Raw genomic sequence first — 52,183 nt, forward strand, 5'->3', positions numbered from 1 at the left:
TCCTGCGCCGCCTGCGCTGCTGCCCGCAGCGGGCCGGGGAGATCACCCGTGCTGTGCTGGTCCTTCAGCTCCGAGAAGCAAGATGAAAAAGGCTCCGTGTACGTCGCTGGGCAGCTCACGGGGGATGGCCTGGCGCGGTAGAACGCCGCTGGAGCCATGGAAATGAACACCACCGTGGACGTCCCTGGCTTGGACCGCTTGGCCGGACACCCACGAAATCCGTGACTCGACCCTGGCGGGTTCATGTTGTCCAAGATGTTCGAGGGAATTGTGGTGTGAAGTGTCGGACACCGTGCGGCTCCGCTTCGAATACCGGGCTCGGGGCACGCAGGAACCTACCCCGCGCTCCCTACCCAACAAACGGCCTTTACCGCCTCCCACTCGGAACACTCCGGGTGGGAGGTCGCGTCCCGGGACCTGTCAGGCCCCAACACCGAAAGAGCTAGAAGGATCCCTTCGAAACCGCGAGAAAGGTCGTCCACTCACGGTTCTCGAACTTCAACTGCGCATCCTCCGGGTGAACGGAGTCACGGAAGAATGATTCCCCTGAGGTCAGGTTGAGCACTTCACAGCAGGCACCGATGTCGTAGGAGTAGTGCGACTTGCGCCACCTACCGAAGAAGTCTTGGGAGTTCCCCATGTGTGTTTCGAACATGCGCCGACCCTGCCCTTGGTCTTCGTTGACTTTGGCCTTTTCCCGCACAGCGCCCGGGCGATCTCATATTATGGACTATGATGACTTGGCAGCCCGGAACGGATCACGGGCAGCAAGCGATGAAAGCAAGCACGCACTGGATCGGCGGGAAGTGATGATCGGAACGGTAGCGTAGCAACACCTGCCACGCGAGCCCCAAACCGGACATCCTTTCAGTTTGTCAAACCGTTCCCATGTGGTGACCAGACCGTTTCCTTTCGGCGGGAAATCTGGTATCGAGTGTCATTCTTCGTGCCTCTTTGATGGCATTTTCAAAGGGCCTACCTTTGACCTGACCGGCGGGGGCGGTCTCTTCCCCTCCCACCCCCGCACTTCATGTCAGCCCACCGAGAGCAACGGCTCCGGTGCGGTCCTCAGCCGACCCGCCAGGCGTTCGGACCACTGACCCTTGTCGGTGCCCAACGCGACCTCTCCCAACCGCAGGAGTTGGACGTCGCTCGTGCCGGCCGGCGCGAAGATGTGGTGGGCGTCGCGCAGGTACCGCTCGACGGGGCTGTCGGTGTACAGACCGCGGGCCGCGTGGACCTCCATGGCGTTGCGCGCGGTGTCCAGCGCGTACTCCACGTTGACGAGCTTGGCGTTGATCAGCTCGTGATCGCAGGGCAGACCCTGGTCCAGCAACGACACCGCGTGGTAGAGCGACAGCGTCGCCACCATCAACCGGGACTGCATCTGGCCCAGCTTGAGCTTGACCGCCGGGACCTCGGCCAGCGGCTTGCCGTAGCGATGCTGTCGGCGGGCATAGGCGCTGGTCTCCTCGACCAGGGCGCGGTGGATGCCCAGGGCCACCGCGGCCAGGTTGGCCCTCCCGTACAGGACGCTGGACGAGTAGGCCACCGACAGCCCATCACCCTCCGAACCCAGCATGTTGGCGGCCGGAATCCGGCAGTCCTCGAAGCGCAGTTCACCGAAGCTGAAGCCGTGCAACCCCATCGTGCCCTCGTGCCGGCCCAGGGAGAAACCGGGGCGGTCCGACTCGACCAGGAACGCCGACAGGCCCTTCGATCCGGGGCCGGTCCGGGCCACCACGCCGTGCAGGTCACCGACGTGGCTGTTGCCCACGAACACCTTCTGCCCGTTGAGCACGTACTCGTCACCGTCGCGCACCGCGCTGGTGGTCATCCCGAGGACGTGCCCGCCGGAGCCGTACTCGGTGACCGCGATCGTGGGCATGCAACGGCCCGCGGCCACCTCGGGCAGCCAGGTCGAACGCTGTGCCTCGTCGCCGAAGTGCACGATCTTGGCGACCCCCAGCTGGGAGGCCTGGACCATGGCGCCCATCGCCCCACTGACCCTGGAGAGTTCCTCGATGATGATGGTCTTGGCCAGGTGTCCGAGTCCCATCCCGCCGTAGCCTCGGTCCACGGTCGCCCCGAGCCAGCCCTGCTCGGCGATCAGCCGGGAGAGGCCCTTGTCGACGCGACGGCGTCGCTCCATCTCGGGGACCCGGGGTTCCACCTCCCGCCGTGCGAACCCGCGTACTTCCTCCCGCAGCGTCCGGTGCCGCTCAGCACCGAAGTAATGTTCCACGTCGCTCCCCTCCGCGCCAGGAACTTCCTGGTCGCACCCGGTTTCGACGCGGGCGACGCGACTTCGTTCGGGTTCTGGCCTCCTCCGGTCAGCGCGTTACCGGAACCGGCCAGGAACCCGGGCACCCTCCTCGGGCACGCGAACGGCCCGGGGCGCGCGCCCGCCCCGGGCCGTGGAGGGAGAGGTCTCTCCCGGGAAGAGGATCTAGTCCCAGTCCAGGCCGCCACCCGTCTGGTACTCGATCACTCGGGTCTCGAAGAAGTTCTTCTCCTTCTGGAGGTCCATCATCTCCGACATCCACGGGAACGGGTTCTCCGTCTCACCGAAGATGGGCTGCAGGCCGATCTGCTCGGCGCGCCGGTCGGTGATGAAGTGCATGTACTTCTCGCACAGCTCGGAGTTCAACCCCAGCACACCGCGCGGCATGGTCTCGCGGCCGTAGGAGACCTCCAGCTCGCAGGCGTCGATCAGCATCTGCCGGACCTCGGCCTGGAACTCCTCGCTCCACAGGTGCGGGTTCTCGATCTTGATCTGGTTGATCACGTCGATGCCGAAGTTCAGGTGGATCGACTCGTCGCGCAGGATGTACTGGTACTGCTCGGCGATACCGACCATCTTGTTGCGGCGGCCCAGCGACAGGATCTGCGCGAAGCCGGTGTAGAACCACATGCCCTCGAAGATCACGTAGAACGCGACCAGGTCCCGCAGGAACGCCTGGTCGGCCTCGGGCGTGCCGGTGCGGAACTCCGGGTCCTCAAGGTTCTGGGTGTACTTGAGCGCCCAGGCGTCCTTGGCCGTGATGGACGGGACCTCGCGGTACATGTTGAAGAGCTCGCCCTCGTCCAGGCCCAGGCTCTCGCAGATGTACTGGAAGGTGTGGGTGTGCACGGCCTCCTCGAAGGCCTGGCGCAGCAGGTACTGGCGGCACTCCGGGTTGGTCAGTTGGCGGTACACGGCCAGGACGATGTTGTTGGCGACCAGGGACTCCGCGGTGGCGAAGAAACCGAGGTTGCGCTTGAGCATGAGGCGCTCGTCGTCGGTCAGCCCGTCCTTGGACTTCCACAGCGCGATGTCGGCCTGCATGGCGACCTCGGTGGGCATCCAGTGGTTGTTGCACCCCGACAGGTACTTCTCCCACGCCCACGTGTACTTGAGGGGCAGCAGCTGGTTCACGTCGGCGCGGGCGTTGATCATCGCCTTGTCGTCGACGTTCACGCGCTCGGCGTCACGCTGGATCTCACCGAGACCGGTGGAGGCGGCGTTGTTCTCGGAAACCGCGGTCATGCTCGTGTTCCGTTCTCCGGTCGTACCGGGTCGTCTACGGGAGTGGAGGGGCGAGGAGGGGCCGGCGGGGGTCGCCCGCCGGCCCCGGGCGTTCCTACTGGCAGGCCTCGCACTCGGGGTCATCGATGCTGCACGCCTGGTCCTCGATGATCTCGAACTCGTCCTCGGGCTCCGTGGGCTCGGTGACCGGGGCCGGGGCCGGGCGGGGGCTCGCTGCCGGACTCGGGGTCGCGGCCGGGCTCGGGCTCGGGCTCGGGGTCGCGACGGGGCTCGGCGCGGCGGCCGGCGTCGGGGTGGCCGACACGGCGTTCAGGCGGCCGTCGGTGCCCTTCAGCGTGCTCTTCTCCACGTGGGTGGCGCTCTGCGAACGCAGGTAGTACGTGGTCTTGAGCCCGGAGCGCCAAGCGCGACGGTACAGGGTGTCCAGCTTCTTACCACTGGGCGCGGCCATGTACAGGTTCAGCGACTGGGCCTGGTCGATCCACTTCTGACGGCGCGAACCCGCGTCCACCAGCCAGGTCGGGTCGACCTCGAACGCGGTGGCGTACAGCGCCTTGAGGTCGTCCGGGACCCGGTCGATCTCACCGAGGCTGCCGTCGTGCATCTTCAGCGCGGACACCATCTCGTCGTCCCACAGGCCCCGCTCCTTGAGGTCGCGGACCAGGTAGTCGTTGACGACGGTGAAGTCACCGGACATGTTCGACTTGACGAACAGGTTCCGGTAGACCGGCTCGATCGACTGGTTCACACCGGTGATGTTGGCGATGGTCGCGGTGGGCGCGATCGCCATGACGTTGGAGTTGCGCATCCCGGTGGTCTTGACGCGCTCGCGCAGTGAGTCCCAGTCCAGGGTCTCGCCGCGGTCCATCTCCAGGGCACCGTCGCGGGAGTCGGCCAGCAGCCTCAGGGAGTCGATCGGCAGGATGCCGCGGCTCCACAGCGAACCGTCGAAGCTCTCGTAGGAGCCGCGCTCGGCGGCCAGCTCCATGGAGGCCTCGATGGCGTAGTAGCTGATCAGCTCCATGCTCTCGTCGGCGAAGTTCACCGCGCCCTCGGAGGCGAAGGGCGTGCGGATCTTGAACAGGGCGTCCTGGAAGCCCATGAGACCCAGACCCACGGGGCGGTGACGCATGTTCGCGCGACGCGCCTCGGGGATCGTGTAGAAGTTCACGTCGATGACGTTGTCGAGCATGCGCACGGCGGTGCGGACGGTACGACGCAGACGCTCGACGTCGACGCCGTCCGGGCCCACGTGCTGGGGCAGGTTCACCGAACCGAGGTTGCAGACCGCGACCTCGTCCTTGTTCGTGTTCAGCGTGATCTCGGTGCACAGGTTGGAGGAGTGCACCACGCCGTTGTGCTGCTGCGGCGAACGCAGGTTGGACGGGTCCTTGAAGGTGATCCACGGGTGGCCGGTCTCGAACAGCATGGTGAGCATGCGGCGCCACAGGTCCACGGCGGGCATCTTCTTGGAGACCTTGATACGACCGGCCTCGGCCTCGGCCTCGTACTTCTCGTAGGCCTCGACGAAGTCCTTGCCGTACTTGTCGTGCAGGTCCGGGACCTCGTCCGGCGAGAACAGGGTCCAGGTGCCCTGCTCCTCCACACGCTGCATGAACAGGTCCGGAACCCAGTTCGCGGTGTTCATGTCGTGGGTGCGGCGGCGCTCGTCACCGGTGTTCTTGCGAAGGTCGAGGAATTCCTCGATGTCGATGTGCCAGGTCTCCAGGTAGGCGCAGACCGCGCCCTTGCGCTTGCCGCCCTGGTTGACCGCGACCGCGGTGTCGTTGGCGATCTTCAGGAACGGGACGACGCCCTGGCTCTTGCCGTTGGTGCCCTTGATGTGGGAACCCAGGCCGCGGACCGGGGTCCAGTCGTTGCCCAGACCGCCCGAGTACTTGGACAGCATGGCGTTGTTGCTGATGCCGTGGAAGATGTCCTGCAGGTCGTCGCCGACCGTGGTCAGGAAGCAGGACGACAGCTGCGCGCGCACCGTGCCCGCGTTGAACAGGGTGGGCGTGGAGGCCATGAAGTCGAACGAGCTCAGCAGCTCGTAGAACTCGATCGCGCGGGCCTCACGGTCGTCCTCGTTGAGGGCCAGACCCATCGCGACGCGCATGAAGAACGCCTGCGGCAGCTCGTAGCGGACCTCGTCGCTGTGCAGGAAGTAGCGGTCGTACAGGGTCTGGATGCCGAGGAAGGTGAACTGCTCGTCGCGCTCGGGGTGCAGGGCCTTGCCCAGACGCCCCAGGTCGAACCGGGCGAGGGCGGGGTCGAGCTGCCCGAGGTCGATGCCACGACCGACGTAGGCGGCCAGGTAGCCCGCGTAGCCCTCGGCCATGTCGGCCTGGGTGGCGGTCTCGGGAGCGCCGCCGATGAAGCTCAGGGCCTCGGTGCGGAGCTTGTCCAGCAGCAGGCGAGCGGCCACGTAGGAGTAGTTCGGGTCGACCTCGACGAAGCTGCGGGCGGCCATGACGACGCCGAGCTCGACCTCGGCGTCGGCGATGCCCGGGTAGAACCCGCGACGCGCCTCGGTCAGGACCTTCTCCGCCGAAACGCCGGAGAGCCGTGCACAGGCCTCGGCCACGACATGCTCGATCCGGTCGACGGCGGCGGGACGACCGCCCTCGTTGTTCGGTCCGGGCCGAACGGATGCGGGCACGGCCTCGACGTCAAGGGTCATACAGCGGCTCCAACCTCGGTAAAAGAGTCCCGGTGGGGGTGCGGGGGCACAAGTGACAAGCGTGCGGCTCACAACGATGGATCGCCGCACCGGATGCGTGCGATCCATCGTCGGGTCGCGGCGACTCTCCCTCGAAGCCCCGACGTTGTACACACCTGGGGGTGTGTGCCGATGGCAGGTTTTCGGACTCGTGGGCGCCCTACCGAGCCGTCGCTTCCCGGGACCTTTCGGGGGTTCCCGGTGCGCGTGACGACCTTCGTTCCCACTCACCGCTGCGGGGCAGTCCCGGACTCGCACCGGGTTCCCTCTCGCGTCACCGGCCCCTTGCGAGCCCGGTGAACCACCAGCGGGACAGATACTACATCTAGGGGATGGCGGCTTGGAACACCGCAAGATGATGGCGTGTCGCTGATTTCTCAGATTCTTCGACGATCGTCGAACACGCCTCCCGGGCGTGGTATGAAAGCGCCGGAACGGGGCTGCGCGACGGTATCGGGAGGGGTCCCCGAAGGGGGCGCGTCACAGCCTAGGACGTTCCCGGGACGAACGCACCCGGCACCTCGCCCGGGTGTCCGCCACGGCACCTCTGGGCAGGGTAGGAAACCTCACTCGCGGCCGGCCGATCCCGGTCTGTCGGTGCTCGACCCGCGCCGCCGCCCCACCCCGAAACCCGCCACCACGGGACACGCGCGGGACGACCGAACCGGAGGCCGCCCGCTCCGATCGCCTACGATCTCGTCGGATCGCGCGGTCACTCCTGGTCGAGAAGGAGGTCCAGATCATCCTCCGCCAGCCCGAGGTCGGCCCTGATCCGAAATCGGATCCGCAGGAGTTCGAGGAACAGATCCCGATCGCACGGACTTTGTGGGCGCCCGGCGTGTCGTCGGGCGCCCACGGTGGCCCACCGTTCGGCGCCCTCCAGGTCGTCGTGGGCGTACAACGCCTCGGTGACGTGGATGTGGGTGGGCAATCCGACCGGTTCACCGGTCTCCAGCCGCTTGAGGTGCCCCTCGGCCTGCTGCCGCTCGTCCAGTTGCAACAGGGCGCCGGCGCTGAGGGCGTGCGCGTCGACCACGGTGGGGCCACCATCGTCTATGGCCCGCTGATAGGCGGAACAGGCGCGTTCGAACTCCTGGGCGATCTCCCACTGTTCTCCGGCGCGTACGAACAGCTCCGCCCGCGTGACCTCGCTACCGGCGTCGACGCTGTTGGCCAGGTCCAGTAGTCGGGCGGCGGTCCGGCCGTGTTCACCGGATCGGACGGCGTGGAATTCCAACCGGTCGAGTTCTGCCGTCGTCACGTGGGTCAACCGCATCGCCCCATCCCAACTCGCTCTCCCCACCCACCGATCAGGGCCTGGCACGCTCCAAGGCCTGCCAGAACCCCTGGCGCAGTCCATCTCGGACCTCGTCGCGCAGCAGGTGGTCGATCGGGAGCGAGGATCCCTGGAGCAGACGAGCCTCCAGGTCCGAGGGCATCCGGGGCCTGCGGGCGAGGACGGCCTCCACCCAAAGGACCGGCGCCTCGCGTGCGATCGACTCCGCGAAGTCGTTCCCTTCCTTGTGCGCGATGTGCACCGCATCATCAACGGTATGCGCGCCGAGCCCCGTCTGTTGGGCATATCCAGGACTGTGAGTGGATTCCTGGTAACCGCCGGGGCCGAATCGGCCGTCGTACTCGGGACCAGTAGGTCGCCGTTCCCCGAAACGGGGCGCGGCGCCACCGCTGTGCGCGGTGTCAGTTGCCGTACTGGTCCCATAGGTAGGGTTTGTGTCCGCCCCACCTCCGAACCCCTGCTCCTCGCCGTGTCCGCCACCGAACCTGGGGTCGGGGGCGGGAGGGTTTCTATGGGGTGGAGCCTGTTGCGGGTCGGGCGCGAACGAGGCCTGTGGACCGGTGCCCGCCCCGAAGGCGGGCTGTGGTCCCGTATTGGAGAAGGCCTGTTGTGGGCCCGTTCCGGCGAAGCCCTGTGGACCGCCTCCGGCCGCCTGGGCGGGTCCGGGTCTGGCCGGCAGCCCGTACCCTCCGTCCGCTCCACGCGGCGCCGGATGGGCGCCCGTGTGGGGGCCGACGTACCCGGCCTGCCCGTTCTGACCGGCGCCCGGGTAGACCCCGTTGCCGTTCACCGCCTGTCCCCCCGAGGGGAAACCGTTGGCGTCGATCGCTCCGGGAGGGGCGTTCTCGCCCGAGGGGCCGGCGAGGTGGTCGCCGCGCTGTTGGGCCAGCGAGCGACGCATCGCGCGCAACTGTTCCATGGCGCTGCCCTGTGGAACGGGCTGGCCACCGGTGCCGGCGAACATCGCTTCGAGTCCACCCGTGGAGGGCGTGGCCGGTTCGACCATGCCGTTCCGGGGCCCGGAGGCCACCGGGTGGGGGGACTGTTCGGCGGGGGCCTGGGAGCGTCCGTTGGCGAAGGGCGTGGTCGTCTTCGCCGCGTTCTCCTGGGTGGATCCACCACCGGAGAGCAGGTTGACGTGCGGGCGCAGGTGACCGGCGCCGATCTCGATCAGGTCGTCGCACTCCTGGCGCAGCGCCCGAGAGATGGTCCAGTTGCCCTCCACCGAGATGTGCACGACGGTGACGCGCACACCCAGGTCCTGGACGTCGGCGACCACGGGGGCCATGTCCTCGTCACCGCTCACCAGGACGGCGTCGCAGAGGACACCGGTGCGGGCCAAGGTGGTCAGGTCGCGTTGGACGTAGCCCTCCACGCCCTCGCGGCGGCCGGGCCGGATCTTCGCCGCTCTGAACTTGATGCCGGGGATGTCGGCGATGCCGTCCTGTTCCTGGGCCCTCCGGTCGTCGGCGACCGCCTCGTACCAGTAGCAACGCAGGAGCGGCAGGCCGGTGCGATCCCGTGCGACCTCGTTGAGGAACTGGACGAGACCGGAGTAGTCCCAGGCGACGGAGTCCCGGTTCCGGGTTCCGTGCACGGCCATCGCGCCGTCGGCGAGAAGGTATCCCGCGTCGACGAACAACGCGCAACGGTCCACGTGACACCGCCCCCTTCCCTGTCGATCTCTGGGGCCATATCCATGACCGGGGCACAGCCTAGCCAAGTCTGTCTGATTTTGCGTGCCGCCTTTGAATACTCCCCGTCAATACATTGCTACACACAGGAGGCCTTCCCGGTCGGCGCGGGCCCTTCGGTCGCCCTGTGCACACGATGAACTCCGCACCGATGTTCGACTCAGGTGCGCATCGGGGCCGTGAGCACGATCGCGCCCATCAACAAGGCGTCCTGTCCGGAGGAGATTCGGATTTCCGATTCGCGTCCGAGCCGCGCGTCGAATCGGACCACATCCGTCCCGAACGTCATCGGGTCGCCATCCGAGCCTCGCGCGGAGCTCACGAAGACGTTGCCGGCGTCACCGCCGCCTTCGCGTGGATCGAGCGGGACGCCGTCCAAGAGCACACGGTCCCCGCCCAGATCGGCGTCACCCTCCCAGGCCACCACGTCGAACGTGGCCGGGACCGACGCCGGCAGCAGTCCCGAAACCGGGAACCGCGCGCCGACCTCGTCCTGGAAGACCGCCGAGGTCTCGTCCAGAACCATGGCCTGCCGGTGCCCCTCCACCGAGGGGTCCTCCAGGATCACCACCAGGCTCCACCCCGCGTACGCCCCCCGACCTTCGGTCGCGGGAACGTCACCGACCCACCACTGGCCACCGCCGGCTGAACGCACCAGCTCGGTGACCTCGGCGAACGCCTGGTAGGCGGGGTAGGCCGGCAGCTCGGCGGAACGAACGTCGGCGGCCGTGACCGTCGTGTAGGAGGCCATGCCCGGCCCCTTGATCCGAGCGGTCGGAGCGCTCGGGTCGCCCGCCGCGGAGAAGTACAGTCCGGCCCAGCGCACGGATCCGCCCGCGGGGAGTTCCCAGGTCGCGGCGCTGGACGAAGTCGTCGTGGGGTCCCGGTCGTCGTCCAGGGGCCCCATCACCCAGTTGTCGTTGTCGAGACGCTCACCGGAGCGGTCGCGGGCCTGCGCGCACTCGCCCGGCTCCTCGTCCTCCTCCGGTTCCTCTTCATAACCGTCCTCTGGCGCCTCGGGTCCTTCGGTCTCCTCCGGGGTCTCGGGGGCCTCGGGCGCCTCGGGGGTCTCGGTACCGGATTCCCCGCCGTCCGACCCTTCGTTTCCGGGAAGCCCGGGGACCCCCGGAAGATCGTGATCGAATTCCTGTTCTTCGCCGCCGATCTCCCCTCCCTCCCCGAGGAGATCATCGAGCGCACCCTCCCCCTCCGTCCCAGGGGTCCCGGTGTCCGCGGGAGGGCGACGAAGATCGGCGTCGTCCGCACCCGGCTCGGAGTCGGGGTCGACATCGGTCTCCGCGTCGGGTGACCGCTCGGGCGGGGCCAGGGGGTTGTCGTCCCCGCTCCCCGGCACCCGCGGACGCTCCCACCACGGCCAGGGCCACGGGTTCTTCGGGTTCTCCGGCTGCTCGGGTTCGATGCAGGTCATCAGGGTGTTGCCCACGCTCTCGGAGCGCACCTGACCGGCCGTGGCGTATCTGGCCGGGATTCCCTCCGAGGACACGCCACGCTCACCGGTCGCGGTGTAGCGCACCTCTCCGGAGGAGACCGCCACGTCGGCGGGAACGTCCACGTCGGCGTCGGGCGCCACTCGGACATCCAGGAAGTGGGTGCTGCTCTCACCGGCGGCCATGTCCGACCGCACGCATTCACCACCGCCGCCACCGGCGGAACAGCCCCAGTCACCGTGACCGACCGACAACGGGATCGCTCTGCCCGCACCACCCGAGGAGACCATCTCCACACCGGGGGGCAGGGTGATCTCGGCGACCACGTCCTCGGTGGTGTCCGCGCCGGTGTTGAGCACGTCCAGGACCATGATCCCGTCGCCACCGGGCACGAGGGAGCCGACGGGGTCGATGCCCACGGCGAACTCCGGCCACTCCGCGGGTGCCTCGGGTACCTCGGGCTCTTCGGGTGCCGGTTCGGGTTCCGGTTCGGGCTCTGGTTCCGGTTCCGGTTCGGGGACGGGTTCCGGCTCACTCGGAGGCGGGGGCGGATCGGGCGACTCGGCCGCGGGTACGTCCGCGGGGGGCACCGGCGCGGGAACGGGCTCCTCCGGCGCAGGCGGATCGGCGGGCGGTGTGTCCGGGTCATCCGAGTCCGCGGCCGGGGGCGGTGGGTCCTCCGCGGGGGCGTCGATCGGCGGAGCCGCCGCCGTCGGGGGGTCCTCCTCGATCGGGGCGTCCGCGCCCACCATCGCCAGGGCGACGGACACCGCCACGCAGGCCGCCGCGGCGGCGCCCGCCGTGGCCTGCTGCCGACGCTTGGACATCCGGTTCCACCAGGCGCCGGAAACGGCCGCACCGGGAACGGACGCCAGGTAACCCGTGGCGCCGAAGCCGACGACCAGGGGAAGCACGATCCCGCGCAGCCCGACGTTGACGTCCATCAGCTCCGCGTACACCTCGCGGCAGTCGGAGCAGTCGTCCAGGTGCCGGTCCACCTTGCCGGTGTCCCGCTTGGCCAGGCCACCACGCACGTAGGCGCCCAAGAGACCGATCGTGGGACGGCACGTCTCCGCGGTCCCGCTACCCGCAAGGTGCATCTGCAGGTAGGCCTGCCGCAGCCCTTCCCTCGCGCGGTAGGCCAGGGCGGCCACCCCATTGGGGTTCATTCCCAGGATGGTCGCCGCCTCCGCGGGCTTGACCCCCTCGATCTCGGTGTGCCACAGGACCGACTGCCAGCGTTCGGGCAGGGAGAGGAAGGCCCGGGCGATCAGGGATCGCTCCAGCCCTTCGAGGGCGGGGTCGACGAAGGGCTCACCCGAGTCGTAGCTCTCCATGTCGTCGGTGACGACCTGGCGTTTCTCGCCTCGGCCCCGGTCGTAGGCGGCGTTGCGGACCGCGGTGAGCAGGTAGGGCCGGAAGGCGTCGCTGGGACCACCCCCGCGTTGGAGGACACTGAGCACCTTGGTGAACGCCTCGGCCACGGCGTCCTCGACCTCGGCCTCACCGCGCAGAAGTTGGCGGGCCAGCCCACGCGCGGCGGTCGCGTGGCGTTCGTACAGGGCCCCGAAGGCGGCGTTGTCGCCACCCTTGACCTGCTCGATGATCTGAGCGTCACCGAGCAATGTCTCTGTGTACTCCCCTTCGGCGTCGGTCACCCCGCGCCCTTTCACTCGTAGTCCAGCCCCACCGCTGACCGGAACCGGACGTGGGGGCGTGGGTTCGGCGTCCGAAAACACGTTCTCGAAAAATATCCCCTATCCGCGTCATGAACGCCACCGATCTCCGTGATTAGGGGTGAGGCGGACGGAGGGAGCCCACCGCGGGGGCGCGGGCCCACCTCCGTCCACCTGGGAAAACGACGACCAGGAGCTGAACCATGGGCGAGATCGAAGTAGGAGCCGGAGCGGGGGGCCGCAACGTTCACCGCGCTCGGGAACTACGTACGCCGTGGAGGCACCGCTCACAGGCAGCGGGTTGGTCCCGGTCCGAGGACTGGTGGACCCCGGCCGTGGACGTCCTCTGTGAGGCCTACGCGCACGGTGGCGAACTCACCGAACCCTGCGCGAGGCTCGGCGAGGCCCGCGCCCGTGTGGGTGTGGGGATCGGGCGCGCCCTGACGGACCTGGACGCGTTCACCCGCTCGATCGGGCTGGACCGATCACCGTTCGCCATGGTCCGAGCCCTGGCCGAGGGCTGGGAGCGAGGTGGTCGCGACCGGGACCACTGCCAGGATCCGCTGACCGGACTGGCCGATCGTGGCTACCTGCGAACCAGGGTGGGCGAGCTCTACCGGGGCATCGACGACGGCGTGCCCGCCGCCTTCGACCACCGTCTGGTGGTCATGGCGCTGGACCCCTCACTCGACCCTTGGCGGCGGACGGCGCGGCTCATCGTGCTCGGTCACGAACTGCGCCGCTTCTTCACCCGTGGCGAGTCGTTGTGCCTGGTGAACCGCTCACGGATCGCGGTGCTGACCCAGGACGGACCCAACCTCGCGGAGGAACTGGACCTCCTGCGCGAACAGACCGGTTGGGAGCACGGGGCGGCCGTGTGGTCGGTCCCGTTGCCCGGCACCCACGCCGAGGCCTTGTCCCTGCTCGACGCCCTGGACGGCGGGGGTGCTCGATCCGACCGATGACCCACTGACGCCGTTCCGGTGGACCAGGCCCTCCTTGAGGGGAGAGGAGCCCCCACCGGACGGCAACGCCGACCGCCGCGCGACGCCGAGGGGACGCGCGCAGAGCGGTCGGCCCCCGCCCGACGACCACCCCGGGCCCTCTGGCCCCGAGAGAGGGCGGCCCAAGGGAACGTCGGACGGGAGGGCGCGTTGACGAACGCGCCGGGGCGCGCTCACACAGGGGAGGTGGGCGCGCCCCTCTCCTTCGCGCAGGGGCGTGGCCGCCCGGTTCGGCCCGTCACCCGACCTTGATCCGGCCAAGGCTCACCCGGAACAGCGCTCTACCGAACAGGGACGCGGGGACCGCCCGCACGTTCACGATGCGTTCCTCGAAACCGCCCGGCATCGGCGGGGTCCGGTCCACGATGTCGGCCCACGCCTCGATGCCCTTGGCGGACGGCACCGGATCGAAGGTGCTCGACGCGAACGGTTCCGAGTCGACACCCGACGATTCGGCCTCGTCCTTGGGCCGGGTCCGCTGTTCGGGCCGTTCCGGGGCCGCCGGTTGCACGGGGGCCGCCGGCCAGAGCGGTTCCTCGGGCCGGAGGGTTCCCTCGGTCCGAATCGGCTCTTCGGGCGGAACCGACTCCACCGGACGAGCGGACGTGTCCTCCACCCGGGCCTCGGGGCGCGGGGCCGACGGCGGTTCCGGGACGGGGGCGGGGTCCGGTTCACGAAGGGGGTCGGGTGCGATCGGCCCTGGCTCCGCTTGGACCCGGGGGTCGGTTCGCGGGGCCTCCCACGGCACGGGTTCCCGAGGTCCTGTGTCCTGCCGGGGCGTGACCGAAGGGGGCGCCGAGTCCTTCGGAGGGGGGTTCCAGGGCTCGCTCGGCGGGGGCGTCGGTTCGGGTCGGGGCCCCTCCCACGGATACGGGTTCGGCGGCGGTACCCGACGTGGCGCTTCCGGCCGAGGAGTCGGCGCCTCCCGAGGACGTTCCGGGGCGGGCGGAGCGGGCGGAGCGGACATGCCCGACGTACCCGAGAGGAAGGCCTCGGCGATCGAGTCGTTCGCCCGTGTGCGCGGCGGCCCGGACGGGGCCCGCGAACCGGGAGGAGGTGGCGCCTGACCCGACGGTGGCGTTCGCGCGGTGTGCGGTCCGGCCCAGGGGTACTGAGGTCCGGAAGAGCCCGGGGGGACCTGAGGTCCGGACGGAGCGGTGTATCGCCTCGGCGGCGCGCCGTCGCCCTGGTACCGCGGTGGCACGTCGCCGGCCGGAGGTGACCCCGGCCTTTGGTGGCCGAAAGCCCCCTGAGGGTTCTGGGGGCCTTGGGGCCCCGGAGGACGGACGGGCCCATGGGTCGGCCGGAAGCCTTGGGGAACCTGAGGACCGGAAGGGTTGTGGGGGACCTGGGGCCCGGAAGGGTTCTGGAGAGCCTGGGGAGCCTGGGGATTCTGGGGCCCCTGAGGACCGGAAGGGTTCTGGGGAGCCTGGTATGCCTGATGCCGGGGAGGTCCCTGGAGGTTGTGGGGAGCTTGAGGACCGGAAGGCCCCGAAGGAGTCGGCGAACCCTGGGATGCCTGGCTTCCCTGGAGACTCTGGGATCCCTGGGGGTTGTGGGGAACCTGAGGACTATGGGGGCTATGGGGGCTATGGGATATCTGGGTTCCCTGGGGACTCTGGGGGTTCTGGGTTCCCTGAGGACCGGAAGGCCCCGAAGGAGCCGGCGGACCCTGGGATCCCTGGCTTCCCTGGAGGTTCTGGGGTCCCTGAGGACCGTTGAACGGGTATCGAGGATCCGGTCGTCCCTCGGGAGACGACGTGTCCGGATCCCCGGGGTGCCGCTCCGCGCCCGGGTGGGCCCGTCGAACCGGGGCCGGCCCCCGGGAAGAGGCGTCCGTTCGAGGGGACGACCCGTCCCTCGGTTCCGACGAGTCCTCCGCGTCGCGCCGGCTCATGCCCACTCACCTCTCCCTTCCATTGCCGCGTACCGGGGTCGTACCGTCGCCACGGCCTTGGTCATGGCCTCCGCCGCCATGTGGATCGCCGTTCGATGGGTGGCCTCCGAGACCCGGCGCATCTGCACGGCGAGCCCTTGGGCGAGGTGCCGGTCGTAGCGCAGGCGCACGGCCTCCGCCCCACTCTCGGCGATGATGCGGGTGATCCGCGTGGCGTCGAACCCCGGGTCTTCGTCCCTCTCCTGGTCGAAGACCACGATCACGCTGTTCTCCACCTCGTGTCGTCGGCCCTCACGGAGCAGGTGGTCGAGTCTGCGACCCACGATCCGAGCCGAATCCCGAGTCGCCCGCACCACACGGACACGAGAGTGGGCGGTCTCGGCGACCGCCTTCACGAACGCCCCTCCCGAACCACCGGTCACCAGCGTCACGCCGAAGAACCGGAAGAGCGGAAGCAGGCCCGCCGCGTAGGCGTCCTCGTTGTTCTGGGCCGCCTGGACCGTCCACAGGCCGGGCCCCACCTCACCGAGGCTCTCCTTGGCCTGCTCGAAACTCGCGGTCCGCACCCCCTCGCCCAAGGCATGCGCGGCGTGGGTGTCCAACCGGGTACCGAGTGGCGGAAGCCGATCGGTGGCGTCCACCGTCAGGACCCGATCCCGACGGTGGTGGGCCAGGACCCGGGCGATCAGAGCGGTCACGACCGCGGTGTCCGCACCGGTGCCGAAGTCGTCCACGAGGATCCGACGACCCGTGGCCGTGGAACGCTGCAGGCGCCCGCGCATCTCGATGGCGTCGGCGATCTCCGACGTCGGCAGAAAGGGGGTCACGACCGCTCGGCCCAACCTGCGCGGCCAGGGGTCCCCGTGCACCGCCTTGGTGGTGCCCATCGTCATCCTCCCCTTCAGAAGGTCGCGAGCAGTCGCTCGAAGGTCCCGAACGCCCCGACCGCCAACGGCACCATGACGATCACGGCGACGACCTCGAATCGGCCGGTCACACCACGCAGACGCGCGCGCACGTGCTCGGGCTGCTCGGTGGCCAGGACCACCATCGGGATGGCCGCCACCGCGACGGCCACGGCCAGGGCCGGCCAGACCGCCCACGACTCACCGGCGGCCCACTCCACGAGGAAGGCGAGCAGCACCACGAGGCTCGCGGCGATGAGCGCCGCCTTCTGCGCGATGAGCGGGAACAGCCGGGAGCGGCTCGCCACCACGATCGCGAGCACCACGCACAGCCCGGACGTCCAGGGGGTGAGGTTCGTGACGAGCCCGAGGCCCGCGACGGCCACGGCGATGGCCACCGCCACGGTGGCGATGACCAGACTGCGATGCGCCCTGGCCACCGAGGTGAGGACGTCGTCCCTGGCCACCGATTCGCCGGAGCTTCGGCGGTCGTCCAGGACCGTCAGCCCCGAGATCATGAGGGCGACCCTCAGGAGCAGGCTCAGCCCGAGCACACAGACCACGGTCAGCAGCACCGCGACCAGATCGGTCGACAGGCCCAGGACGCGGGACAGGGTCCACACCGAGGCCAGGGCCAGACCGACACCGCCGCCGGCCAACCCGCCCCGGCCCAGGCCGGAGGTGAGGCCCAGCAACAGCACGAGCCCGGAGAGCAGGGCGGCGGTCCCTCCCCACAGGGCCCAGTTCGGCCAGTCGAAGTGGTCGCCGGCCCGCCATAGTCCGAAGCCCCCGACCACGGTGCCGGCGATCGACAGCGCGGTACCCAGCGGTTCCCGCCAGGTCGGTCCGATCGCGGCGCCGGCCGTCACCAGTACCAGCGCGATCGCGGCGATCGCCACGAGGCCCGTTCCTCCCGGCAGGTGTCCATGGACGAGCCAGGCCGTGCCCAAGGCGAGTGCGGCCAGCGAGACGGTCGCGCTCCAACGGGCCGCTTCGGGGGTCCACCTACCGGTGTGGTCGTCCAGGGCCTTCGACACCGCCTCGGGCACTTCGTGCACCACGGGGGCGGGTACGGGAGCCTCGTCCTGGACCAACCAGAGCACGGACCCGTCCTCGATCCGGCGTTCCTCCAGGGTGTTCTCACCCGCCAGGACCGCGCCGGACGCGGTCACCAGGTGGCGCAGCCTGGCCGGGTTCTGGGGCTCGTCCCCGAGTAGTTCCAGGACCTCCGGCATGAGGACACCGACGGGCTCACTCGCCGGGAGTACCGCGTCGACCCGGCGCTCCTCACCGACGATCGTCACGCGGCTCCAAGCGGTCATGACCTTCCATTCTGCTGGGCGGGCGGCGCGGTGCGCCACGGTCTTGGTGACGCGTCACGCGCGTCGACCGGCTTCGTCATCGGGGAACTTCGTCATCGGGGAACACTGTCGACCGCCACACGCTCGACGTATCCCTGGCCGATCAGCCAGCGCAGGGTCGGCGCCGGTGGCACCTCGGAGAACCCTGCCGTGTCGAGCGTGAAACGGATACCTCCACCGGGGGCGCCGTCCTCCGCCGGGGCGGTGGTGGCCGTCACCCGGAACGGGTGGACGACCCGGTAACGGTGATAGAGGTCCTGATCACCGGAGTCCGTCCGAACATAGTCGGGCAGACCACGTTCGGCGTAGGGGGTCCCGTCGGGGAAGAGGTGGCGCCCACTCTCCGGACCAAAGGAGTCGAGGATGTCCCCCGGGTCGAGCGTGTGCAGGTAGGACTCGGCGCTGCGCTGGTCCAAACCGTCCCGGACCTCCTGCACCAGCTCCGCCGTGTTCTCCACGGCGGCGGCCTCGTCGGTGGCGCTGAGCGTCGCCGGATCACCCTCGGTGGTCGCCAGTTCCTGGAAGAGCCAGCGAGCGGTCTCGTCCTCGTCGGCGAACTGGTAGCCGGGACGCCCCTGGTCGAGGTCCATGACGACCACGGACAGCGCGCCGAACTCGTCGTCCTCGGTGATGAGGTAGTAGCTACCGACCGTGCCGGGCTCTGGCCGAGGCTCGCCGGGCAGGACGTAGAGGTCCTCCGGAACCTGGGCCTGATCCAGTTGCTCCTTGAGCATGGCCAGGTCGACCCGCGCTCCCACCCATTCGCCGGGGATCGCCGGGATGGCGTTCTCCACCGGCCCGGACTCGGCCTGTTCACGTTCCAGGCGCTGGTTGCCGAGGGTGTTGCTGACGAAGGACCAACCGACCGTCCCGGCGCACGCGACCGCGGCCAGGCAGGCGCTGATCACGATCTTGCCGATCCCTTCGTCCAAGCGGCGTTTGGTCCGCTGTCCACCGAACAACACCGCCTCGCGCAGGCGTTGCCGACGGACCGCGACCGATTCGAGCAACTGGTTGTCGTAGTCGCGGCCCATCGGTGCTCCCCTTCGGTGACTTCGTTCCCCTACCGGAACGGGGTCAGATGCTCTCTGCGGCGGCCCGAGCCCTGGTCAGGGCGGTGTCGGCGATTCCATCGTTCTCTTCCATCACGGAGCGGATGATGGCGATGATCTCCCTGGCCTCATGAGCCGCCAGGGCCCAACGCTGGTCCTTCTCCAGGTAGGTGACGTCCGCACCCTCGATCACGGTTTCCGACATGACGGAGTTGACATCGATCTCGTGGTCATCGATGAGTGTCTCCAACTCGCCGGTGATGCTCGTGATCGTTTCCTGGACGTCGGCCGAGGCGTTCTTGCTGTATTTCGTGTAGTCGCTCATCTACGCACTATCCCCAAGGAATGATCTAGGCCCGCAGCTTACCGGCATCGAAATTCGCGGCGTTCATCTGGGATTGAGTCGAGTCCGCCATATCCTGGTCACCCTGGAGTACGGCGTTCATCATTTCCCGCTGACCTTCGTTCAGGTTGTTCAGATCGCCGCCCACCAGGATGGACACCGTCTCCGCCCGACGGTGGAGCTCGTCGAGTGAATTCCTGCCGCTACCCTCGAACTTGTCCTTCAGCGGATCAACCGCGTTCACGAGTCTGTTGACCAGGGTGCTGAGCTGCTCACCCGATTCACCGGTATTGCTGGTCATCTTGGCAAAAGATGCCTGATGGAAATCGAGTTCCTTGTCCGCCATTTTCCACCTGCCTTGTCACGAGGATTGGCTTCGGCCGATCCCGACTTCCAGGGGATGCGCCGAACAGACCTACGGTTCCCATACTCCATCACGGCGCCCCGACAGTGCCGCCCGCGCTTCCAGCCCCTCCGAGCACACCGATCACTTCGCTGACCTGCCCGAACACACGGCGCGTCCGATTCACCACCCGAGTCGAAATGTTCGACGAACCCGAGAATAGTGAGGAAGATCACCATAGGGCACTCGAATGCCCCTTGCCCCTTCAAGCCCCGACACCCGTGCGGGCACACGAAAAAACGCCGGAATCCCTGCTTCGATAGGGTTTTGTCGCTCCTGCCCGATCTCATGACTTCTCCCAGAGTCGAGAGGAACGCCGATGGCCCTCCGTGTCGTACACCGACCGACACGCACCACCCACCCGGCTCCCGCCGAGGAGCCCCGGGAGGTGGAGGCTCCTCCGACCCTCCCCGACGGCAAGTCCCAGGGCAATCCGCTCATGGCCATCCTTCCGATGGTGGGCATGATGGCCTCCCTGACGATCATGATGGTCATGCGCAACCCGGCCTTCATGGCCCTGGGCGCGGTCGTCCTGTGCGTGGCCCTCCTCGGTGCGCTGCTCATGCTGTTCTCCAGGCGCGGCCAGGTCGGCAGGCAAAGGCGCAACCAGCGCGAGCTCTACCTCCAGTACCTGGAGGAACTACGGGAGAGACTGAGCACCTGGGAACAGCAGACACGGGCACACGCGCGTCTGCTCGACCCACCCCCGGAGGCCCTCTACGACGTCCTTCGCGACCCCAAGCGACTCTGGGAGCGTCGCCGGCGCCACAACGACTTCCTGAAGGTACGGGTCGGCACCGGTGTTGCCTCCGGTCGCCCCCTCGACCTGGCCGAGCAGGGCACCGCCCTGGCGCCCACCGACCCGTTCATGCAGTCCGAGGCCCAGGGCGTCATCCAACGCTTCGAGACCATCCCGGACATGCCGTTCACCCTGCCGTTGGACATGACGGGCAACGTCAGCGTCGTGGGCGAACGCGAGGACATCATGCGCATGGTCCGGGCCATGGTCGCCCAGTTCGCCGTGTTCCACGCCCCCGAGGACGCCGGGCTGGCCGTCTCCTACCCCGAGGAGCACGCCGACGACTGGTCCTGGCTGCTGTGGCTCCCCCAGGTCCTCGACCCCCAGCGACGCGAACAGGGCGTCGCCACCCGCCTCATCGCCCCCTCCCCCCGCGACCTCGGCACCCTGCTCGCCGACGAACTGCGATCGCGGAGCGACTTCGCCTCCGAGGTGCGACGCGGTATGGGGCGTCGCGAGGCCTACCAGCTGCTGCGCCGCCTCCTCGTCATCCACGACACCCACGGCGAGGTGGCCACCGAACTCGTCCGCCCCGACCACACCGTCGACCCCACCTCGCTCGGCGTCACCGTGCTGCACCTGGTCTCCCGGCAGATCGACGAGCCCGGCGACGTGAACATGCGCGTCACCGTCACCGGCGACCAGGTCAGGGTCGAGGACCTGCGTCCCACCGACCCGGTCCTGCGGACCGGTGTCCTCGACGACGTCTCCCCCGCCACCCTGACCGGGCTGGCCCGCATGCTCTCCCCGCTACGGCTGTCCGCCGAATCGCTCGAAGAGACGGCGCAGGAGGGTGGACGCGTCGACTTCACCGCCATGTTGGGTGTGCGCGACCCCGGTGACATGGACGTCCAGCGCCTGTGGGCCCCACGCAGCGAACGCGCGTTCCTGCGCGTTCCGATCGGGGTGGACGAGATGGGCCAGGCGCTCGTCCTGGACCTGAAGGAGTCCGCCCAACTGGGCATGGGTCCGCACGGACTGTGCGTGGGCGCCACCGGCTCGGGCAAGAGCGAGATGCTGCGGACCCTGGTGCTGGCCCTGGCCGCGTCCCACCCGCCAGAGCGGGTCAGCATGGTGCTGGTCGACTACAAGGGCGGCGCCACCTTCGCCCCCTTCGAGGAACTGCCGCACGTCTCCGGGATGATCACCAACCTGGAGGACGACGCCGCCCTCATCGAACGCGTCCACGCCAGCCTCTCCGGCGAGGTACAGCGCCGCCAGCAGATGTTGCGCGACGCGGGCAACGTGCCCAACATCGGGGACTACACGCACAAGCGCGAGAAGGACCCCTCGCTCGACCCGATGCCGCACCTGCTGGTGATCATCGACGAGTTCGGTGAGCTCCTCACCGCCCGCCCCGACTTCATCGAACTGTTCCTGTCCATCGGCCGCATCGGTCGCAGCATCGGTGTGCACCTGCTTCTGTCCAGCCAGCGCATCGAGGGCGGAAAGCTCCGCGGCCTGGACACCTACCTGTCGTACCGCCTGGGCCTGCGCACCTTCTCCGAGGAGGAGAGCCGTACGGTCCTGAACACCCCGGACGCCTTCCACCTGCCCGCCCTGCCCGGATTCGGCTACCTGAAGGTCGACACCACCGTCTACCAGCGCTTCAAGGCCGGCTACGTGTCCGGCGCCTACCGCGGACCGGTCATCGAGGAGGAGCCCGAGGACGAGAACGTCACCCCCTCGCCCCGGCTCTACACCGCCTACAACCCCTCCCCCGAAGAGGTCGCCGAGACGGCGTCCCCCGACGAGGAGGCCGCGATGCCCACCCGCACGACCGATCCGACCCTGTTGGACGTGATGGTGGGACAGCTCGGCCAGCACGGCGAACCCACCCGGGCGATCTGGCTGCCCCCGCTGCCCAAGGCCACCACCATCGACGCGATCTGCGGTGCTCCCGAGGAGACCGAACACGGGCTGCGGATCCCCGGTGAGCGTCCCACCCTGAATGTGCCGATCGGGCTCCTGGACGACGCCACCAAGCAGTGGCAGGGCGAGTGGCTCCTCGACCTGACCGCTTCGGGTGGTCACGTCGCCGTCATCGGTGGACCGCAGAGCGGGAAGACGACCCTCCTGCGCACCCTGGTCCTTTCATTGGCGCTCACCCACACCCCCGACCAGGTGTCCGTGTACTGCCTGGACCTGCTCGGCGGCGGCCTCCAGTCCCTCTCCGGACTGCCGCACGTGGGCGGCGTCGCCGTACGCACCGACGCCGAACGGGTCCGACGAACCATCGAGGAGGTGCGGGGGATGCTCGAACACCGGGAGGAGGTGTTCCGGGAGCGCGGCATCGACTCGATGGAGCAGCTGCGCGCCATGCACGCCCGCGGTGAGGTTCCAGAATTGGCCACCGCCGACATCGTCCTTTGCGTGGACGGCTTCGGTGCCCTGCGCCGCGACTTCGAGGAGGTCGAGGGAATCGTCACCGAGCTGCTACAGCGCGGTGGCGGGTACGGCGTCCACATCGTCTCGGCGATGCTCCGGTGGAACGACGTACGAATGAACGCGCAGTCGAACTTCGGTCAGAAGGTGGAGCTTCGGCTCAACAACCCGACCGACTCGGCCATCGCCCGCAAACTCGCCGAGACCATCGGCGAGGGTGACAACGGCCGTGCCCTGACCACCATGAAACTGTTCGCGCAGACCGCGCTGCCCCGATTCGACGGCGCCCCTTCCACCGAGAACCTGGGCGAGGTGGTGGAGCACGCCGTACGCGCGATCGACCGTGCCTGGATCGGCGCCCGCGCCCCCGAGGTCCGCGTGCTACCGCACCGTCTCTCGGTACACGCCCTGCCGGACAAGGAGGCCGAACCCAAGGCCCTGCCGATCGGCCTGGACGAACGCGCCATGGCTCCGGTGCGACTGGACCTGTTCGAACGGGACCAGAACCTGCTGGTCATCGGTGACAGCGAGTGCGGCAAGACCAACCTGCTGCGGATGATCGCCGAAGGGCTCGTGGAGCGCTACACGCCCAAGGAGGTCGTGTTCGCGATCATGGACCCCCGACGCAACCTGCGCGACGTCGTCCCCCCGGAGTACGTCGGCGGGTACGCGACCAACCCCCGCGTGTGCGGTGGCCTGGCGACCGGTGTGGCCAAGGAGATGGAGAACCGGATCCCCCAGGACGGGGAGGGCCAGGAGGTCGAACCGGGCGCCTTCGACGGCCCTCGTGTGGTCGTGCTCGCCGACGACTACGACGTGCTGACCACCGCGGGCCAAAAGCCGTTGAGCCCGTTCGCCCCGTACGTGTCGAACGGACGCGACATCGGTCTGCACTTCGTGATCGCCCGCCGCGCCGCGGGCGCGAGTCGCGGCATGTACGACTCACTGCTCCAAGCGGTCCGGGAGGTGGGCAGCAGCACGCTGCTGATGTCGGGCGACCGCGGTGAGGGACAGATCTTCCCGCGCGTGTACGCCTCGCCCCTGCCCCCGGGTCGGGGCAGGTGGATGCCCCGTGGCGGCGCCACCCGCCTCATCCAGACCGCCCTCCTCGACCAGGACCACCCCAACGAACACACATGAGCACGAACCGATCACCGTCCGAGAGCATCCTCCTGAAAAGGATGCGGGAGGCCATTTCGCCATAAGGAGGAAACGTGTCCGAGTGGAGCATCCAGACCGACACCGTGAGATCCGTCCTCACCACCGTGTTGGGACACCTCGGCGACGGTGAGGCCACGGAAGGCCTGTCGGGGAACATCCTCGACATGGACACGGCCATCCAGGGCGCCGCGACCGAATGCTCCGACAGCATGCCGGTGAGCTCGGCCATCGGCATGTTCATGGAGCACTTCTCCCCCATCTGCGGACAGATGGTGCGACGTACGTCGAGCGCTCTCTCCGGCTGCGCCGAGGCCACCGAGTACTACGTCAACGGAGACTACGAAATGGCCGCGGAGGCCCAATCCGCGCACCTGGACACCCCCATCACCGAGGACGACCTTCCCCCCAACCTCTGATCCCAGGAATCCCCCCTTGCCCCTCAACGACCCCTTCTTCAATGACCTGGAGGCGAGCGCCTGCTACGGCGACGGCGCCATCGAGCCCTCCCAGATCCTGATCCCGCAGATCGACGCCGACGCGCTGGACGAGTACGCCAGGGACCTTCGCCGCGCCGGAAAGAACATCGGTACGGACGGAAACGACATCGTCGCCGACTGGGGCGGACTCGGTGACGCGTACGTGGCACCCGAATCCGAGACCATGCTCTCCGCCGTCGACAGGGTCGCCACCGACGGCGACACCGTGGAGACCGGTACCGGCGGCCTGGCCGCCGCGCTGATCGACTTCGCCAACGAGGTCCGCACGTTCAAGAGCAAACTCCATGGTCTGCGCGGCGACGCCACGGCCATGCGCACCCGGATCAACGAGGACGAGGACTGGCGGGACGACGAGGACCTCGTCCAGGAGCACAACGACCTCGTCGACGAGGTCGCCAGAACCCGTCAGGAATGGGAGGAGGCGGAGATCGCGTGCGCCAACGAGATCACCGCCCTCTTCGACGGGCCCACCTTCACCCGGTACGACGAGATGGAGGGGGACGGCTACAGCGGCAACGAGATCCCCTACGGCTTCAGTGAGATTCCCGAAGGCATGGAGATGCCCTGGGGGACCGCACAGAACGTGTCCAGGGGTTTCGTCGTGGACGCCTGGGACGGCGTGGCCGACATCGTCGTGGGTGCGGCTCAGGACGTCGGTGGCGTCACCGGAGCCTGGCATGACGGCAAGTGGGGAATGCCGATCTTCGGAGAGCAGGGGCGCTCGAACTTCACCGGCTACATGGAGGAGAACCTCGAAGGGCTCTCACTCCTGACCGGCTTCTACGACCCCACCAAGCCAGAGGGCGAGCAATGGGGCGTGGACAGCTTCGGCGAGTGGACGGACAACTTCCTTCCCGCCATCCGCGAGGTCGGGCAGGGCATCGTCCCCACCGACGAGTGGGATGAACGCAAGGGTTACGTGGTCTCCCAGACCGTGGTCAACGTCGGGCTCATCGTCGGCGGCGTCGTCCTCTCCGCGACCGGTGTCGGTGCCCCCGTGGGTGTCCCCATGCTCCTGGCGGGTCTGCGGACCGGTCTGCGGGCCACCAACAACGTCGGCACGATGGACATCCCCCGGTTCCACGATGACGCCGACTTCCACCTCCCCGGGGTCCCCCACCTGAACCTGTCCAGAGGCGGAGGCGGTGGAGGTGGTGGTTTCTGGAGCAGTCTCCCCGGTGGGGCGTGGTTGGCCGACCTCGTCAGGACACGCGACGCCTTGGACGGCATCGGTGACGGCGGTTCCACCACGCCGAACACCTCCGCCGACCGGTCACCCTCCCCAACGAGGCCGCAGGACGACACCGACGGTGCGTCGTCCGACCGGTCCCGGTCCGAGGACGAGGAGATCGACTCGGGGGTATCTGCCTCCGAGGTCGAGACCGGCCTGCGTGATCTGGAGGACTACGTCCGCCGTCACGCGGAGGATCCCGACATGTTGTTGGAGGAGATCAACCGCCGTCAGGGCAACGAGATCGTCGACGCGCATCGAACGCCCGAACTGGTGGGAACCGGCAATGGTCCGTCCATGTCGAGCAACTCCACCTTCACCAACAGCGCCGGTGGCAGTAGTGGTGGCAGCGGTGGCGGCGGGGGCGGCGGTGGCGGCGGTGGCGGCGGTGGCGGCGGTGGCGGTGGCGGCATCGATACCCCCACCACCGGCCGAGGCGGCACCACGGAGAGTTCCTCGGATGGCGGCAACAGTGGTGGCGGTTCCCACAGCGGCGAAGGCAACGGCCAAGGAAACACCGGTTCCGGCACATCCCCTTATAACCATTACGGAACAAGCAACGACCACCCCCGAACCATACCCGAAGATTATCGGGCCATGGACAAAGAAGACATCAAATACGCAGAGACTCCATATGGAACCCTGCCCACCAATGAGATAAAGCCGGTCAGTAGTTGGGATACAAGTAGGTCAAACCCCAAGGACTTCCCTGAAAAAATAGTTTCCCCAAACACCAACAAAGATCTTTGGCCCCAAAAATCCGGTCTTTTCGGCCGGGGAGTCGACTTGGACCCGAACACTAGATACGAGATCAAAGAAGGGAACGGTCGCCCCGCCGCAACATATTTCACCGACGACACCGGAAGAATCACAGAAGTCCACACAAAAAGCGGAAAGACAAGAAATTGGAACCCTGAACTCAGTGACCCACTACCGAACGCAAAGTACTTCGTAGACGAATTCACATACATCACAGACAACAAGGGAAGAACCGCATACATGGAAGGAGATATAACAAAAAACGGAAACATCCGAGGGCGAGATGAATCAAATATTGGCCACATCAGCAGGCTTGAATATGATCTGGCCAATCAGATATCCAGGATGCAGTTTGCGCATGATCCGAGCATGCGCTACCGAACAGAGTACGAGCAGGTCACCTGGAATGGAGGGCACCTCGCCGCACGAGAACACGGAGGAGGGGCAGAGAAAATCAATCTCGTCGGGATGCCTGAAGAGATGAACAAATATAAAGGAACCGACGAAAAAAGAGACCGGAGCTGGAGAGCGATGGAAATGGAAATTTCCGAAGTGCTCTCCGCCAACCCCGGGAAGAGGGTAAAACTTCAAATCGAATGTGTTTATTCTGAAAGTAACATCATCTCCGACACGCCATTAAAAATCCTGGTACAATACACCAGCCCCACCGGCAGGGTCAGGAGATTAACCTTTGGCAACACCCCACCACACACCATCATAGGGAGACAACCTTGAACCCTGAGATCGAAGCCGAGCACGCCAAGCAAATCGGAATTATCCTACTTAGCAATGCACCCGAAGACTGGCAAAGGATCAAGTGCACTGCGGCCTTCGTTGACCACTTCGGAGAAATATGGAATTACGCCGTAATGCCAGATGGCTCCAAAGACCATTTTTGGACCTCAGCTAAACTCAGCATGCAGTTTGAATCCTTGCGAAATGCCATGTACAGGCCAGGCAAGGGAACATGGTTTTCAGCCACCTATCACATCACCCCACCAGCTTCCTACTCTATCGATTTCAATTATGATCAGGAAGCCATGACCGAGCCTCCAACGCCAAGCTCCATGGACTATTACAACGACCTTCAACTATTTCCTCGGGATCCCGAGCACATCCCCGATTGGCTCCAGGAAAAGATCCGCGAAGCCGAGCAGGAGTAACCCGACCGCCCCGGCATCCGGAGAACCCCAGTGACGTACAACGTGGTCGCCCTGACCGAGGAACTTCCCCACGCACGCTCGGTGATTCGCGCCCTCGAAAACGCTCATCCGGACTTCACCATCCGAGGTGCGAGCAAGGCTTCGGTGGTACGCCTGCGGGACGAGGATGGCCGCCCCTTCGTGTCCGTGGAGATGCCCCAGGCGGTAGAGGCCACCACGGACGTGCGTCGGCTGCTCGGTGACGAAGCCGCCGACAGGCTCACCCACAACGCCTGGTGGATGGAGGTTCGCGCGCCTGCGGGCAACCCCCGGGCCGCGGAGGCTGCCCATCGGTTCGCGGCGACGGTGATCGAGCACCACGGCGGACACGTGTGGCCCTCCGAGCCTCGAAAACGCTGGGCGTTGGACCTGCCCACAGGGGGTGCCGACCATCCGTCCGCGTTGGTGGAGACGGAGAAGACCCGAATCGTGGCGGTCGACTCACCGGTCGTCGGCTTGTCCGCCGCGATCGCGGACGCACTCGCCACTGGGGTCCGGGACGCTCGTGGCCTCCAGGTACTCACCCCGGCCTCCGCTCACATCACGCATTCGCTCCGAAGAGTGCTGACGGCCTCCGGCTGCCGGTGGGTCGTCGAGGGTCCCGGAAACGACCACTACGACGGGCTCACCGGGATGCCCTTGCTCTGGGAGGACGGCCTCGGTTTCCAGGCACGTCGGGACGGTGCCCCGCCCGCGTCGGCCGAACGGCGAGGCGACCCCGGGCTCGCGTTGGACCTGCACTTCATCCACCCGGCCGAAGCAGACCTGCGTCTGGGCGAGATGGTGGAACACACGACCAAGCTCATGTGCGCGGGCCCGCCCCCCGGCTGGGGCACCAACGAACCCGCCCTGATGGCCTGGGACCCCGGCCGGCTCACCGACCTGTGCCGTGCTCGGGCGCCGAACCCCACCCGTGTGGTCTTCTCCGGTCCGGGATTCGCCGGCACGTTGAACGTGTCCCGAGTCGTCGAAGGGGTGAAGGAGAGCCTGAGTCTGGTCACAGGCGACGCCGACCACGCGGCATTGCCCGAACTTCTGGCCGAACTGCCGGATTCCTTCCAAAGCCTGACCGCGCACAGAGTGCCCGGCGCGGCGGACACCCACTACCGTCCGGCGCTCGGCGGCGCCTCCGTCCCGTTGGGGTTGGCCCTGGGTCCCGAGGTGGTCGCGCAGGTGGGCCGGGCGAAGGCGCTGGCGGCACCCGTCGCCGCCGAGACGATCGGACCACTGTGGTCCTCGGTCCTCTGGTATCCCCTTGGGGAAGGGGAGCCACGGGAGCTATGGCGACGTTTCCGGGGGCTCATGGGTCATTTGGGTTAACCGGCGGACGTTGAAGCACTCGTGGCGACGCCGCCCGACTCATCCAGGCCGTCCGCTTCGCCCAGGGGCGAGGTGGCTCGAACGCGGACGCACCGGAAAACGCGGCACCGCGTACGGGTGGGGCCTTCCGTTGAGGAACGCGTCCGCGTAGGCGTCGGCCGCGATGGGGCCCCGAACCGGCATCCTGGCCACGGGACGGGGCGCCTGAGGCCAGAGCGGTTCGTTCGGGCTTCCGGGCGCGTGGTTCGGCGCGGTGGGCTGACGGGGTCCGGGGCGGTTGACCGCGTACGGGGCCGCGGGGATGCCGGCGGCCACTCCCGGCACGAATCCTCCGTACACGTGGTCGTTCATCGCATACCTCCCCGTTCGGTCCGGCCTCGTGCGCGAGCACCCGTCAAGGAAAGCACGCGCTCTACCGCCTTCACCAGACACGGAGGCGAAGTCAGTCGGGTAGGTCGCCCAGACCGAAGTGGGGAAGCGCGGGGCCCAGGCCCTCGACCTCGACCGGAACCGTCCGGTGCTTTTCCCAGTCCTGCCTGGTCAACCGATACCGCAGTTCCCGGACCCGTTCGCCGCGCACCTGGACGTAGTGGACGCCATCCGGCCGATACCCCAGCTTTCGGGTGACGCCCTGGGACGCCAGGGACGTCTCGAACATGCCTGTGACCGCGTCCAGCGCGCCGAGTCCCTCGAACGCCAGGTGCAGGACGGCGGCGCGCATCTCGGTACCGATCCCACGTCCCTGCGCGCTCCGGGTCAGCCACGAACCGGTGCCCACCTGGCGCAGGATCGCGAAGTCCCTGGCCCTCATGTCCTGGATACCGACCACACGGCCCTCGAACTCGACGATCCCGTTGAAGCACCACGACTCGGGTGTCCAGGACCCCAGGGTCCGCCAGTTGTGCTGGATCACGCCCTGGGCCAACCGCTTCGGAGGCTGGTCGGTCCAGGGGAACATGAACGGCATGGTGTCCGGGTCGTGGACTCCGGCCACGGCGGCCTCGGCCAGCGCCGCGAGGTCGGAGTCGGTCGGCATCCGCAACGTGAGTCGGGGCGTGGTCAGGCGTATCCCCATCGGGGGAACGTGGTCGGCGATCATGTTCGGAGATTCTGCTGCCGCCGACACACTCTGTCACCTGGTTTTATCCGCTCAGCGCAAGAGTTCGGCGACGAGCTCCGCCAGCGCCTCTCCGGCCGTTTCCGGGGCGGCCGTCGCGTCTCGGACCTCCCACCCGCGCATGCCGGCCAGATGCGCCGGATGGGCGTAGGCGGGGTCGGTCAGCAGGTATCCACAGGGCGCGTCCGGCCAATCCGGGACGGTGGGCAGGTGCTCGCTCCGATAGGCGGCGGGTTCCTCGGCCGGGACGGGCAGGTCGGCCAACCCCTGAGTACGTGCGATCTCCGCGCGTGTGGGACTTCCGGGGCGTGGCAGTGGAGCGTCCATCAGCACGTAGCCCAGGACCGGACGGTGGGCGGCGCGCTGGGCGGCCCCCACCGCACCGAGCAGCGGGCCCGTGTCGCCCTGGGCCACCAGGACGATGGGCGCTTCCGTGGCGACCAGGCGGTTGATCTCCAGGCTGGCGAGGGCCACGTAGCGGGCGGCGTGCGGCGGGGTGTCGTCGCCGATCACCTCCGGCAGGACCGGGTGGTGTCCGGTGTCGGCGAGGGCCTTCTCCACTCCGGGCGGGGTGAGGGGCACACCGAGGGTGGGGGGCAGGAGGACGGCGATCACGCGACGCCGCTCCCGCGGGTCTCGTCCCGCACCCAGGACAGGTACTCGGGGTTTCCACCGGTGACCGGCACGGCGACGATCTCGGGCACGTCGTAGGGGTGCGCCTCCACCAGGTGGGCGACCAGGTCGTCCAGGCGGTCGGCGGCGGTCTTGACCACGACCATCCACTCCTCGTCGGATCGCACCTCGTTCTCCCAGCGGTAGAAGCTGCGGATGGGCCCGCTCACCTGCGCGCACGCCGCCAGGTGGTGTTCGACGACCGAACCGGCCAACCGTTCGGCCCCCTCTCGACCATCGACGGTGGTCTCCACCCTCATGACGTCTGTGCTCTGGGTCAAGGTCGCCTCCTTCGAGGTGGGATGCCAGGTCCGCGGACCCCCACCGGGTGTTCTAGGCTCACTGATCATGAACGAACGTGATGAACTCCTGCGCCAGATCAACGATAAGGCGGTCGTGCGCGGAAAGGTGACCCTCTCCTCCGGCAAGGAGGCCGACTACTACGTCGACCTGCGCCGGATCACCCTGGACGGGGAGGCCGCGCCGCTGGTCGGTTCGGTCCTGCTGGACACCGTCGCGGACCTGGAGTTCGACGCGGTGGGCGGTCTGACCCTGGGCGCGGACCCGGTGGCCACCGCCATGGTGCACGCCGCGCACGCGCGGGGTCGCAGGCTGGACGCCTTCGTGGTGCGCAAGGCGGGCAAGGCACATGGTCTGCAGCGTCGGATCGAGGGTCCCGACGTCGCGGGGCGTCGGGTGCTGGCGTTGGAGGACACCTCCACGACCGGCGGTTCGGTGCTGACCGCGGTGGAGGCCCTGCGAGAGGCCGGAGCCGAGGTGGTGGCGGTCGCGCTGATCGTGGACCGTGGCGCGCGTGCCCGCCTGGAGGAGGAGGGTCTGGAGTACCGGCCCGTCTTCGAGGTGTCCGACCTGGACGTGTGATCTCGGCGGGCGGGGTCCGGATCGACCCCGCCCCAGGACCCTCGAAGGAATCGAGTGCTCGGGGCTCAAGGGTTCGGTGGTCTCGGGGCGAATCAGGGGGTCAGGGTGAAGCTGTGGTCTGGGTCCTTGCCGGAGACGTCCTGTTCGACGCCGTTGACGTAGACCTCGACGGCGCTCGGGTCTCCGATGCTGACCTCAAGGCCCTGTGTGTTCTCCGCGTAGTGCACGGAGTTGCCCTGCTGTAGTTCCTGGTCCATGAGCACGTCGCCGCCGGGCACCCGGACGAACACGTCGCTCGACTCGCCCACCACACGTATGTACAGAGCGCCCATATCGCCGGAATCCACCGGCTCGGCCGCGGCCTCGGACGCGTTGGCGCTGACGCCCGCACCCGTTCCGGGCAGCGATCGGTACAAGAAGTACCCGCCGAGGGCCACCAGAGTGACCAATAGCAGGACGGCTCCGACGATGGCCATCACCTGGCCAACGCCTCGCGGATCATTCCTATGCCTTCCCACGGCGACGAATGTAGCGCGTATCACGGCAAAAAGCGACAGCAGTCATCTCGAAGCTCCTGCTTGCTCACATGGAGCCCCAAATCGGGATGCAATCCGTACTTCTCTCGTACCCCTCATGACGAGCGCCGTTCGCCCCCCGTAAGCTGCGGGTACGCCGACACCCCGGGACATTTTGGTCTAGACCTTTTCAACGGCTCCGGGGATTCGAGATACTTGTGACGACACCTGGTGGACGCACGCACGCACGGCCCGGTCCATGGGCCACCCCGACGGACGGGCTTCCACCGGGCACCGCATGTGGGGTCCCGCCGGCACGCGCAGTGCGGCACCGGCGGACGCTCGCTCCAGGCCGAACCAGGGAGAGTCAAGCCATGCCCATCGCCAGCCCCGAGGTCTACACCGAGATGCTGAGCCGCGCGAAGTCCGAGGGCTTCGCCTACCCGGCCATCAACGTGACCTCCAGCCAGACGCTGCACGCCGCCCTGCGCGGCTTCGCCGAGGCGGAGAGCGACGGCATCGTCCAGATTTCCACCGGAGGGGCCGAGTTCCTCTCCGGTGCCTCGGTCAAGGACATGGTCACCGGCTCGGTCGCCTTCGCCGAGTTCGCCCGCGTCGTCGCCGAGAAGTACCCGGTGAACATCGCCCTGCACACCGACCACTGCCCCAAGAACAAGCTCGACGGCTTCGTCCGTCCGCTGCTGGAGATCTCCAAGGAGCGCGTGGCCAAGGGCCAGGACCCGCTGTTCCAGTCGCACATGTGGGACGGTTCCGCGGTCGAGCTGGAGGAGAATCTCCAGATCGCCGAGGAGCTGCTCGCCTCCGCCAAGGAGGCCCGCATCATCCTGGAGATCGAGGTCGGTGTCGTCGGTGGTGAGGAGGACGGCATCGTCGGCGAGATCAACGAGAAGCTGTACAGCACCCCGGAGGACGCCCTGCGCACCGCCGAGGTCCTGGGCCTGGGCGAGAAGGGCTACTACATGACCGCCCTGACCTTCGGCAACGTGCACGGCGCCTACAAGCCGGGCTTCGTGAAGCTGCGCCCCGAGGTGCTGAAGAACGCCCAGGACGCCATCGCCGCCAAGCACGGCAAGACCAACGCCTTCGACTTCGTGTTCCACGGTGGATCCGGCTCCACCCTGGAAGAGATCCACGAGGCGATCGGCTACGGCGTGGTGAAGATGAACATCGACACCGACACGCAGTACGCCTTCACCCGCCCGATCGTCGACCACATCATGAAGAACTACGACGGTGTGCTCAAGATCGACGGTGAGATCGGCAGCAAGAAGCTCTACGACCCCCGCGCCTACGGCAAGGCCGCCGAGGTCGGCATGGCCGACCGCATCGCCCAGGCGGCCCAGCACCTGAAGTCCGCCGGCAACAAGATGAAGTAGGACCCCACGGCGTCGCCCCGTCGGCGGCCCGCACCGGTGCCCGGTGACCGTTGTCGGTCACCGGGCACCGGCTTTTCCGTACCGCGCCGACACCTGAACCTGGAATTCCCGGCACGGAGAATCCGACACCGCCTTTCACCGCGCATCGACACAAAAGGCACAGCGATCCGCCACTGATCCCGAACGTACGGTTACGCCCGATAGGTTTTCGGGGATTCCACCATCACGCCTCCCCGCGCGGAATGAGGAAACGTGAAAGACAGTGACCGTGGGCTACGCATCGCCGCCATTGGCGCACTCGTGATCGGTTCCATGCTCATCGGGTCATCGGTGGCCGGAACCGCCTGGGCCTCCTCTCCGGACGAAAGCGCGGTGGAGCGAACGTCGGCGGCCTGTGGTCTGGGCGCCGACAATCCCCGCGTTTCTGGTGGCACCATCTCCGGAAGCGGATCCCGGGCCGGTTGTGGTGGCACCGTGACCCTGACCGTCCAGGTACGCAAGCACCGCCCCGCCTGGCCCGACAAGGTCGTGGCCGAGACGAGCCGGACCGGGTTCTCCAACGGCTCTCTCACCGCCTCGGGCGGCTGCGACGGCAACGGCACCTACTTCACCGAGGCCAGGAGTTCGAGCGGTAACAAACTGTCGTCCGGAAGGGTCAACAGGTGCTGACCGGAATTCGTTTCCGGTTCCCTCTCCTCGCGAATGGAAATGGACGGACCCATGCGGGTCACCCTTGAGGGACTGGACTTCGGCTATCGAGGTCGCCAGAAGGTCCTGAACGACCTGACCTGGACCCTGGAGCCCGGTGTCACCGGGCTCCTCGGACCGAACGGGGCGGGCAAGACCACCCTGCTGTCGCTCATCGTGACGTTGCTCCCCGTGCGCGAGGGACGCCTCTTCATCGGGGAACACGACCTGTCCACCACGGTCGGCCGGTCCCGGGCCCGTCGAACACTGGGGTTCGTACCCCAGCGTTTCTCCCTGGCCGGTGAGCTGACCGTGGCGGACACGGTCGCGTACGCGGCATGGGTGCACGGACTGGGTCGGCGCGAGTGCGGGCCGGCGGCGCTACGGGCACTGGAGTCCGTCGACCTGTCCGACCTCGCCGACCGACCCACACGCACCCTTTCCGGTGGTCAGCGTCAGCGCGTCGGCATCGCCGCGGCACTGGCCCACGATCCTCGGGTCCTGGTCCTGGACGAGCCCACGGCCGGGCTCGACCCCGGACAACGGCTCCGCGTGCGCGAGGTCGTCGCCGGGTTGGGCGAGGACCGGACCGTACTGGTCTCCACGCATCTCATCGAGGACGTCGCACACCTGTGCTCCCGCGTCGGGGTACTCGCGGGCGGACGGATCGAGTTCCACGGCACCTTCCCGGAGCTGAAGGCGCTCATCGAGGACGGTTCCGTGGGAAGCCCCTACGGTTCCGAGTTCGAGCGGGCGTACGACCGGCTGATCGAGCGGGTCGGGGAGGGTCCGTGACCACGCTCCGAGGCCGGGTGAAGGCGTCCGCGCTCTTCTGGCCGCTCCCACCGCTCCTGTGCCTGGCCCCGGCCGGCCTGATCCTCGCCCTGACCCTCGCCGGGACCTGGAGCCCACTCTCCTGGAGAGCCCTGGACTGGGTGTACCTCTCCGGCCAGGTGGGGGCCCAGGCCCGGCTGCCGGTCGTGGTGGCGGCCGGGACCGCGGCCCTGGTGGCGGCCAGGTTCACCCGGGCGAGCCTGGTCTTCGCCCAACCCTGGCAGCCCCGTCTGGGACGGGACGTTCCGCTGCGGCACGCGCTGCTGCTCACCGGGTGGTGCCTGGGCGCCTACCTCGTGGGACTGATCCCACTGACCGTCGCGGTCGCCACGCATGGTGCGGGAGTGGTCAACCCCATACCGGTGCTGGGCGCCCTGGCGGGTTTCGTGGCGCTCACCCTGCTCGGCTACCTGTGCGGGCTGTTCGCGCGCGGGCTGTTCGGCGTCCCCGTGGCGATAGCCACGGTCTTCGTGCTCACCGCCCTACCGATGGTCGCCGACCCCTGGACGGCGACGTCCCTCCAGCTCCCGTTCGTGCCCTTCGTGGGCATGCGGGAGAGCGTTCCGCTCGGTTCCTACCGACTGGGGTTCTTCCTTCTGGCGGTGACCATCGCGGCATGGACGACCGCCTGGTTCCTACGTGTCCCCCGGCGGTTCTCGGTCCCGCACGTGTCGGGGGTCGTGCTCCTGGCCTCGGCCGCGCTCCTGCCCCACCTGTACACGTTCCCGCTCCTGGCCTACGCCCAGGACGGAGACGAGGTCTGCTCGGAGCACGACGGGATCCGCTACTGCGTACACGAGGGGCACGCGGACGAACTCGCTCTGATCATCGACCTGGCCGCCCCGGTCTTCGCCGCCCATGGGCAGGCCGACGCCGTCCCGAACGAGGTTCGCGACCACGGTCTGGCCACCGGAGACGGCGAAGTACTCGATGGTCCCGCTCACGGGGTGCTCTGGATGCGCGTCCATCCAGGTTGGGATCCGTACCGACAGGTGCCCGGAGACGCGGCCGCGTGGCTGGTACCGGACCTGTTCGTGTGCGGTTCCGAGGGTGTGGCCGCCATGGACCGGAACGCGCGGGCCCGAGAACGGAGGGCGGCCGTGATAACGGGGCTTCAGGCCTGGCTCGCTTCGCAGGCGTTCGAGGGCGACACCTCCGAGGACGGCCTGTTCGCCGATGCCGACCCCGACGAGGTCCGTGCGTGGATCGCCCGGGACGGGGACCGTCTGTCCGCGTGTGAGGTGGAGCCGGAGGAACTGCCGTGGTGGCCGTAGCGCTACGCCCTTCCCTGGTTCCGATGCTCGTCGCACTGGTCTCGGCCGTCGTGGCCACGGTGCTCGGCCTGGCCCTGACCGGGGCCGTGGTTCCGATCGCGGTGTTCGACTGGCCCAACGAGGAACAACGGATCCCCATCGCCGAACTGTTGTGCGTGTGCGCGGCCACGGCGGGCGTCCGGGCGAACCGCCCTCGTCTATGGGAGTGGGAACGCCTGGGCGGGGCCCGGACGCGGGTCAGGGCGGCAGCGGTCGCCGCGCTCGGCGTACTGCTGTCCACGACCTTGGCACCGGTGCTGTTGTCGACCACGGCGGATGCCCAGAACTCGTGGTTCCTGGTCACGAACGTCCTGCTGGCGGTCTCGGCCGTGTACCTGCTGGCACCCTTCCTGAACGCGGTGCCCTCCGGGCTGCTCGTTCTCGTCGGGATCCTCCTGGGAGCGGCGGCCTGCAACATGGTTCCCGGCCTGTACCGGGTGAGCCCGTACGCGTACGTGGGCTCCGACGGTTGGCGGGCCCCGGACCTCCTACCCGGGGCGACCGTTCCGGCGCTGGCGGTCGGCCTCGCCTTGGCCGCGGTGGCCGCGCACGCGGTGACGCACGGCTCCACCGCTCGGGCTCGGTGGCGGGGAGCGGAATCGAACTGACCTCGATGGCAGGATGGGACGTATGAACCTGCACCAGAACCTGCTGAACGAGCCGCCCGAGACACGTCTGGCCGAGGACACCGAAGCCCGCGACGCCCTGGCCGCGGCCGACGACCCCACCCCGGTCGCCGGCCGCTTCCCGTCCTACTCCGCCGCCTGGGCTCGCCTGGCCGAGCTGGCCCTGGCCGACGGAAGGCCGGTGGCCGCCTACGCCTACGCCCGCACCGGCTACCACCGGGGGCTGGACCAGCTGCGCCGTTCCGGTTGGAAGGGGCACGGACCGATCCCGTGGGAGCACGAGCCCAACCGCGGTTTCCTGCGCGCGCTGCACTCTCTGGGTAAGGCGTCCGAGGCGATCGGCGACGCCGAAGAGGCCGAGCGCTGCTCGACCTTCCTGCGCGAGTCCAGCCCCGAGGCGGACGAGGCCCTCAACGGCTGAGGGGAGCACGGGGAGAGGGGATCCGGTCCCTTCTCCCCCGCACCATCCGGCACCACCGAACGGCGCGTCCCAGACGCCCCGAGGCGCACCTGACCAGGATCCACCGGTCGTGTACCCTCAATACGCAACGGCCCCTGTCGCTGCCTTGCGCCAGGGGTTGATCCATGTCCGGGGTGGGAAAAGCCCCGTTCAGGTATCGAGCGAAGAGGTAGAGATCAATGCCGGCGATCACGCTCGTGGGTGCCCAGTGGGGCGACGAGGGCAAGGGCAAGGCCACCGACCTGGTCGGTGGGCAGGTGGACTATGTGGTCCGTTACCAGGGTGGCAACAACGCCGGGCACACGGTGGTCATCGGGGACCAGAAATACGCCCTGCACCTGCTGCCCTCCGGCATCCTCTCCCCCAACGTCGTACCCGTCATCGCCAACGGCGTCGTCATCGACCCCGGGGTTCTGTTCGAGGAGCTGCGCGGTCTGCAGGAGCGGAACGTGGACACGTCCCGGCTGCTCATCTCGGCCAACGCGCACCTGATCATGCCCTACCACCGGGCCCTCGACAAGGTCAGCGAGCGCTTCCTGGGCAAGGGCAAGATCGGCACCACCGGCCGCGGCATCGGCCCGGCCTACGCCGACAAGGTCTCCCGCCAGGGCGTGCGCGTCCAGGACATGTTCGACGCCAAGATCCTTCGTAAGAAGATCGAGCTCGCCCTCCACGACAAGAACCAGCTCCTCACCAAGGTGTACAACCGGCGTGCCCTGGAGGCCGAGCCGATCATCGAGGAGTACCTGGGCTACGCCGAGCAGCTGCGTCCCTACGTCGCCGACACCTCCCTGATCCTCAACAAGGCGCTGGACGAGGACAAGACCGTCTACCTCGAAGGTTCCCAGGGCACCCTCCTGGACATCGACCACGGCACCTACCCGTTCGTCACCTCCTCCTCCCCCACCGCCGGCGGTGCCGCCGCGGGCGCGGGCATCGGCCCCAACCGCATCTCCAAGGTCGTCGGCATCCTGAAGGCCTACACCACCCGTGTCGGCTCCGGCCCGTTCCCGACCGAGCTCCACGATGAGCAGGGCGAGTGGCTGCGCACCCAGGGCGGCGAGTACGGCGTGACCACCGGACGCAACCGCCGGTGCGGCTGGTTCGACGCTCCGATCGCCCGCTACGCCACCCGTGTCAACGGCGTCACCGACTTCTTCCTGACCAAGCTCGACGTCCTCACCGGTCTGGAGCGCATCCCCGTGTGCGTGGCCTACGACGTCGACGGGGTCCGCCACGACGAGATCCCGATGACGCAGACCGACTTCCACCACGCCACCCCGATCTACGAGTACTTCGACGGGTGGTCCGAGGACATCACGGCCGTCCGGGAATTCGACGAACTCCCCAAGAACGCACAGTCGTACGTGCGTACTCTGGAGGAGATGGCGGGGGCACCGATCTCCGCCATCGGTGTCGGCCCCGGGCGTGACGAGACCCTCGCACTGCGCTCGCTGGTCTGATCCGGCGACCATCGTCCTTCCTCCATACAGAAGAAGAGGCCCCCTTCAGTGAAAGCCCTCGTTCTCGGCGGCGGAGGCCGCGAACACGCACTCGTCCGTGCCCTCTCCCTTGACCCGGGCGTCACCAGCATCCACAGCGCCCCCGGCAACCCGGGCATCTCCGACCTGGCCGAGAACCACGTGATCAACGTGACCGACGGGTTGGCCGTGACCGAGCTCGCCGCGCGTATCCGCACCGAGCTGGTCGTGATCGGTCCGGAGGCCCCGCTGGTGGCGGGCGTGGCCGACGCGCTGCGCGACCGCGGCATTCCGGTGTTCGGTCCCGACAAGGAGGCCGCTCGGCTGGAGGGGTCCAAGGCCTTCGCCAAGGAGGTCATGGAGGCCGCGGGGGTGCCCACGGCCAAGGCCCGCGTGTGCCGTACCGCCGGTCAGGTCTCCGATGCCCTCGACGAGTTCGGGGCGCCCTACGTCGTCAAGAACGACGGGCTGGCCGCCGGCAAGGGTGTCGTGGTGACCGAGGACCGTGCCGTCGCCGAACAGCACGCCCGGGAGTGCGGTCGGGTCGTCATCGAGGAGTACCTCGACGGGCCCGAGGTGTCGCTGTTCGTGCTCACCGACGGCGCGCACGCGCTGCCGCTGCTGCCGGCCCAGGACTTCAAGCGCGCCCACGACGGCGACCAGGGTCCCAACACCGGTGGGATGGGCTCCTACTCTCCCGTGCCGTGGGCGCCCGCCGGGCTGGTGGACGAGGTCATGGAGTCGGTCGTGCGACCGACCGTGTCCGAGATGAACCGGCGCGGCCACCGCTACCAGGGGTTGCTCTACGTCGGCCTGGCCCTGACCTCGAAGGGTCTGCGCGTGGTGGAGTTCAACGCGCGCTTCGGCGACCCGGAGACCCAGGTCGTACTGGATCGGCTGGCCACCCCGATCGGCGCGGTCCTGCAGGCCACCGACACCGGTGGGCTGGGTTCGATCGGTTCGTTGCAGTGGAAGTCGGGCGCGGCGGTCTCCGTCGTGATCGCCGCCGAGAGCTACCCGGGCGACCCGGTCAAGGGCGACCTCATCGGTGGTCTGGACGCCGCCAACGCCTTGGAGGGTGCCTACGTGCTGCACGCGGGCACCGCCTGGGACGGTGTACGCGACGTCAAGTCCAACGGTGGTCGAGTACTGAACGTGGTGGGCACCGGCACGGACCTGCGTCAGGCCCGTGAGCGCGCCTACGAGGCGGCGAGCCGGATCGAACTGCGCGGTTCCTTCTACCGTTCCGACATCGCCGAGCGCGCCGCCGCCGAACTCTGATTCGGGTTCCCACGCGGCGGGACGACGTGACGGGCCCTGGGCGGTCGCCGAGGGCCCGTCTTCGCGGGACGCCGATGGGACCGTGCCGCGAACACACCCCCACCAGAACTTCCGGACGACGTGGTGGAACGCACTCTGTCCCGTTACATGGAGATCTACGAGCGGTTGACCGGCACGGAATCGCGCGTGTGAGCCGAAACGCGGGGGTGATTCGGCCCACGCAGGCGCCGATCGAGGTTCGGGAGCACGTATGGTGGATCGAGTTGTGCACGACGCCGAGGTAAACGGTGTCCCATACGCACGACCCCTGGTCTCTCCCTCAGGCGTAACGCCTCTTTGGGCGTTTGTGGGACTCTATCCGTGATCTGCGGGTATACCACGTTTTGGGCCGGTGCCCGCCGACCCTTGCTATAGAGTCATCGCGAACCTACCGGTTCACTGGCCGCGCAGGTCACGCGCAAGTTGGTCGCAACGTTCCAGGGGAAACCCGCGTCTAAACCCACATAGGCGAACCCGACGAGGGTGACCTTTTTTCACATCTGCCTCACGAAGGAGCACATGAGCATGGGCCAGGAGGTTCGTTACCGCGTCCGCGGCGGACGCCCCCTCAGCGGAACGGCGTTCATCCAAGGCGCGAAGAACGCCGTCCTGCCGATGATCGGGGCCGCCCTGTTGGCGTCCAAAGGACGTACCGTTCTGAGGAACGTCCCCGTCATCGAGGATGTGTACCGCGCGCTCGAACTCGCCGAACACGTAGGCGCCAAGGTCGCGTTCCACGAGGCCGAGCGCACCGTCGTGATCGACGCGTCCGGGCTCAATGACCCCGAGAAGGCGGTCCTGCCCGCCGAGATCGCGGCCCGCTTCCGTGGCTCCGTGCTCTTCGTTCCGGCCCTGATGCACCGCACCGGCAGTGCGCGCATCGAGGGCGTCGGCGGTTGCAACCTCGGCAGCCGCAACCTTGACTTCCACTACCGCGGTTTCGCGCGTCTGGGCGCCGAGGTCACCGAGGACCTTGAGCGCAACCACATCAACGTGGAGGCGAGCAAGCTCCGCGGCGGCCGGCTGTACCTGGACACCCCGTCCCACACCGGCACCGAGAACCTCATCATGGCCGCCGTGCTGGCTCCCGGCACCACCGTGATCGAGCACGCGGCCCTTGAGCCCGAGGTCCTGGACGTCATCGACTTCCTCAGCGCCATGGGCGCGAAGATCAGCGGTGGCGGTACCGGTCTGATCACCGTCGAGGGCGTCAAGGAGCTCACCGCCGTCGAGCACAGCATCATGGCCGACCGCATCGACGCCGGCGTGTTCGCGATGACCGTCGCCGCCACCGGTGGCGAGGTCAGCCTGGTGGGTGCCAACCTGGACCACCTGGGTGTGGCCCGTTGGAAGCTCGAGCAGATGGGTGTGGGCTTCTCCCAGGAGGGTGCGGTCCTGCACGTCCAGAGGGACCCGTCCGTGCCGCTGCGCCCGATCAACGCGGTGACCTCGCCGTTCCCGGGCTTCGCCACGGACCTCCAGTCGCCGCTGATGGCCCTGGCCACCCTGGCCGAGGGTGAGAGCTACATCCACGAGGCCATCTACGACGGTCGCTTCGCGCTGGCGGACGAGCTCAACAAGATGGGCGCCAAGATCGAGGTCGAGGGCACCCGCGCCATCGTGCACGGTTCCACGAACCTGCGCGGCGCCGAGGTGATCGCCCACGACCTGCGGACCGGTGCCGCTCTGGTTCTCGCCGGACTGGTCGCCGAAGGTGAGACAATCGTTGCGCCTGGTTATCTGGTGGACCGCGGTCACTCTCAGTTCGCGCAGCGACTCGCCGCGCTAGGCGGGGACGTGGAGCGCGTCACCGGCTCGTAAAGAGTCGTTCGCGCAGTTCAAGCCGGGGTGGGGGGCTTCCCTCCACCCGGGCTTTCGGCGTTGATATGGAAAACGATCTTCTTTGGCCCCGCACAATGGGTACGATCTCGGCAATCATGCCGTGACAGAGATCGGGTCGGGAAACCAGTGGGCGCACATAGTGAAGAGCGTGGAATGGTAGCGGGGAGCAACCCGAGGTGAGTGCCCAGCGTACTGGCGATTTGACGATCGGCGTCATAGGACCCCATGAGGTGGTCGAACGGGTCATGCTCATGGGTCCTGGGTCAACAGGACCTCTCAACGCCAGACTCATCGCCGCCGCGTATCGAGATGAGCAAGAGGCGACGGACAAGGTCGTCAGGCTGGGGTCGGCGATCGATGCCTATCTGTTCGCCAGCCCCGTCCCCTACGAGTTCGCGAGGAAGGCCGGCGTGTTGACCATGCCCGCGACCTTCGTGCCACTCGGTGGGGCGAGCCTGCACGAGGCCTTGCTCCGAGCGACCTTGGACGACCGCTTCGACCCGACCAGAGCGAGTCTGGACGTGCTCAGCCGAGCCGACGTGGTGGAGGCCTACTCCGAGGTCGACCTGCCCGTGGACGGGATCCACGTGCACGAGGAACTGACCAACACCGCCCAACTCACCTCGTTCCACGAGGGGCTTTGGCGGCGTAAGGCCACCCGGATGGCGATCACCTGCGTACGCGGGGTCGCCGAGCGTCTGGAGGCCATCGGGGTTCCGGTGATCAGGCTGCGTCCCACCAACGCCGGGGTGCGCAGCGCGCTGCAGACCGCCGGGCTGTTGGGCGCCCACCACCGCCTGGAAGAGGCCCAGCTGGGTGTCGTCGTGGTCGACGTACCGACCCTGCGCGACTCCTCCCGACGGTCCACGCCGCGTTACTGGCGTGAGGAACTGCGGCTCTCCCTGCACCGACTGCTGTTGCAGGAGGCGCACCGCATCAACGCGACGGCCCACCGTCTGGACGACCACTCGTTCATGATCACGGCCACCCGTGGCTCTCTGGTCACCGCGACCGAGGGGTTCCGGCAGCCGCCGTTCGTTGAACGGATCAAGGCGGAGTTGGGCATCGCGATCGAGGTGGGCATCGGTATGGGCCGCACCACCCAGGACGCGGAGTCGCACGCCCGCGCGGCCCTCAACCGCGCCCAGGCCTCCCGACAGAGCTTCGCGGTGGACCGTGAGGGACGATCCCTGGTCCCGGCCCAGCGCGCCCCCGCACGGCACTCCTCCGAACCCCTGCGCACCAAGGGCCGTGAGACCCTCGTGCGTCTTTCGGAGAAGATCGCCGAGGAGGACGGCCCCCTGGTCGTCGACGCGGAGAACGCCGGGCGGATGCTCGGGGTCACCTCCCGGACCGCGCGCCGGTTGCTGCGCACCCTGGTGGAGGAGGGCCTGGCCTGGCCTCTGCCGCCGAACCGCACCCTGCAGCCCGGCCGCCCACGTCAGCTCTACCGGCTGATCGTGGAGAAGCTGGACAAGGACTCGGCCGGCAAGTAGCCGCACGTACGTACCGTCGACGGGGGCGGGTTCCCTTTCGGGAGCCCGCCCCCGTCGGCTTATGACCCGGTGACGAGGGTTCAGCGACGCTTGGCGTAGGCGGTGGCGACCGTCAGGAACGTGTCGTTCTCCTCGGGCGTGCCGATGCTGACGCGAACACCCTCACCGTCGAAGGGCCGCACCGAGACCCCGACCTCGGCGCAGGCCGCGGCGAAGTCCAGGGTGGCCTCCCCCGCACGCAGCCACACGAAGTTGGCCTCGGTCGGGGGCACCGTCCACCCGGAGGCCAGCAGGGCCTCACGGACACGCTCACGCTCCTTGACGGTGGTCGCCACCCGTTCCAGGAGCTCGTCCTCCGCGTCCAGGGAGGCGACGCCCGCGGCCTGGGCCAGGTGGTTGACCGCGAAGGGCACGAGGGTCTTCCGCACCGCCGCGGTCACGTGGGGATGACCGACGAGGAACCCGAGTCGGACGGCCGCCAGACCGTAGGCCTTGGAGAAGGTCCGCAGCACGGCGACGTTCGGCCGGTCGGCGTACAGGGCGATGCCATCGGGGACCTCGGGGTCGCGCACGTACTCGCGGTAGGCCTCGTCCAGGACCACGAGGACGTGGTCGGGGACGCGGTCGAGGAAGTCGACGAGTTCCCGTTCCCGGACCGTGGTGCCGGTCGGGTTGTTCGGGTTGCACACCAGCACCATGCGGGTGTCGTCGGTGATGGCGGCGAGCATGGCTTCGAGGTCGTGGGCCTCGTCCTTGAGGGGCACCCGGACCGACGTGACCCCGGACAGCTCCGCCAACAGCGGATAGGCCTCGAAGGAACGCCACGCGTAGACGACCTCCGCGCCCGGCTCGCCGACGGCTTCCAGGAGCTGCTGGAGCAGCCCGACGGAACCGGCGCCGAGGGCGACGTGCTCTACCGGCACGTCGAGGTGGACGGCGAGTCGTGCGGTGAGCTCGGTCGAGCCCGGGTCCGGGTAGCGGTTCAGGTCGACGGTGGCCCGGGTGATGGCGTCACGAACGGACGGGAGCGGACCGTAGGGGCTCTCGTTGGAGGACAGCTTCATGGAGCGCCCGTCGGGACCGACGACCTTGCGGCCGGGCTTGTAGGCGGGAATGGACTCCAGTACCGCCCGCAGATATGGCGATTTCGACTCCGACACCATTGTCCTTCCTCAATACTTTGTGCTAGCCCCGAGACACTCTCGGCAATGAGATGTCCGGGTTGGTCACCGCTCCAAGCGGAAATATCGCACAAACCAGGAGAAACCACCATGCGTTTGCGTCAATTCACCCGCACGGCCGTGGCCGTTTCGGGGGTGGTCCTCCTGGCCGCCTGCGGCGGTCAGGAACAGGATCAGGGCGACGACCCCAACGCGGAGGCCTCCGCGGCACTGCACGAGGCCCAGCCGGTCAACGTCCGGGACGCGACCCTGCTGGCCGAGAGCAGCGAGAGCGGCACCTATTCCGAGCTTGTCACAGTGCAGTACTCCGAGGAGGTGCGGGCCTCCACGGAGCTGGACAAACCCGAGTGCCTGGACGCCGCCAACCGCTGGGGCGACCTGGATTCGGTACGCGACGCGCCCGCGTCCGTGGCCGCCTACGAGTGGGAGCGGGGCTCGGTCTCGCACATCCTCGTCGAACTCGACGAGGAGTCCGCCACCGAGGCCCTGGGGACCCGGCCGCCGGAGACCTGCTCGGAGTACACCGCCACCTATGAGGACGGCAGCAGCTCCGAATACGGGGTCCGCGACCTCGAACTCCCAGAGTTCGGTGACGAGTCCCGTTCCTTCGCCATCCAGGTCACCGACGATGGCGGAGAGAACAACATGTACACCGTGATGTACCGCAACGGCGCGCTGCTCGGCACCACGTCGATCATGGGACCGGGCGACCCCGAGGAGTACGAGCGAATGCTCGTGGACTTCACCGAGGCCGCCGTCGAACGTCAAGGACAGATGCTCGGCTGACCGGCGCCGAGACGCGAAGTCCGGTCAGACCTGGATCGGCTCCCCCTCGGGGTCACCGGGCATCCCTCGCCCGGCCTCGCCCGGAGGTTCCTTGGCCAACGTGTCCGGTCTGGCGACACCCCGGCCCTCGACCTCGTCCCTCTTGGCCGCCTGACGCGGTCGGGGCAGCCTGCGCGGCGGTCCCTGGAGGTCGAGGGTGGTGACCGCGCCGAAGGTGGCGATCACCGAGCCGCTCTGACGGTCCACGAGGGCCGCGCGCACGCCGGTCCGGCGCGGTCCACCGACGCGCACCGCGTAGACCACGTCCACCCGTTGGCCGTGGCGCATCCCGTCGTAGCGCAGGAAGCGCCAGCAGCCGTGCCGCCAGGTGTCCTCGGGTTCGGTGGAGAGCATCACCTTGGCGTTGGTGCGCCAGACGTCGCTGCGCCGCAACCGGCTCAGGCTTCGACGTGGGGAGTGCTCCCGCAGGGCGCACGAGTCGGCACCGACCGTCCGGCCGAGGGCCTCGCGCAGTTCCGGGCTGAGAGCCGCGAGCAGGAGCAGTTCCACCCCGATCACGACGCCGTGGGTCAGGGTGGGCGTGGCCGCCACGTCCCAGCCGTTCGGCGCCAGGCCGACGGTGGTGGCGGCCGCCACCGCGAGCAGGGACGCGCGGGTGAGCGTGCGCCACCCGATCGGTTCGCGGCTCAGACCGCCGAAGCATCCGCAGCCCGCCTCCGGGTCGCGCCTTCGCACCACCGACAGGACAACGACGGAAGCGGCGAAGAGCAACACCGTGAGCACTCGCGCCACCTCGCCGAGCGGCCCGGTGAGGGTCAGCAACGCCACCGCCAGGACCACCTCCAGCAGGCAGGTGAGGACCGTGACGGGACGGCGCCATCCCTGCGGCACCAACACGGCGACTCCTGTGCCCTGCGAACGCGGGGCGGCCTTGGCCACCGCGCCCATCAGCAGCAGCGCCGCCAACAGTGGCAGCTGGACCTCGCGGACCGCTGCGAGGATCTCCGGGAACATCTACTCACCCCTCCTGGTTCGCGACGGTCACGGTCGCGTTGAAGCAGCCGGCCTCCAGCCGCCCGCCCAGGGCGACGAAGGAGATCATGGTGAGGGAGGCGATGCGTCCCGCCGCGTGCGTCCCACAGGACGGGCACAGGTCGCAGAACCAACTGTCGGCGGCGGCGCAGTCGAGGACGGGCACGACCGCCGTCTCCCGGGTGCAGTCGTTGCGCATGCTGAGGGTGGCGCCGGTCGACAGCAACGGCAGGGGTAGGCAGGGGGTGCGCCGGTCGCACCGTCCCTCGTGGTCGGCCCGGTCCAGGGACGGATAGGCGGCACCCGCCGCGTGGGCTCGCGGATCCAGGTGCGCGGAGCGCCCCCAGGCCGGGTCGTACCAGGTGGCGATGCCCTCGATCGTGCTGGAGTGTTCGCGGGTGAGCGGCCTGCGCGGGGCCGAGTCGAGTGGGTGTGGAGGCTGTGTGGTCGCCGGTCGCGCGGCCCAGACCGCGCCACCGCGCCAGACGCCGACGACGTCGAACAGGTAGCCGGGCTCCAGCCGCGGATGCCGGACGGAGACGCGCCCGGACGTGCGGTAGGGCATGACCACGGTGAGCCGAGGACGCCCGTGCCCGGGGTCGATTTCGAGGGTGTCGCCCTCACGGGCGATGATGACCCCGCTCGCACGCGCCGTCTGCGCCCAGACCCGTTCGGCGATCAGCCTCCCGTCGTGCGAACACAGCACCACGGCGTCGTCGCCGGGCCTCAGTTCGGTGGGAAGGACCTCACCGCCGCGCCAGAAGGTGGTGCCCCGTTCGAAGAGGAAGCGTTCCTCCCCGTTCGGGGTGGCCAGGCAGAGCATGTACGAGGTGGCGTCCACGACCACGCCGCGGACGACGCGGTGGTGGACGGGTGTGGGTTCGGGTGCCGCCGCCGAGCCGAGCAACGCCGCCGTGAACCGCCGACGGTCCCGACCACTGTCCATGATCACTGACATGTCCCTCGCGCCCCCTGCCGCCCGACTCGTCCATCCGTGACCCATTGTGACCCCGAGTCGCGCGATCGGCCGTTCACACGCCGACACGCGCCCGCTCGTGTCGATGAAGCGCCCCGCGAACACGACCTGATTCATGTCGCTTTCACGCGGTTTGTCGGCACGTGGTATCAAGCTGCCTGGGCGTTTGCGTTCACTATGTGACAGTTGAGGACCAAAGGCGGACGTACACCGCCGTGCACACAGCGATGCCGCTCGACGAGAGTCAGCGCCACCCGTGAAGGGCGGTGGTCCACGTGACGGGAACGACCCGGACTCCCAATTCCGAAGAGTTCAGCCGCTACGTGTCCGAGCGCGGGCCCGCGCTGCTCCGCATGGCCCGTTCACTCACCAACAGCCACGCCGACGCCGAGGACCTGCTCCAGGCCGCGCTGGTCAAGACCTTCCTCGCCTGGGGCCGGATCGCCGACCCCCGCGCCCGCGACGGATACGTCCGCCGGGCCATGGTCAACGCGCAGATCTCCGAGTGGCGCCGCAAGCGCCTGGACGTCTACCCCACCGACGAGATCCCCGAGCAGCGCGTGGACGACCCGACCTGGCGCAGCGACCTCGCCGACGTCGTGGGGCGCGCCATCGAACGTCTCCCCGAACGTCAGCGCGCCACGGTGGTCCTGCGTTACTACGACGACCTCACCGAGGCACAGATCGCCGAACGCATGGGCGTGACCATCGGGACCGTGAAGAGCACACTCTCCCGTTCCGTGGAGAAGCTGCGCCGCGACGCCGACCTCATCATCGAACGCACCACCGCTTGACCTCCACCATCGGGACCCGGCCGGACTACGGCGCCCCGACCGGGCCACCAGGTTTCCCGATGGTCTGAAGAACCTCGCCCCTTCTCGGACACGACCCCACCGGCTTCGGGAGCCCGACCCACGACTTCGTGCGGGGCCGTTTCGTACAGGGATTCGGATCGCGACTTTCTCCCGAATTCCGCCGCGTCGCTCGATCGTCCTTCTCCCGGCTGCCCGCAGGACGCATCGAACACCCATGCGATGCGGACGGTCCACAACGTCCCGCGGCTCCCCCGAACGGTGGTCGGTCGAAGCATCATCGGCCCGTCCGATCCGCCCGGCCGCCAGGAGGAACCCCGTGAGCAAACGCCACTCCCCCGCCACTCCGCCCCCAAAGGAAGGCCTGGACCTACCCGAACTCACCCCACCCCGGTGGAACCGACACGGCGACGCGATGCTCGACGCCTCCTGGCTCCGGATCGCCCGCCACATGCCCTCGCTCCTCGCCAAGGCCGCCGTTCTGGCCTGGCGGAGCGGCCCCCGCGACGTCGTCACGACCGTCCTGTTCAACCTCGGTTCCGGCGCCGCCACGGCCTGGGCCCTGATCGCCACCACCTCGGTCCTCGGCGAGTTCTTCACACAGGTCCCCACCCCCGAACGAGTGGTCTCCGCGCTCCCCTCCCTGGGGCTGCTCGCCCTGGCGCTCCTCCTCCGAGGCGGCTGTGGCGCCCTCGCCGGGCGCGCCCAGGCCCGATTGGAACCCAGGGTCGTCCTGGCCGCCGAACGGCGCCTGCTGCGCGACGCCACCTCCGTGGAGCTACGGGCCTTCGACGACAGCGAGTTCCACGACCACCTGTTCCGCTCCCACACCCGCGGCTGCGCCGAGGCGGGCACCCTGGTCCGACAGGCCGTCGACCTCCTGACCGGGTCGGTGGGCATCGTCGCCGCGGCCGGGGTCCTGGCCACCCTGCACCCGGCTCTGGTGCCGCTCCTGCTGCTCGCCCTGGTGCCCCAATGGTGGGGCGCCGCGGCCTCCGCCCGGATGCGCTACCGGATGATCCTGGCGTTCACCGAGGGACGACGCCGTAAGTACATGCTCGACCAGCTCATGACCGCTCGGGAGAGCGCGGCCGAGGTCCGTTCCTTCACCATGGAGCACCGACTGCTCTCCGAGTTCGACAGGGTCGCCCACCGAGAGCTGGACATCCACCTGGGGTTGGCCACCCGCCAAGCCGCCGTCCGCCTGGCCGGTGACACCGTGAGCGGTCTCGTCACCGCCGTGGTTTTCGCCGCGCTGGCCCTGTTGCTGGTCCAGGGGGCCGTACCGATCGCCGTGGCCGGGGCCGCCGTCGTCGCCGTCCGCGTGGCCCAGGGGGCGCTGGCCAACGCCCTACACGCGATGAACCAGGTGTACGAGTCGGGCCTGTACTTCTCCGACTTCGTGGCCTTCCAGCGGGAGGCCGCGGATCGACTGCCACGCCCCGGCCTGCGAACCGCCCCGGAGGGGTTCGACCGGATCGAACTGCGCGACGTGACCTTCGGATACCCGTCGGGCGAGGGGCCCGCCCTGGAGGATGTGAACCTGACCCTCCACCGGGGTCGGACGATCGCCCTGGTCGGCGAGAACGGATCCGGGAAGAGCACCCTCGCCAAGCTGCTCTCCGGCCTGTACACACCACAGAAGGGCGGTGTGCGCTGGGACGACACCGACCTGTCCGAGGTGGACGGGGTGAGCCTTCGCACACGGATCTCCGTCATCGCCCAAGACCACACACACTGGCCGTTGACCGCACGCGGCAACACCGTGATGAGCAGCCCGGAGGACACCGAACGCCTCACCCGCGCCGCCGAGGCCGCCCAGGCCGACCGTGTCGTGGCGGGTTTCGAGCACGGTTGGGGAACCCTGCTGGACAAGCGATTCGCCCACGGCGTGGAACCTTCGGGAGGGCAGTGGCAACGGCTCGCCGCGGCCCGTTCGTTCTACCGAGGCGATGACGGCGACGAGGTTCCCCTGCTCATCGCCGACGAACCCACGGCCGCCATGGACGCCCGCGCCGAGCACGGATTCTTCGCCTCCGTCCACACGCACGCCCGGCGCACCGGTGCCACGGTCGTTTTGATCACTCATCGCCTCGCCTCGGTACGCATGGCCGATCACATCGTCGTGCTCGAACACGGCCGGGTGACCGCCCAGGGCACCCACACCGAACTCATGACCGCCGGTGGCCTGTACCGGGAACTGTGGGAACTCCAGGCGGATTCCTACCGCGTCTCCGACGTCCCGGAACCCCGGTGACCCTGATCCACAGGGGAGACCGGAACATCCCGGTCTCCCCGCCCCGGATCCGTCCGGAGGGTTCGTTTTGCGCCCGGCCCCCGCGCTCTGTAGTCTGGTCGCAGCCAGGAGGATTCGCCTAGAGGCCTAGGGCGCCGCACTGCTAATGCGGTTGGGGGGCAACCCCCTCATGGGTTCAAATCCCATATCCTCCGCTTGATGAGAGGGGTCTCGTGCTTCGGCGCGAGGCCCCTTCGCTTTACCCGAAACCACTCCGGGCTCATCCAGGCGGGAACCCGCCCTCGTCGATGGGCCCGATCCCATCGGATCCGTTGGCGGGGCGTGGCGGGCCGAGTGTTCGCGTGACCGACGCTTCGGGTGGCCTCAGGCCGATCTCTCGGCAATGGAGTGGTAGGCGCGTTCTCGGCCTTCGAGGGTGTCCGTGACCATGGCTCCGAGGCTGTTGTGGATATGGGAGCGCACCAGCCCGGCCGCGGCGGCGCCGTCGCCGACGATGACGAGCTCCAAGATCCTGTGGTGCTGGTTCAGGTCTATCGTGCGCGGCTCGGCACCCGCGGGCAGTTCCAGACCGATCCGCCGATAACGGTCCGCCTTGTCCCACAGGTCGTCCAGAAGCCTGATCATCACGTCGTTGTGGGAAGCGGCGTAGATCGCCCGGTGGAAGGCCCGATGCGCCGCGATGGCCTCCTCGCCCCAGGTGCGGGTGACCGGCAAGAGCTCATCGGCCGCCGCCTGCATGGCGGCGATCTCCCGTTCCGTCCTGCGTAGAGCGGCGAGCTCGGTGGCGGAGGGTTCCAGCGAGAAACGGACCTCCAGCAGTTCACGCGCTTCGGATGCGCTCATGGGCGCCACGCGAACATCTCGGTGGGCGTCCATCACGACCCAGTCCTCGCTGGCCAACCGTCTCACCGCCTCACGCAGAGGGGTGATGCTCATCCCCATCTCCTCCGCCAGTTCGTACTGCGACAAACGTGACCCCGGGGCCAGCTCACCGGAGGTGATGCGACGGCGCAGCTCGGTGTAGGCCAGCCCGCCCTTGCTGGAGAAGACGTTCGCGCTGGTCATCGTGACCTCTCTCACAGGATTTCCGCCCACGGGCTTGTGGCCCTCGTCTCGGCCAGTATAGGCTCCGCATAACTTATAAGAGTCTTATAAGATCTATCTTCGCAGGAAGAGTGCTATGCGAATCGTTTCCGCCCACGTGGGGACCATCCCGATCAGCTCGTCGATGCGCAACGCGTACATCGACTTCAGCAAGATGGACTGCACGGTCCTGGCGCTGGTCAGTGACGTACTGGTCGACGGCGAGCCCTTGGTGGGTTACGGCTTCAACTCCAACGGGCGGTACAACGCCACGGCCATCCTGAACGAGCGGATGCTGCCGCGGCTGCGCAACGCCGCGGCGGAGGATCTGCTGGACGAGGACGGCGAGCTCTCTCCCGCCCAGGCGTGGGACGTCATGATGCGCAACGAGAAGCCCGGTGGGCACGGTGAACGCTCCGTCGCCGTCGGCGTGGTGGACATGGCGCTGCACGACCTCGCCGCCAAGGCCGCGGGTGTACCGCTGTACCGGTGGATCTCCGATCACTACGGTGACGGCGACCCGGACAAGGACGTCTTCGTCTACGCCGCCGGCGGCTACTACGCGCCCGGCAAGACCCTGGAAGACCTGCAAAACGAGATGCGCGGCTTCCTGGGCTCCGGGTACGAGATCGTCAAGATGAAGATCGGCGGCGCCGACCTGGCCGAGGACCTCGATCGCATCGAGGCGGTCATCGACGTTCTGGACGGCGACGGGTCGCGTCTGATGGT

The 52,183-nt window shown here is 68.3% G+C and carries 42 protein-coding genes, 1 tRNA gene, 2 pseudogenes and 1 riboswitch; of the genes and pseudogenes, 23 read left to right on the forward strand and 22 right to left on the reverse strand.

The window, feature by feature from the left end; genetic code table 11:
• Positions 1-442 precede the first annotated feature (442 nt).
• From ABZ717_RS20575 to ABZ717_RS20605, 7 genes are all read right to left on the reverse strand, one after another.
• Positions 443-655, reverse strand: a complete 213-nt coding sequence (locus tag ABZ717_RS20575; protein ID WP_358512941.1) for a DUF397 domain-containing protein — start codon at positions 653-655, stop codon at positions 443-445.
• 378 nt (positions 656-1,033) lie between these two features.
• Positions 1,034-2,245 (reverse strand): acyl-CoA dehydrogenase family protein, encoded by a 1,212-nt coding sequence (locus ABZ717_RS20580; RefSeq protein WP_358512943.1) that lies wholly within the window; start codon positions 2,243-2,245, stop codon positions 1,034-1,036.
• Positions 2,246-2,449: 204 nt separating this feature from the next.
• Positions 2,450-3,529 carry a ribonucleotide-diphosphate reductase subunit beta gene (locus ABZ717_RS20585; protein ID WP_358512945.1) on the reverse strand — a complete coding sequence of 360 codons (1,080 nt, stop codon included), beginning with the start codon at positions 3,527-3,529 and terminating at the stop codon, positions 2,450-2,452.
• A 94-nt stretch (positions 3,530-3,623) separates the two neighbouring features.
• Complete coding sequence (locus tag ABZ717_RS20590) at positions 3,624-6,212, reverse strand: ribonucleoside-diphosphate reductase subunit alpha (RefSeq protein ID WP_358512947.1); 2,589 nt, start codon at positions 6,210-6,212, stop codon at positions 3,624-3,626.
• Between the two features lie 155 nt (positions 6,213-6,367).
• Positions 6,368-6,572, reverse strand: a riboswitch (cobalamin riboswitch).
• A 391-nt stretch (positions 6,573-6,963) separates the two neighbouring features.
• Positions 6,964-7,527, reverse strand: coding sequence for a hypothetical protein (locus ABZ717_RS20595; protein ID WP_358512949.1), 564 nt, complete (start codon positions 7,525-7,527; stop codon positions 6,964-6,966).
• Between the two features lie 34 nt (positions 7,528-7,561).
• Positions 7,562-9,205, reverse strand: coding sequence for an NYN domain-containing protein (locus tag ABZ717_RS20600; RefSeq protein ID WP_358512951.1), 1,644 nt, complete (start codon positions 9,203-9,205; stop codon positions 7,562-7,564).
• Positions 9,206-9,402: 197 nt separating this feature from the next.
• Complete coding sequence (locus tag ABZ717_RS20605) at positions 9,403-12,348, reverse strand: sigma-70 family RNA polymerase sigma factor (RefSeq protein ID WP_358512953.1); 2,946 nt, start codon at positions 12,346-12,348, stop codon at positions 9,403-9,405.
• 221 nt (positions 12,349-12,569) lie between these two features.
• Between ABZ717_RS20605 and ABZ717_RS20610 the strand changes: the two genes are divergently transcribed.
• Positions 12,570-13,331 carry a hypothetical protein gene (locus tag ABZ717_RS20610; protein ID WP_358512955.1) on the forward strand — a complete coding sequence of 254 codons (762 nt, stop codon included), beginning with the start codon at positions 12,570-12,572 and terminating at the stop codon, positions 13,329-13,331.
• 277 nt (positions 13,332-13,608) lie between these two features.
• On the opposite strand, the gene ABZ717_RS20615 is transcribed toward ABZ717_RS20610, so the two are convergent.
• The 6 genes from ABZ717_RS20615 to ABZ717_RS20640 all read right to left on the reverse strand — a co-directional run bounded on the left by ABZ717_RS20615 (position 13,609) and on the right by ABZ717_RS20640 (position 19,274).
• On the reverse strand, positions 13,609-13,962 hold the full coding sequence (locus ABZ717_RS20615) for a hypothetical protein (protein WP_358512957.1): 354 nt from the start codon (positions 13,960-13,962) through the stop codon (positions 13,609-13,611).
• 1,301 nt (positions 13,963-15,263) lie between these two features.
• Entirely contained in the window at positions 15,264-16,154 is an 891-nt protein-coding gene (locus ABZ717_RS20620; RefSeq protein WP_358512959.1) for an ATPase, read from the reverse strand.
• Positions 16,155-16,168: 14 nt separating this feature from the next.
• Positions 16,169-17,494: a type VII secretion integral membrane protein EccD gene (eccD, locus tag ABZ717_RS20625; protein ID WP_358512961.1), complete on the reverse strand. Its 1,326-nt coding sequence runs from the start codon at positions 17,492-17,494 to the stop codon at positions 16,169-16,171.
• 92 nt (positions 17,495-17,586) lie between these two features.
• Entirely contained in the window at positions 17,587-18,567 is a 981-nt protein-coding gene (locus ABZ717_RS20630; protein WP_358512963.1) for a TNT domain-containing protein, read from the reverse strand.
• 43 nt (positions 18,568-18,610) lie between these two features.
• Positions 18,611-18,910, reverse strand: a complete 300-nt coding sequence (locus tag ABZ717_RS20635) for a hypothetical protein (protein WP_358512965.1) — start codon at positions 18,908-18,910, stop codon at positions 18,611-18,613.
• Positions 18,911-18,935: 25 nt separating this feature from the next.
• Entirely contained in the window at positions 18,936-19,274 is a 339-nt protein-coding gene (locus tag ABZ717_RS20640; RefSeq protein WP_358512967.1) for a hypothetical protein, read from the reverse strand.
• Positions 19,275-19,650: 376 nt separating this feature from the next.
• On the opposite strand from ABZ717_RS20640, the gene eccCa reads away from it, so the two are divergent.
• From eccCa to ABZ717_RS20665, 5 genes are all read left to right on the forward strand, one after another.
• Positions 19,651-23,655: a type VII secretion protein EccCa gene (gene eccCa / locus ABZ717_RS20645; protein WP_358512969.1), complete on the forward strand. Its 4,005-nt coding sequence runs from the start codon at positions 19,651-19,653 to the stop codon at positions 23,653-23,655.
• A 74-nt stretch (positions 23,656-23,729) separates the two neighbouring features.
• Positions 23,730-24,092 carry a DUF6507 family protein gene (locus ABZ717_RS20650; RefSeq protein WP_358512971.1) on the forward strand — a complete coding sequence of 121 codons (363 nt, stop codon included), beginning with the start codon at positions 23,730-23,732 and terminating at the stop codon, positions 24,090-24,092.
• A 16-nt stretch (positions 24,093-24,108) separates the two neighbouring features.
• Positions 24,109-26,898, forward strand: coding sequence for a DNA/RNA non-specific endonuclease (locus tag ABZ717_RS20655; protein ID WP_358512973.1), 2,790 nt, complete (start codon positions 24,109-24,111; stop codon positions 26,896-26,898).
• Positions 26,895-27,326, forward strand: coding sequence for a hypothetical protein (locus ABZ717_RS20660; RefSeq protein ID WP_358512975.1), 432 nt, complete (start codon positions 26,895-26,897; stop codon positions 27,324-27,326). The genes ABZ717_RS20655 and ABZ717_RS20660 overlap by 4 nt, the downstream gene beginning before the upstream one ends.
• Before the next feature lie 30 nt (positions 27,327-27,356).
• A complete protein-coding gene (locus tag ABZ717_RS20665; protein ID WP_358512977.1) occupies positions 27,357-28,685 on the forward strand; it encodes a DUF6177 family protein in 1,329 nt (442 codons plus the stop codon).
• 39 nt (positions 28,686-28,724) lie between these two features.
• Here the strand turns inward: ABZ717_RS20665 and ABZ717_RS20670 are convergent, their stop codons facing one another.
• The 4 genes from ABZ717_RS20670 to cutA all read right to left on the reverse strand — a co-directional run bounded on the left by ABZ717_RS20670 (position 28,725) and on the right by cutA (position 30,755).
• Positions 28,725-29,036 carry a hypothetical protein gene (locus ABZ717_RS20670; protein WP_358512979.1) on the reverse strand — a complete coding sequence of 104 codons (312 nt, stop codon included), beginning with the start codon at positions 29,034-29,036 and terminating at the stop codon, positions 28,725-28,727.
• Between the two features lie 91 nt (positions 29,037-29,127).
• Positions 29,128-29,784, reverse strand: coding sequence for a GNAT family protein (locus ABZ717_RS20675; RefSeq protein WP_358512981.1), 657 nt, complete (start codon positions 29,782-29,784; stop codon positions 29,128-29,130).
• Positions 29,785-29,835: 51 nt separating this feature from the next.
• A complete protein-coding gene (locus ABZ717_RS20680; RefSeq protein ID WP_358512983.1) occupies positions 29,836-30,417 on the reverse strand; it encodes a hypothetical protein in 582 nt (193 codons plus the stop codon).
• On the reverse strand, positions 30,414-30,755 hold the full coding sequence (gene cutA / locus ABZ717_RS20685) for a divalent-cation tolerance protein CutA (protein WP_358512985.1): 342 nt from the start codon (positions 30,753-30,755) through the stop codon (positions 30,414-30,416). The genes ABZ717_RS20680 and cutA overlap by 4 nt, the downstream gene beginning before the upstream one ends.
• Positions 30,756-30,822: 67 nt before the next feature.
• Here cutA and pyrE point away from each other — a divergent pair, with 67 nt between their 5' ends.
• A complete protein-coding gene (gene pyrE, locus ABZ717_RS20690; protein WP_358512987.1) occupies positions 30,823-31,356 on the forward strand; it encodes an orotate phosphoribosyltransferase in 534 nt (177 codons plus the stop codon).
• A gap of 92 nt (positions 31,357-31,448) precedes the next feature.
• On the opposite strand, the gene ABZ717_RS20695 is transcribed toward pyrE, so the two are convergent.
• Entirely contained in the window at positions 31,449-31,832 is a 384-nt protein-coding gene (locus ABZ717_RS20695) for a RodZ domain-containing protein (protein WP_358512989.1), read from the reverse strand.
• A gap of 413 nt (positions 31,833-32,245) precedes the next feature.
• On the opposite strand from ABZ717_RS20695, the gene fbaA reads away from it, so the two are divergent.
• The 11 genes and pseudogenes from fbaA (at position 32,246) to ABZ717_RS20750 (ending at position 43,327) form a co-directional block, all read left to right on the forward strand.
• Entirely contained in the window at positions 32,246-33,268 is a 1,023-nt protein-coding gene (fbaA, locus tag ABZ717_RS20700; RefSeq protein ID WP_358512991.1) for a class II fructose-bisphosphate aldolase, read from the forward strand.
• 252 nt (positions 33,269-33,520) lie between these two features.
• Entirely contained in the window at positions 33,521-33,937 is a 417-nt protein-coding gene (locus tag ABZ717_RS20705) for a hypothetical protein (protein ID WP_358512993.1), read from the forward strand.
• Positions 33,938-33,988: 51 nt separating this feature from the next.
• Positions 33,989-34,750: an ATP-binding cassette domain-containing protein gene (locus ABZ717_RS20710; protein ID WP_358512995.1), complete on the forward strand. Its 762-nt coding sequence runs from the start codon at positions 33,989-33,991 to the stop codon at positions 34,748-34,750.
• Entirely contained in the window at positions 34,747-36,063 is a 1,317-nt protein-coding gene (locus ABZ717_RS20715) for an ABC transporter permease (RefSeq protein ID WP_358512997.1), read from the forward strand. The genes ABZ717_RS20710 and ABZ717_RS20715 overlap by 4 nt, the downstream gene beginning before the upstream one ends.
• A 23-nt stretch (positions 36,064-36,086) precedes the next feature.
• Complete coding sequence (locus tag ABZ717_RS20720) at positions 36,087-36,710, forward strand: hypothetical protein (protein WP_358512999.1); 624 nt, start codon at positions 36,087-36,089, stop codon at positions 36,708-36,710.
• Between the two features lie 22 nt (positions 36,711-36,732).
• On the forward strand, positions 36,733-37,149 hold the full coding sequence (locus tag ABZ717_RS20725; protein WP_358513001.1) for a DUF3151 domain-containing protein: 417 nt from the start codon (positions 36,733-36,735) through the stop codon (positions 37,147-37,149).
• Positions 37,150-37,367: 218 nt separating this feature from the next.
• Positions 37,368-38,651, forward strand: coding sequence for an adenylosuccinate synthase (locus ABZ717_RS20730; RefSeq protein WP_067605670.1), 1,284 nt, complete (start codon positions 37,368-37,370; stop codon positions 38,649-38,651).
• A gap of 48 nt (positions 38,652-38,699) precedes the next feature.
• Entirely contained in the window at positions 38,700-39,950 is a 1,251-nt protein-coding gene (gene purD, locus ABZ717_RS20735; RefSeq protein WP_358513003.1) for a phosphoribosylamine--glycine ligase, read from the forward strand.
• Between the two features lie 75 nt (positions 39,951-40,025).
• Positions 40,026-40,142: pseudogene (locus ABZ717_RS20740) on the forward strand (phosphoribosylaminoimidazolesuccinocarboxamide synthase); the annotation flags it as partial.
• A 372-nt stretch (positions 40,143-40,514) separates the two neighbouring features.
• Positions 40,515-41,810, forward strand: coding sequence for a UDP-N-acetylglucosamine 1-carboxyvinyltransferase (murA, locus tag ABZ717_RS20745; protein ID WP_358513020.1), 1,296 nt, complete (start codon positions 40,515-40,517; stop codon positions 41,808-41,810).
• A 251-nt stretch (positions 41,811-42,061) separates the two neighbouring features.
• On the forward strand, positions 42,062-43,327 hold the full coding sequence (locus ABZ717_RS20750; RefSeq protein WP_067605658.1) for a transcriptional regulator: 1,266 nt from the start codon (positions 42,062-42,064) through the stop codon (positions 43,325-43,327).
• 80 nt (positions 43,328-43,407) lie between these two features.
• On the opposite strand, the gene hisC is transcribed toward ABZ717_RS20750, so the two are convergent.
• Entirely contained in the window at positions 43,408-44,490 is a 1,083-nt protein-coding gene (hisC, locus tag ABZ717_RS20755; protein ID WP_358513006.1) for a histidinol-phosphate transaminase, read from the reverse strand.
• A gap of 108 nt (positions 44,491-44,598) precedes the next feature.
• On the opposite strand from hisC, the gene ABZ717_RS20760 reads away from it, so the two are divergent.
• Positions 44,599-45,294 carry a hypothetical protein gene (locus ABZ717_RS20760; protein WP_358513008.1) on the forward strand — a complete coding sequence of 232 codons (696 nt, stop codon included), beginning with the start codon at positions 44,599-44,601 and terminating at the stop codon, positions 45,292-45,294.
• Between the two features lie 24 nt (positions 45,295-45,318).
• On the opposite strand, the gene ABZ717_RS20765 is transcribed toward ABZ717_RS20760, so the two are convergent.
• Entirely contained in the window at positions 45,319-46,308 is a 990-nt protein-coding gene (locus ABZ717_RS20765) for a MauE/DoxX family redox-associated membrane protein (protein ID WP_358513010.1), read from the reverse strand.
• Between the two features lie 4 nt (positions 46,309-46,312).
• Entirely contained in the window at positions 46,313-47,284 is a 972-nt protein-coding gene (locus tag ABZ717_RS20770; protein WP_358513012.1) for a hypothetical protein, read from the reverse strand.
• A gap of 284 nt (positions 47,285-47,568) precedes the next feature.
• Here ABZ717_RS20770 and ABZ717_RS20775 point away from each other — a divergent pair, with 284 nt between their 5' ends.
• The 3 genes from ABZ717_RS20775 (at position 47,569) to ABZ717_RS20785 (ending at position 50,565) form a co-directional block, all read left to right on the forward strand.
• Complete coding sequence (locus ABZ717_RS20775) at positions 47,569-48,096, forward strand: SigE family RNA polymerase sigma factor (RefSeq protein ID WP_358513014.1); 528 nt, start codon at positions 47,569-47,571, stop codon at positions 48,094-48,096.
• Between the two features lie 337 nt (positions 48,097-48,433).
• The gene (locus ABZ717_RS20780) at positions 48,434-50,371 is read left to right on the forward strand and encodes an ABC transporter ATP-binding protein (RefSeq protein ID WP_358513016.1); all 1,938 of its coding nucleotides are present in this window, start codon (positions 48,434-48,436) and stop codon (positions 50,369-50,371) included.
• A gap of 107 nt (positions 50,372-50,478) precedes the next feature.
• A tRNA-Ser gene (locus ABZ717_RS20785) sits at positions 50,479-50,565 on the forward strand.
• A 169-nt stretch (positions 50,566-50,734) separates the two neighbouring features.
• Here ABZ717_RS20785 and ABZ717_RS20790 read toward each other — a convergent pair.
• Positions 50,735-51,436: a GntR family transcriptional regulator gene (locus ABZ717_RS20790; RefSeq protein WP_358513018.1), complete on the reverse strand. Its 702-nt coding sequence runs from the start codon at positions 51,434-51,436 to the stop codon at positions 50,735-50,737.
• A gap of 115 nt (positions 51,437-51,551) precedes the next feature.
• On the opposite strand from ABZ717_RS20790, the pseudogene ABZ717_RS20795 reads away from it, so the two are divergent.
• Positions 51,552-52,183: pseudogene (locus tag ABZ717_RS20795) on the forward strand (mandelate racemase); the annotation flags it as partial.

The organism is Nocardiopsis sp. NPDC006832, from assembly GCF_040635885.1.
Lineage (GTDB): Bacteria > Actinomycetota > Actinomycetes > Streptosporangiales > Streptosporangiaceae > Nocardiopsis.

Excerpts from the sequence above, each read along its gene's own strand:
- ABZ717_RS20630 (WP_358512963.1), bottom strand. The coding sequence starts at position 18,567 with ATGGGCCGCGACTACGACAACCAGTTGCTCGAATCGGTCGCGGTCCGT.
- pyrE (WP_358512987.1), top strand. The coding sequence starts at position 30,823 with ATGAACGAACGTGATGAACTCCTGCGCCAGATCAACGATAAGGCGGTC.
- hisC (WP_358513006.1), bottom strand. The coding sequence starts at position 44,490 with ATGGTGTCGGAGTCGAAATCGCCATATCTGCGGGCGGTACTGGAGTCC.
- ABZ717_RS20725 (WP_358513001.1), top strand. The coding sequence starts at position 36,733 with ATGAACCTGCACCAGAACCTGCTGAACGAGCCGCCCGAGACACGTCTG.
- ABZ717_RS20695 (WP_358512989.1), bottom strand. The coding sequence starts at position 31,832 with ATGGCCATCGTCGGAGCCGTCCTGCTATTGGTCACTCTGGTGGCCCTC.
- ABZ717_RS20730 (WP_067605670.1), top strand. The coding sequence starts at position 37,368 with ATGCCGGCGATCACGCTCGTGGGTGCCCAGTGGGGCGACGAGGGCAAG.
- ABZ717_RS20790 (WP_358513018.1), bottom strand. The coding sequence starts at position 51,436 with ATGACCAGCGCGAACGTCTTCTCCAGCAAGGGCGGGCTGGCCTACACC.
- ABZ717_RS20710 (WP_358512995.1), top strand. The coding sequence starts at position 33,989 with ATGCGGGTCACCCTTGAGGGACTGGACTTCGGCTATCGAGGTCGCCAG.
- ABZ717_RS20770 (WP_358513012.1), bottom strand. The coding sequence starts at position 47,284 with ATGTCAGTGATCATGGACAGTGGTCGGGACCGTCGGCGGTTCACGGCG.
- ABZ717_RS20635 (WP_358512965.1), bottom strand. The coding sequence starts at position 18,910 with ATGAGCGACTACACGAAATACAGCAAGAACGCCTCGGCCGACGTCCAG.
- ABZ717_RS20640 (WP_358512967.1), bottom strand. The coding sequence starts at position 19,274 with ATGGCGGACAAGGAACTCGATTTCCATCAGGCATCTTTTGCCAAGATG.
- ABZ717_RS20720 (WP_358512999.1), top strand. The coding sequence starts at position 36,087 with ATGCTCGTCGCACTGGTCTCGGCCGTCGTGGCCACGGTGCTCGGCCTG.
- ABZ717_RS20585 (WP_358512945.1), bottom strand. The coding sequence starts at position 3,529 with ATGACCGCGGTTTCCGAGAACAACGCCGCCTCCACCGGTCTCGGTGAG.
- ABZ717_RS20670 (WP_358512979.1), bottom strand. The coding sequence starts at position 29,036 with ATGAACGACCACGTGTACGGAGGATTCGTGCCGGGAGTGGCCGCCGGC.
- ABZ717_RS20590 (WP_358512947.1), bottom strand. The coding sequence starts at position 6,212 with ATGACCCTTGACGTCGAGGCCGTGCCCGCATCCGTTCGGCCCGGACCG.
- fbaA (WP_358512991.1), top strand. The coding sequence starts at position 32,246 with ATGCCCATCGCCAGCCCCGAGGTCTACACCGAGATGCTGAGCCGCGCG.
- ABZ717_RS20760 (WP_358513008.1), top strand. The coding sequence starts at position 44,599 with ATGCGTTTGCGTCAATTCACCCGCACGGCCGTGGCCGTTTCGGGGGTG.
- murA (WP_358513020.1), top strand. The coding sequence starts at position 40,515 with ATGGGCCAGGAGGTTCGTTACCGCGTCCGCGGCGGACGCCCCCTCAGC.
- eccD (WP_358512961.1), bottom strand. The coding sequence starts at position 17,494 with ATGACCGCTTGGAGCCGCGTGACGATCGTCGGTGAGGAGCGCCGGGTC.
- ABZ717_RS20620 (WP_358512959.1), bottom strand. The coding sequence starts at position 16,154 with ATGGGCACCACCAAGGCGGTGCACGGGGACCCCTGGCCGCGCAGGTTG.
- ABZ717_RS20595 (WP_358512949.1), bottom strand. The coding sequence starts at position 7,527 with ATGCGGTTGACCCACGTGACGACGGCAGAACTCGACCGGTTGGAATTC.
- ABZ717_RS20765 (WP_358513010.1), bottom strand. The coding sequence starts at position 46,308 with ATGTTCCCGGAGATCCTCGCAGCGGTCCGCGAGGTCCAGCTGCCACTG.
- ABZ717_RS20675 (WP_358512981.1), bottom strand. The coding sequence starts at position 29,784 with ATGATCGCCGACCACGTTCCCCCGATGGGGATACGCCTGACCACGCCC.
- ABZ717_RS20575 (WP_358512941.1), bottom strand. The coding sequence starts at position 655 with ATGTTCGAAACACACATGGGGAACTCCCAAGACTTCTTCGGTAGGTGG.
- ABZ717_RS20610 (WP_358512955.1), top strand. The coding sequence starts at position 12,570 with ATGGGCGAGATCGAAGTAGGAGCCGGAGCGGGGGGCCGCAACGTTCAC.
- eccCa (WP_358512969.1), top strand. The coding sequence starts at position 19,651 with ATGGCCCTCCGTGTCGTACACCGACCGACACGCACCACCCACCCGGCT.